We start from the raw sequence: 57,083 nt of genomic DNA, 5'->3' as shown, positions 1-57,083 counted from the left end.
CGCCGGCGTGTTCGGCACTCGTCGCGCCTTGAACGCCAGCCCCCTGACAGTCCTGCGCGAGGGTTGATCCATCAACCCTCCTCCCCTCCATGAAGATGCCGTTATCCGAGTGTTTCATCCTGTTTTCGGTATGAAATCTCATTGATCCACCACAGCACTTCCCCACTGGGGGTCTGCACAACGGCCTCGTCCCCCACCTCTTTCTTCAACAACGCACGGGCCATGGGGGAATCTATCGAGATGTAATCGTTGCGACCGTAGATCTCGTCATACCCCACGACCCTGAATTTCTTGATATCCCCGGCCTCGTTTTCGATCTCGACCCAAGCCCCGAAGAACACCTTTCCTTCCTGCTCGGGTGAATACTCGACAACCCGTACATCCTCGAGACGTTTGCGAAGGTATCGGACTCGCCGATCAATTTCCCGAAGCAGCTTTTTGTTGTACTGATAATCCGCGTTTTCACTGCGGTCGCCGAGCGATGCCGCCCAGGTGACCTTGCGCGTCGTGTCGGGGCGCTTTTCTCGCCAAAGGAAATCAAGCTCCTGCTTCAAAGCCTCATGACCTTCCTTCGTGATGATGTTGGTGCTCAAGACGGGCCTCTCACTTACGGTTATCCGGGCACGATTGTGTAGCGCCCTGTCCACAGGTTCACAGCGAAAACGCCAGCATCCCGGCGCGTTCGTATCATAACTTCAGCCAGCAGCATTCAGGTAAACCGCATCAGGGATGAACCTTAGACGCTCTTGGCTATACAGGTTGTGTGTCGCTTATACGGCCCACACCGGGAGCCAATGACACGGAGAAGAGTGACGACCATTGTCAGTCGGTTTTTTTCAGCCTATCTTATACAAAACCTATACAAGAAGCGCCGACATGTATAATAAACAGCCGTGGCCACTCACACTGTACTTTGACGGTGAATGCCCGCTCTGCGCTCGGGAAATCAGGTTCCTGAGCCGGCGCGCCATTGACGCCCGACTGCTGTTTGTTGACATCAGTGACGAAGCGTTTGACGCAAAGGCCCTGGGGTTCACTGTCGAGCAAATGCAGTCCTCCCTTCATGCCAAATTCGCCGATGGCCGCTGGATGACAGGCCTGGACGCCACCCTCTGGAGCTGGCGAGCAGCCGGCCTGGGAATTTGGGCCACGCCACTGACATGGCGCGCGATCCGCCCGTTGCTGGCCGTCGGGTATTGGCTGTTCTGCCGCTTACGCCCCCATTTGGCCTGGTTGCCTCATCCGGATGGAAGCCGTCGCTGTCGTGACAACCGCTGTGCGTTGCCGGAGCCAAAAGCAGCACCTGTCGAGGAGACGGCCTTGAACACAAAACAGACCTGGAACGCTTCACCCTGTCATTCGCCCGGCGACAAACCCGGGCCACAGGGGCTTTGACCAAACCCGCGTAAAACCTTGAGTGACCAGCACTCCCCTGTTGCCAGGGGTGTCCCTTTCCTGAAAGGCCGTATGGCTGAGAAAAATCAAAGTGAACCCATCATTAGCCGAGCACTACCGTGAAATTCTCGTCGGCGTCGGCGAGAACCCTGAGCGAGAAGGATTGCTGGACACACCCAAGCGCGCAGCCAAAGCGATGCAATACCTGTGCAACGGCTACACGACGCGCCTGGAGGACGTGATCAACGGCGCCCTGTTCGAATCACAGAACGATGAGATGGTCATTGTGCGCGACATCGAGCTGTATTCACTGTGCGAGCATCACATGCTGCCCTTTATCGGCAAGGCCCATGTGGCCTACCTCCCTACGGGGCGAGTGCTGGGCCTGTCGAAGGTGGCACGAGTGGTCGACATGTTCGCCCGCCGCCTGCAGATACAGGAAAACCTGACCCGGCAAATTGCCGACGCCATCCAGCACATCACCGATGCCGCCGGGGTGGCCGTGGTTATCGAAGCAAAGCACATGTGCATGATGATGCGGGGCGTAGAGAAGCAAAACTCGGTGATGACCTCATCGGTCATGCTCGGCGCCTTTCGCGAGTCGTCCACGACGCGCCAGGAGTTCTTGCAACTGATTGGGCGCCGCCCTTGATTCCCGGCCGGGTATCACCCCTGTCTGCGGGCGAGGCCTGGCCATGAACTGTTATCCCTGATTGACCGCTTGGCCCCTGCCGATAGCGGCAATTTCTTTGCTTGTGACGGCGAACGCCTACCCGGGTAGGCAAGGAGTGCACCTTGAATCTGCAAGCGTTGACCCAGCGGGCCTTGAAGGGTGAAGTCCGTGAACTGGAGCTGCTGTCGCTGGAGGGCGGTTTTTATCTGGCTCGCGTCAGACTGGATCACGGCCAGTTCACTCTGCTGGATGATGCAGCGAAGCCGATGCACCTGCGCTCTGTCAGTCATCTGCGTGAAATGCTGCAGCTTGTCCCGCCCTTTCCCTGCGTGCTGGTGCAGCAATGTGTCCACGATGAGATGTGCGGCGTACGTGAAGGCCCCATCGAGTCGATGCGCATTCCTTTTTCACTGGCTACGCCCTGGTGAACCTGTGACCCCGGCCCCTGCCTCATGAAAAACACTCGTCGGCTGTGCCTGGTCCTGGGCGACCAGTTATCGTTTGATCTGGCCTCATTGAAAGGGCTGGATAGCAAGCTCGATGCGGTGTTGCTGGTAGAGGTGATGGAGGAAGCCAGCCACGTCCCTCATCACCCGCAAAAAATCACACTCATTTTCAGTGCCATGCGCCATTTTGCCGAGGCGTTGCGCCAGCGTGGCATCCATGTGCAATACGTTGCCCTCGATGATCCGCACAACACCGGCTCAGTGCCCGGCGAGCTACGGCGCTGGCAGTCACTGTTGCAGCCGCACGAACTGCACCTGACAGCGTGCGGTGACTGGCGTCTGGAGCAGTCGCTCAAGGATGCCGGGTTACCGATTCAGTGGCATGCCGATACACGCTTTCTCTGTTCCCGTGACGAGTTCTCGGCGTGGGCGAACGGCAAAAAGCAGCTGCGCATGGAGTTTTTCTACCGGGAAATGCGGCGCAAGAGTGGCCTGTTGATCAATGGCGATGGTACGCCGGTGGGCGGCGCCTGGAACTTTGATGCAGAAAACCGCAAGGCCTTGCCCAAAGGCGTAAAACCGCCGTACCCGGCACGCTTTGGCGCAGACTCGATCACTCGAGACGTGATGGCACTGGTGGGCAAGCATTTCTCTCACCACTACGGTTCCCTGGATACCTTCGACTATCCCGTGACCCACGCCGAGGCACAGGTGCTGTGGGACTACTTTCTAGACTATGGCCTGGCCGCCTTCGGCGACTATCAGGATGCCATGGCCAGCGACGAACCCTTTCTGTTCCATGCCCGCATCAGCGCTGCGCTCAATATCGGCCTGCTGGACCTGCGTCAGCTGTGCAGTGATGTGGAGGCCGCCTATTGGTCAGGCAGCATTGCGCTGAATGCGGCCGAAGGATTTATCCGGCAACTGATCGGCTGGCGCGAATACGTGCGTGGCGTCTACTGGCTGAAAATGCCGGACTACGCCGACGGCAATCTATTCGGCAACAGCAGGCCGCTGCCGGCGTTCTACTGGACCGGCGACACGCAGATGAACTGCATGCGCCAGGCGATCGGCCAAAGCCTGAAACAGGCCTATGCCCATCACATCCAGAGGCTGATGGTTACCGGCAACTTTGCGCTCATCGCCGGCGTGGCCCCGAGCCAGATTTGCGACTGGTACCTGGCGATCTACATGGATGCCTTCGACTGGGTCGAACTCCCCAATACACTGGGCATGGTGATGCACGCCGATGGCGGATATCTGGGCTCGAAACCTTACTGCGCCAGCGGACAATACATAAAACGCATGTCTGACTACTGCCGTGACTGCGCGTACAAGGTGAGTGAAAGCACAAGCGAGGATGCCTGCCCCTTCAACTCGCTCTACTGGCATTTCCTGATGCGTCATCGCGACCTTTTGCGCGGCAATCAACGCATGGCCATGGTTTACAAAAACCTCGAACGCATGCCGGATGCCAAGCAGCAGGCACTCTGGCAACGCGGCCAGGCCCTGCTCGCCAGACTGGACGCAGGGGAATCGCTTTGAGTGAATCGGGATCGGACGAGCCTGTCGCATCATCCGCGATGCGATACCTCGGCGCCCGACGTTCCCGCCTCAGAACTTCAGCGACGAGTGATAAGCCCTTGGCGGGCCACACGGGTCAGTTGCCTGATCACGTCGACCGCCTCGGCGGCGCTGGGCGATTGAATCACCGCCAGATCGAAACTGTCGCTGGCAAACCGGGCCAGGGACTCTCCGTCTTCGACGAACTGGATCAGAAACGCTGCGGGTCCACCGGTACGGCGTGGCCAGCCATCGAGATAACGCAAGAGCGTCGGCTGGTGTTTACCGCCAAGCAGGATTTTTGGATTGCGCTGGGTGAGATGTGCCGTAATCGGCGCGGGGCGTACAACGGGGCTTAGTGCATTCATCGTGTCGTGTCTCTGCCTCAAAATTCTGCATGGCAGGTGAGAGGCAACACCGAACCAGCGCTTTAGCGGTATTTCGAAGCCTGTTTCAAGCTTCTGACAGCGACTCAATGAGTCACCTGGCGCCCCGCAAGTAGCTGTTTAAATCGGCGCATGGGCAACATCCTATTGAAGCTGACCGGACAGTGTCAAGAATGACGCGCAACAAAAAGGCCCGCTCGAAGCGGGCCTTATTCGTTGAGCCAGAGCGGTCAGCCGGCGATGGCGCGGTCGGCTGACAGCTTGCCGGCGCCTTCGATCATCACGGCGATGCTGCCACCCAACAACGCCAGGGCGAACTCATAACCGTTGTTAGCCATAAACAGACCGTTGTGGATATGCACCGAGAAGATGGCGACCAGCGACAGAAAGGTCAGGCCCAGTGCCGCCGGACGAACCAACAACCCGATGATCAAGGCCAGGCCGGCGAAAAACTCAGTGCCGCCCGCCAGTGTCGCCATCAGATAGCCCGGCGCCAGACCGATGCTTTCCATGTACTGTGCAGTGCCGGCCAGGCCATAACCGCCAAACGCGCCGAAGAGTTTCTGCGAGCCGTGGGCAGCGAAGATGATGCCGACAAAAATTCGCAGAACGGTCAGGCCGTAGCCAGCGCGGGTAGACAGAACCTTGTTAATCAGTGTGCTCATGCTGCGTCATCCTTAGAGAGTATGGGTGGGTTGGCCGCTATATTAATCAGTAAATTTCATGTTAAAAGCGCAAAAAATCCGCCATAACAATCAGCTTATTCGATCACTTTCGTAGGGCAACCTTCTGCCCCTGGGGCTCCAACGACTCCCGCTCCCGATCGAACGCCAAGTAATACTTGTTCACACTATTAACATAGCTGACAGGTCCCATCCCCACCTGCTCCATGGCAATGCGTTCAACCTGAAAAAACCATTGATTCGGATTCAACCCTCGACGCCGCGCCTCGGCGCGCATCCCCTGGACCCGCTCCGGACCGATGTTGTAGGCCGCCAGTACAAACGCCATGCGCTCACGTTCGTTGAGTTTCGGGCTGGAGAAGAACTTGCGGCGAATCATCGCCAGGTACTTGGCGCTGGCCTGCACGTTCGCATCCAGATCCTGAATATTGTTGACCCCTACCCGCTGAGCCGCGGACGGCGTGATCTGCATCAGGCCCGTCGGCCCGCCACCACCTCGAGACGAGGGCTGCAAGGCGGACTCCTTGAACGCCAGTGCCGCCAGGTTCAGCCAGTCGATGCCTTGGGCATCCGCGTGTTTCTGCAGCACCGGTCGAAGCTGTTCCAGGCGCTGCCGGTGAGCCTTGGCCAATGGATCGTGCACTTGATACAGGCGCCGATAGATCCGCAGGAAAGCGACATCCTGGTCCGACGGCTTCTTGTAAGTGGTCAGGAAGCGATCGATGCTGGCCCGCAACATCGACGCATCGCGGCGCACGAACCAGAACTCCTCGCCGGGATTGCGGATGTGCACCTGACGATCGAAACGCAACTTCGGCAGAATTTTGCCCCAACGTTCGGCGATCGGTTGTTCGACGATGGTCAGGTGAAAAATCCCGCCCTGAACCATTTCCAGCACATCCTCGACCGCCAGGGTCGGATCGACCCATTCGATCTTCACTGGCGGCAGTTTGTGCAAGGCGAGTTTCTGATTGATCTGGCTGACGGCGTCCCCGGCGGCGCTGCCGGTGGGCAAGGCCAGGGTTTTACCCGAGAGTTGTTCGAGACGGGTGTAGCTGCGCTCGCCTTTTCTGCCGACCAGTACCAGCGGAATACCGCTGGCAATCGGTTGACTTGTGCTGACGGCTTGGCCCGCTTGCATATCGAGTAGTTCCCCTGGAGCCACCACATCCCCTTCGCCACGCTGCAACGCGCCGAGCAATTGATCCTTGGCTTTGGGAATGATCTTCAGGGTGATTGCCTGACCGTCACGGGCATACCCATTGAGGTATTGCTCGAAGGCGCGCAAGCGATGGTACTCGACGCCGATGGCCTGGCCCTGGACTTCGCCGGAGCTGTTGCGGCTCTGGTTGACCAGCACCCGCAGGACGCGACTGCTGCGGATTTCCGTCAGGTCACGCACCTTACCCGCCGGAGCGGCTTGCAGCGGCCCGGGCAGACGCGCAACCGCCGGCATCGGCAGTAGCAGCGAACAACACAGCAGTAGCAAAACCGAGGAACGCTTCATCCACTCTCCGGAAAGAATTCGGGTTGATCCCATGAGTTTTTTCATGAAATCAAACGAAAAAAACAGAGCGCCTGAAGCGCTGGCAACGGGCGAAAGACTGGCACAGTGATAGCACACTAACCACTCCATCCTGGCTCGCGGCATCAAAAGACAGCTTTAACTCGTTGTAGTTCTTGGCTTTTCTTATAAATCGACAGCTCTGATATGCTTTCCGGCCTTTGGTCCGAGGTAGCACCATGCAACTCATCGATATCGGCGTCAACCTGACCAACCCCAGTTTCGCCGACAAACACCAGGCTGTACTCGAGCGCGCCTACGCCGCCGGCGTCTGCCAATTGGTGCTCACCGGCACCAGCGTCGAGGGCAGCGAACAGGCGCTGGAGTTGTGCCAACAACTGGATGAAAGCGCTCAACGGCTGTTCGCCACCGCCGGTATTCACCCCCATTCGGCCAGCGACTGGAATGCAGACAGCGCCCGGCGTCTGCGCAGTTTGCTCAAGGAACCGAACGTGGTTGCCGTGGGCGAATGCGGACTGGACTTCAATCGCGACTTCTCTCCGCGCCCGCAGCAGGAAAAAGTCCTCGAGGAGCATCTGGCGCTGGCAGTCGAATTGCAATTGCCCGTGTTCCTTCACGAGCGCGACGCCAGCCAGCGTTTGCTGGACATCCTGCGCGACTTCCGCGATCAACTACCCGCCGCCGTGGTGCATTGCTTCACCGGCGAACGCAAGGCGCTGTTCAGTTACCTCGACCTGGACTTGCACATCGGTATCACCGGCTGGATCTGCGACGAACGCCGAGGCACTCATTTGCATCCGCTGGTGAAAGAGATCAAGCGCGGACGCCTGATGCTGGAAAGCGATGCCCCCTATCTACTGCCACGCAGCCTGCGACCCAAGCCAAAGAACGGTCGCAATGAACCGGCCTATCTGACGGAAGTGCTGCGCGAAGTGGCGTTGCATCGCGCAGAGAGCCTGAAAGATTTGGCCGCCCACACGACCGCCTGTGCACGGGCGTTCTATGGTCTGCCTTCCATCCCGGAATAAAACACACCTCCGGTGGGAACAAGTTTGCCCACAGGGTAAAGGGGTGACCCATTGACGCATGTCAACATTCGTCAACCTGCATAGCGGCACAATACTGGCACCTTGCCAATGCTGTTTCCGCTATCAGAGAAAACCTCCATGGGTGCCTGGCTTAGCAATATTTCGCTGAAATACAAATTCTGGGCGGTCAATGCCGTCGCCTTCGTCACCACGCTGCTGCTGGTGCTGTACGCCGTGCAGCTCGAACAGCAAGCCCGGATTCAGACCGCCCAGGCATCGGCCCAGGCCCAGGCTCGATTGCTCAGCGCCTGGCCCGTGGGGCAGCCACTCCCGAAAGCGGACAATGTACTGACCTCCGATCGCGGGCATGCCCCGCAGCTCAACGGGCAGCCTGTGCTGGAACTGACCGATGCCAAGGGCTGGGTCGAGATCGACAGCATGCCGTTGTTCGGTGACAACCTGCTCATTGGCGCCGAGGTATTGACTCGAGCTGATGGTCAGCAGGTCGCGGTGATTGCCCATGGCCCGAGCCTCAGCCAGGTATTCAGCGAGCGTTTTGCCAACTACGCGGTCGCCGTGTTCATCCTGATGCTGGCGATGCTTGGCGCTTCGCAACTGCTGATCCGCTTCCTGCTCAGCCAGCTCAACACCTTGAAAGACGTGATGCTCCACGTCGAAAAAACCGGCGACCTCTCGGCCCGTGTCCCACTGGCGTGCAGCGACGAAGTCGGGCAAATGGCCAATGCCTTCAACGCCATGCAGGCCGGCTATCAACGGGTGGTCAACACCGTCGCCAATACCGCCCGGCAACTGGATGACGGCGCCGCGCGGCTGGCGTCGAGCATGAATGACGTGCGCCAGGGCATGCTCGGCCAGCAAAGCGAAACCGATCAGGCCGCCACGGCGATCAATGAAATGACCGCCACCGTCTACCATATCGCCCAGCACGCGGGCGCCACCCGTGACCTCTCGCAATCGGCCGACACCCTGGCCGGCAGCGGGCATGAAGTAGTGATGCGCGTGCAGAAGTCGATTGCCGGGTTGTCGACCGGGGTGCAGCAGACCGCCGAAATGATTCAGCGCCTGGCCGAGGACAGTCAAAAAATCAATGGTGTGGTCAATGTGATTCACAGCATTGCCGAGCAGACCAACCTGCTGGCGTTAAACGCTGCGATTGAGGCGGCCCGGGCCGGTGAAATGGGTCGTGGATTTGCCGTGGTCGCCGATGAGGTACGCAACCTGGCCAAACGCGTGCAGACCTCCACGGACGAAATCACCGTGATGGTGTCCGCGCTGCAGGCCGGGACCCGGGATGCCGTGGACTTCATGCAGGAAAGCTCGTTCAAGGCCGACGACTGCGTGCAACAGGCGCAGGAAGCCGGCGCGGCGCTGGCGGAAATCACCGGCGCGGTGGCGCAAATGCGTGAAAGCAATACGCAGATCGCGGTGGCGGCCGAGCAGCAGAGTCAGGTGGCGGAGGAGATGAACCGGGCGGTGGTGAGCATTCGCGATGTCACCGAGAACACGGTGCGGCAAACCGTCAATTCGGCAACGACCAGCAATGACCTGGCGGCGTTGGCCGGGGAGTTGAGCAGGGCCATAGGGCAACTCAAGCTCTAAGGGACTCATCGCGAGCAGGCTCGCTCCCACAGGGAATAATCAGCGGCCACAGGTTGTGGTCTGACAGAACGCCATTGTGGGAGTGAACTGGCTCGCGAAGAGGCTGGCCCGCTCAGCATCAATATTGACCATGACCTCTATCACCTCCATAGCCAACCTTGATTCGCCGCCCGCATCAGCCAGACCTATCCTTTATTCATGTGTTCAACATGGATCGAGGATAAACATCATGGGTAAACGTCACCCCAACCTTCCCGCCTGGCAATGGCGCGCCTACCCGAACAATCATCAGCATCCGACCAATCTGGTGTTACACCTGATTGCCGTGCCGCTGTTCATCCTGGGGTTCCTGTTGATTGTTACCGGGGTGTTCGGCTTGAGTTTCGTGAACATCGCCATCGGCGTGATCGGCCTGTTGGCCGCGCTGGCCTTGCAACGTCACGGTCACAGCCTGGAGGCGCAAGCGTCCGAGCCGTTCAGTGATCGCAAGGATGCCGTCTCGCGCCTGCTGGTCGAGCAGTTCCTGACATTCCCACGGTTTTTCTTCAGCGGCGGCTGGTGGCGCGCCTGGCGGGAGCGCCACCGCCGTCATTGATCAGGCGAACACCGTCACGGTCTGCCGGCTCATGGCAATCAACCGCCCCCGCGCATCCCACAGGTTCGCGGCGGCATGGCCGTAGCCGTCGGCGGCGTGTTCGGTTTCGACGAGGTATTTGCACCAGTCCAGGGTGCTCAATTCGAGCAACGGCTGCACGAACTCGATGGTCCAGGTCAGGGTGCTGCCCATCGCCGGCTTCTTCAGAAACGGCATCAGCGCCGGCGGCCAGGCGTCGACCAGTGCCAGGATGTGCGACTCCGTGACCGCCTCTTCCTTCACATCGCCACGCAAGCGCACCCAGCCGCCCATCTCACGGGATGTGTTGCCAGTGAAGGGCAGCCCGCCGACACTCCAGCGCATCGCCAGGTGCCGCATGAATTCCGGGGTCACGCCCTTGACGTAGGGCAGCTCCTGGCAGTCATCCCAGTGTTTCATTTCCGGGGCCGGTTGCGCCGTCACCGCCACTTCCGAAGGCCGCGAGGCGCCGAAACTGCCCTGGATCAAAGTCACCACCTGCCCCTTCTGCATCGCCCGGCCCAGCACCTGGCTGACGGCTTTGCCTTCACGCAACACATCGACTTCGAAACTGACCGGCACCTCCGGTTCGACCGGACCTACGAAGGTGATCGCCAGCGAACGCACCTGCCGATCCGCTGGCACCCTGGCGCGCATGGCTTCGTATTGCAAGGCAGCCACCAGACCACCGAAGCTGGCTCGCCCCTGTGCCCACTCAGCCGGAATCGACAACGCCAGGGGCTGGCGGCGGACGGCGTCAAGCAAATCGGAAAAACGCATGCAAACCTCAAGGGCAGGAAAAGGATCAGAGAATCTTAACCAGCCGGCGCGTCGGCCACAGTGATGATTACCGCCAAAGTGCACGACAGATAAGCCGTGCAGGAGGGCCGGGGAACAGTCAGGATTTGAAGCAGGCCTTGCTGAACTTGTCCAGGACACGATCAGCACGGTGCTCTGCCTTGACCATGGTGGTTTTCCAGACCGCGACACAAGGATGCAAATCCGCCTCCTGCTCGGCCCTGACCAGCCATTGCCAGCAATCGTGCCAATCGCCCAATGCCGCCTGGGCCGATCTCAGCCTGGGCAACGCCGCCTTCGGCAAACGGTCCAGCTCGGGGTAAGCTTCGATGCCATAGCGCACTCGCTTGATCAGCAGGCGCAAACGATGGCGGTCGTGGGCAGGATCGTGCAGCGCCTCGTCGAGTTTCTTCCACTGCTTGGCCAGGCGCGTGACGATACGCTTGCGCAGGCCCTTGAGCAGATCCTGACGCTGGGCGGCCCGCAGGAAGCGCGGAAAGGCATCGAGAATTATCAGCAGTTGGTTGAGCTCGGGGCTTGCGGCCACTGCGGGATAGGCTTCGTCCATCTGCGCCATGCGTCGCTGAGCCGCTTCGGGTTGATCGTGCTGGAGCAAATACGCCGCCAGCACTTCGCGATCACGCAAGGGGGTGGTCAGGTCGCCGACCGCGGACGCTGCCGCTTCCAGCTGTTCGACACCGGGCAAGCCACGCAAGGGGCGTAACAGGCTGCGCATGCGGCGCACCGTGGTACGCAGATCGTGCAGCGCTTCCGGATCGGTGCGGGCACTCAGGCGAGCCTGACAGGCCAGCAGACGAACCTCCAGCCCTAAAACCTGCGCCACCAACCGATCAATCAAGTCAGACATCGCTTGCTCCTTGAATCGAACTTCCCCAATGACCTTACATCATGCCTCAACGCCCCGCCCGTGACTCACGAATATAGAACCGGGCCTTCTCAGCCTTTTTGGTGCAACCTTCGAATCCTTCGAATTGCTGCTGGGTCTTGGCGGCGGTCAACAGCGACAAGGCCTTGGAGTAACTGACGGTCCCGGCGAAACCCTCGGCTTTGGCCAAGTCCAGTTCATGCCACGCCGCATCGAGGTTGCTGCCACAACTATCGCGGTACGCGGTTTTTCCGGCGCAACCGGCCAGTGCCAGGGCAATCAAAGGCACACAAATCCAGGCTTTCATCACTCACACCTCAACGATAGGTAAACAATTGTGCAGGTAGGACGGCCTGGGGCATGAAAAGTGCCGTCCATCGCCACAGCAAACTATAGCGTTCGAGAGAATAACCATCTGCCGCCATGGAGTATCGAAATAACGACGCGTTGACCCATCGAGCGACCTTAACGATTGAAGCACGCCCCTCGATGGGTGCATTGTTGAACCATTGAAAACGAGGGCGATTCATGAAGAAGCGTGTCGCACTGGTACTGGGCTCAGGTGGAGCCCGCGGCTATGCCCATATTGGCGTTATTGAAGAGATCGAGCGGCGTGGCTACGACATCGCCTGCGTCGCCGGTTGCTCCATGGGCGCGGTGGTGGGTGGCATTTATGCCGCTGGCAAACTCAAGGAGTATCGCGACTGGATCGAGAGCCTGGATTACCTCGACGTATTGCGTCTGGTGGACGTCAGTTTTCGCCTGGGGGCGATTCGTGGAGAAAAGGTCTTCGGACGGATCCGCAAGATTGTCGGCGAGATCAATATCGAAGAGCTGCGCATCCCCTACACGGCGGTGGCCACCGACCTGACCAACCAGCAGGAAATCTGGTTCCAGGAAGGTTGCCTGCACCAGGCCATGCGGGCTTCGGCGGCAATTCCCAGCCTGTTTACCCCGGTGATGCAAGGCAATCGCATGCTGGTGGATGGCGGCATTCTCAACCCGCTGCCGATCGTGCCAGTGGTGTCGAGCCATTGCGATTTGATCATCGCGGTTAACCTCAACTCCACCAACCAGCGCCATTACCAACTGCCGGTGATCCAGCGGCCCGCCGCGTTCAAAAGCCGCTTCGACAGCCTGATCAATTCCCTCGGTTCGAAGTTGCCGTTCCGGCGCAAGCAGGCCGAACAATTGTTGCTGCTGGAAAAAGAAGCGTTGATGGCCGAAGCGGCCGAGATCAACCCCTGGATCGAATCCGCCGAACCCGAAGCCCAGCAACCGGCTGCTGCGCCGGAACGCGACGGAGCACCGAAGTCAGCCACCGGTTCATTCATCATCGACAACGTCGGGCCGGCGTCGTTGCTGGATTTGATCAACCAGAGTTTCGAGGTGATGCAGACGTCCCTGGCGCAGTACAAGATTGCCGGGTACCCGCCGGACATCCTGATCAACGTGCCGAAGCGGGTGTGCCGGTTTTTCGAGTTTTACAAGGCGCCGGAGCTGATCGCGCTGGGACGGGAGATTGCGCGGGATACGCTGGATCGGTATGAGAGCGAGCGCGAGTCCTGAGATTTCTCGAGTCGACGCAATGGCCTCATCGCTGGCAAGCCAGCTCCCACAAGTTCAGTGGCCTTCACAAATGTTGTGTTCAGCTCAAGCCTGTGGGAGCCGGGCTTGCCCGCGATGGGGCCCGATCAGCCAGAACCTGCCTGAAGACCACCCTCACTCAACAACCGATACCCCACTCCCGCCTCAGTCACGATGAACCGCGGCTGGGTCGGATCATCCGCCAGCTTCTGCCGCAAATGCCCAACCACGATTCGCAAATAGTGGCTGTCCTCGGTGTGGGTCGGTCCCCAAATGTCCTTGAGCAATTGCTGCTGGGTGATGACCCGCCCCGGATGCCGCGCCAGTTGCGCCAGCACCGCGTACTCCTTACGGGTCAGCGCAACTTCGGCGCCCTCGAGCAATACCCGGCGATAGGCCAGGTCCACGGTGAGTGGACCGAAGGTCAGTGCCGCTTGCTGAGCTTCACCCGCCGGCGCCTGGCGTAACAACGCACGTATTCGCGCCAGAAACTCCTGAATGCCGAACGGCTTGGTCACGTAGTCGTTGGCGCCGCCATCCAGCGCTTCGACTTTCTGCCCTTCGCCGGCGCGTACCGAGAGCACCAGCACCGGCACCGTCGACCACTCGCGGAATTCGCGCAGCACTTGTTGGCCATCCATGTCCGGCAGCCCAAGGTCGAGCACCAACAGGTCCGGTTTGTTCAAGGCTGCCTGGGCCAGGCCTTCGGTGCCAGTGCCGGCCTCCAGCACTTTGTAGCCCTGGGAAGCGAGGCTGATACGCAGGAATTTGCGGATCTGCGGTTCATCGTCGATGACCAAAATGGTCGTGGTCTGGCTCATGGTTTCCGGTCGCGACATAGAGAGTTCCAAAGAGTATCAGGCTTCACTTTCAGCGCTCACTTTCAAAGGCAGGCTGTTCCTGCAACGGCAAGTGCAAGGTAATGCAGGTGCCACGCCCTTCGATGCCGTCGGCGACGCTGATACGACCGCCATGGGCGCCCACCATGCCCTGACAGATCGCCAGCCCCAGCCCCGTGCCCTGCCCGCCGCGATCACCGCGCGCGGCGGTGTAGAACATGTCGAAAATCTTCGATCGCTCAGCTTCGGGAATGCCCGGTCCTTCATCGCTTACCGAGAAAAACAGCTCTTGGTCAGCGACACCGGCGCGCAATTGCAGACGGCCATGCAACGGCGAAAACCGCGCGGCGTTTTCCAGCACGTTGATCAGTGCCTGTTCGATCAGTGCGGCGTGGACATACAGCAGCGGCAACTCGGCCGGCATCTCGACACTGACCTGCAACGGCGCCAGCACTGCACGCAGGCGATTGAGTGAACTGCCGACAATGTCGGCCGGCGACACCCAGTCCCGCGCCAGCTTCAAGGCACCGTGACCGAGGCGAGTCATGTCCAGCAGGTTTTGAATATAACGGTCCAGGCGCTCGGCTTCATCGCGGGTGCCTTCGAGCAATTCGCGGCGATCCTCCAGCGGGATCGCTTCTCCGAGGGCCAACAAGCTGTCGATGCTGCCGCGCATGGAAGTCAGGGGCGTGCGTAAATCGTGGGACACCGAGGCCAGCAAGGCGCTGCGCAGTTGTTCGGTCTCGCCGTGCAGCCGTGCGGCTTCCAGATCATCGGCCAATTGCGCGCGAGCCAGAGCCTGGGCCAACGGTTGACTCAACGCGGTCAACAAACGCCGACGCTGGCCGCTCAAGGTCTGGCCTTCCTTGGCGCACACGCCGAGCAGCGCCAGCGGTCCATCCTCCACCGACAATGGCCACCACCACCAGCGCCCAAACGGCAGCGTACCGGTGCCGGCACCCGCCGGTTGATCGTGTTGCCAGGCCCAATCGGCGGCGGCGCGTTCGGCCTCGGTAAACTCCAGCGGACCACCGGTTTCGACTTTCCAGCCGCTTTGACCGTCGCGATTGAGCAGGCACAGTTGCAGGTCACTCCAGCCGTTGAGGTGCTGGGCGGCGGCGCTGATCACGGCCTGACGGTCAGTGGCGGCGGTGAGTTTGCGTGACAGGTCGAGCAACTCGGTGGTTTCTTCCTGGGTATCGCGCAAGGCCTGCAACTGTCGGCGCTGGCGCGCCGCGAGGTTGCCCGTGAGGGCCGCCATCAGCAGGAAGAACAATAAGGTGAGCACGTCTTCTTCGCGCTGGATGCTGAAGGAAAAATTCGGCGGAATGAACAGGAAGTCATAGGTCAGAAACGACAACGCAGCACAGGCCAGCGCCGGCCCGAGACTGCTGCGCACCGCCACCAGCAACACGGCGGCGAGGAACACCAGCGAGATATTGGGCAATGGCAGGACACTCGCCACGGCCCATGCCAACGCACTGGCCAAAATCGTTGCCACGACAGCGAGCGCATAGTCGAACCAGACCAGCGCATGCGCCGGATGTTGTCGGGGCGGATTTTTTTCTTCGTCACTGTCGAGGACGTTGATTTCCAACCCTCGCGCATCGCGCAACAAGCGTGCCGCCAGACCACCACCCAACAACCGCCGACGCAGTCGCGGCCGGGACTGGCCGACCAGTACCAGGCTGGCACGGCGCTCAGCCGCATGCTGGATCAGGGTTTTCGCAACCTCGCCGGCACGCAGCAGCACCACTTCGCCGCCCAGGCGTTCGGCCAGTTGCTGGGCGCTTTGCAGGCAAAGGCGTGATTGCTCGTCACGCACGCTGCCGTTGTCCACATGCACCAGGCTCCAGGGCAGATGCCGTCGCTGGGCGACGCGGCTGGCGTGGCGCACCAGGCGCTCGGCCTGGGCATCGCCGTCAACGCCCACCAGCAGGCGCCCCCGTACGGCCGGCGCGGCTTGACCCAGTTGGCGATACCCCTGGGCCAGATCGTTATCGACCTGGGCCGCCGCGGTTTGCATCGCCAGTTCACGCAGGGCAGTGAGGTTGGTCTGGGTGAAAAATGCGTCGATGGCGGCTCGCGCCTGCTCCGGCACGTAGACCTTGCCGTCGCGCAGACGCTCGAGCAGTTCCCGTGGCGGCAGGTCGATCAACAGCAGCTCGTAGGCCTCTTGCAGCACCCAGTCCGGCAAGGTCTCGCGAACCTGCACGCCGGTAATGCCGCGCACCTGATCGTTGAGGCTTTCCAGGTGCTGGACGTTGACCGTGGTGAACACGTCGATGCCGGCAGCGAGCAATTCCTGAATGTCCTGCCAGCGTTTAGCGTGGCGACTGCCGGGGGCGTTGCTGTGGGCCAGTTCGTCGACCAGCACCAGCTTCGGTTTGGCCGCGAGCAGACCGTCGAGGTCCATCTCTTCGAGCATCACGCCCCGGTACTCCGAGCGCACCAGCGGTTGTTGCGGCAAGCCGCCGAGCAACGCTTCGGTTTCGGCGCGACCATGGGTTTCGACGACGCCGGCAATGACTTTCACGCCCTGGCGCAGTTGGGTGTGCGCTGCTTGCAACATGGCGTAGGTCTTGCCGACACCGGGTGCTGCACCGAGGAAAACCTTGAGTCGGCCACGGCCATCCCGGGGCAGGTCTGCTAACAGCGCGTCGGCGCGGCCGGAGTCGCTCATGTTTGAAGCTCTCTTTTTTCAGGTGTTGATGTGGTGATTGTTCAGCTGCCATCGCTAGCAGGCTAGCTCCCACAGGGATTGCTGACTTCCTGTGGGAGCTAGCCTGCTAGCGATTGACGCCGCCACCGATCTACAGTTTTTCCAACGCCATATTCAGCGCCAACACATTCACCACCGGCGGCCCCACCAGCGGCTGCTCGATGTGCGCATTCATCAATTGCTCAAGCGTAGACACCGGGACGTTGCGCGCTGCCGCGACACGCGCCAGTTGATAGGCAATCGCCGCCGGTGGCAAGTGTGGATCGAGACCACTGCCGGAGGTGGTAATCAGCGCCAACGGCACCGGGCCCTGACCGGGTATGAGCAGTTTATTGGCATCGTCGATCACCCGAGTGGCCAGCGCCGGGTTGCTCGGCGACAGGTTGCTGGCACTGCTCGACACGGTGGCAAATGCACCGGCCGATGGCCGTGGGTGGAACCAGGCGTCGCCGACGAAATCCTGGGCGATCAGCGCAGAGCCCCGGACCTTGCCCTGGGCATCGCGCACCAGGCTGCCATTGGCCTGATCCGGGAATGCAACCTGGGCCACGCCAGTGACCACCAAGGGGTAAGCCACGCCGGTGATCAGGGTCATCAAAACCAACAGGCTCAAGGCCGGACGTATCATTGTGGACATTTCAAAATCCTCGAATTCGCAGGAAAACCTGTAGGAGCGAGCTTGCTCGCGATGGATCTGAAGGCGCCGCGCTTTGTCAGAAAGGGCGCGTTATCGTTGACCACCATCGCGAGCGGGCTCGCTCCTACAGTAGGGGGTGCCAGATCAAACCAGATGCAACGCCGTCAACAGCATGTCGATCGCCTTGATGCCCACGAACGGCACCAGGATTCCGCCCAGCCCGTAGATCAGCAGATTGCGTCGCAACAATGCCGCGGCACTGGCCGCCTGGACTCGTACACCGCGCAACGCCAGCGGAATCAGCACCACGATGATCAAGGCGTTGAACACGATCGCCGAGAGAATCGCGCTCTGCGGGCTGCTCAGGTGCATCACGTTCAACACGCCCAGTTGCGGGTAGATCGCGGCAAACAGCGCCGGCAAAATCGCGAAGTACTTGGCCACGTCGTTGGCGATGGAGAAGGTCGTCAGCGCACCGCGGGTCACCAGCAATTCCTTACCGATCTGCACCACGTCCAGCAGCTTGGTCGGGTCGCTGTCGAGGTCGACCATGTTCGCCGCTTCACGGGCGGCTTGCGTGCCGTCGTTCATCGCCATACCGACATCCGCCTGGGCCAGGGCCGGGGCGTCGTTGGCGCCGTCGCCGCACATGGCGACCAGGCGGCCATCGTTCTGCTCGTGACGAATGCGCGCCAGTTTTTTCTCCGGCGTGGCTTCGGCCAGCACGTCATCCACGCCCGCTTCGGCGGCAATCGCCGCAGCGGTCAGCGGGTTGTCGCCGGTCACCATGACCGTGCGAATCCCCAGTTTGCGCAGCTCGGCGAAACGCTCGCGGATGCCGGGCTTGACCACGTCCTTAAGGTGGATCGCGCCGAGCAGTTTGCCGTCGGCACAGACCAGCAACGGGGTGCCGCCGCTCTGGGCGATCTTGTCGATTTCCCGCGACAGGGACGGGGCGAGCTCGGCGCGTTTCTGGCCAACGAACGCGAGCAGCGAATCCACCGCCCCCTTGCGGTACACGCGACCTTGATAGTCGACACCCGACAGGCGCGTTTCGGCGCTGAACGGCACGCCGGTGAGCAACTCAGCCCTCGGTTCGGGTTGTGGATGCAGGGCACGCAGGAATTCGACTATGGATTTGCCTTCGGCGGTGTCATCGGCCAGCGAGGCGAACAACGCACCTTCGGCCAGCTCTTTCGAGCTGACGCCCGGGGCGGCGTATACCGCCGTGCAACGACGGTTACCGAAGGTGATGGTGCCGGTCTTGTCCAGCAAAAGGACGTGCACGTCCCCCGCCGCTTCCACGGCGCGACCGGACTTGGCAATCACGTTCAGACGCACCAGGCGATCCATCCCGGCAATACCAATGGCCGACAACAGACCGCCGATGGTGGTCGGAATCAGCGTGACCAATAACGCCACCAGGAACACCAGCGGCAGGCTGCCGTTGGCGAAGTGGGCGAACGGCTGCAAGGTGACGACCACCAGCAGGAAGATCAGGGTCAGGCCGATCAGGAGAATGTCGAGGGCCACTTCGTTCGGGGTTTTCTGGCGTTTTGCGCCTTCGACCAGAGCGATCATGCGGTCCAGGGTCGATTCGCCCGGGTTGGCGGTGATCTTCACCAACAGCCAGTCAGACACCAGCCGTGTGTTGCCGGTGACGGCCGAGCGGTCGCCGCCGGACTCGCGGATCACCGGCGCGGACTCACCGGTAATCGCCGCCTCGTTGACCGCGGCGATGCCTTCGACCACCTCGCCGTCACCGGGGATCATCTCCCCCGCTTCGACGCGCACCACATCGCCCTTGCGCAGGCTGGTGGCCGGCACCACTTGAAAGGTGCCATTGCTGGTTTTACGGCGAGCGCTGAGGCCTTCACTGCCGGCCTTGAGACTGTCGGCGCGCGCCTTGCCACGACCTTCGGCCAGAGCTTCGGCAAAGTTGGCGAACAGTACGGTGAACCACAGCCACACGGCGATTTGCGCGGCGACGAAGGTCGGCACCGCCGTGTCTGGAATGAAGCACAGCACGGTGGTCAGGATCGCCGTCAGTTCGACCACCAGCATCACGGGCGCACGCTGCAACTGGCGTGGGTCGAGCTTGACGAAGGCTTGCACCAGCGCCGGGCGCCAGAGCGCCGAGATTGCGGTTTTCGGTTGCTCCGGCGCTTTCGCGGCGACGGTTTTGGTTACGGGCATATTCATCAAATAGTCCTCAGAAACCCATGCTCAAGTGTTCAGCGATTGGACCCAGCGCCAAGGTCGGCAGGAAGGTCAAACCACCTACCAGCAAAATGGTCACGGTCAGCAGGGTCACGAACAGTGGGCCGTGGGTCGGGAAGCTGTTCTGGCTGATCGGTGCGGTTTTCTTCATCGCCAGGCTGCCGGCCAGGGCCAGTACCGGGAGGATGTAGCCGAAGCGACCGATCAACATGCCCAGGCCCAGCATCAGGTTATGAAATGGCGTGTTGGCGCTAAAGCCACCGAACGCGGAACCGTTGTTGGCGCTGGCCGAGGTGTAGGCATAAAGCAACTGACTGAAACCGTGGGCACCCGGGTTGCTCACTGCTGCTACCGGGCCTGGCAGGCTGGCGGCAATCGCGCCGAGCACCAGCACGCCGATCGGCATGACCATCAAAGTCACCACCAACAGCTGCACTTCCCTGGCCTGCAGTTTCTTGCCGAGGTACTCCGGGGTGCGCCCAATCATCAGGCCCGCCAGGAATACCGCGATCAACACGTTAAGCAACATGCCGTAGAGCCCGGCGCCCACACCGCCGAAGATCACTTCGCCGACCATCATGTTGACCAGCGCGACCATGCCACTCAGCGGGTTAAGGCTGTCGTGCATGCCGTTGACCGAGCCGTTGGACGCGGCAGTGGTGGTCACCGACCACAGCACAGTGGCGGTGGTGCCGAAGCGCGCTTCCTTGCCTTCCAGCGGTGCGGTCTGCTCGACGGCGACGTTGTTCAGGGTCGGGTTCGGTTGGTATTCAGCCCACAGCGAGGTGGCGCCGCCGATCAGGAACAGCGCCAACATGCAGGCGATGATCGCGCGGCTCTGACGCAGGTCTTTCACGTAGTGGCCGAAGGTAAACACCAGCGCTACCGGGATCAGGATGATCGACGCCAGCTCGAACAGATTGCTCCACGCCGTCGGGTTCTCGAACGGATGCGCCGAGTTGACGCCGAAGAAGCCACCACCGTTGGTACCCAATTGTTTGATCGCAATCTGGCTGGCAGCAGGACCGAGCGGGATCACCTGATCGACGCCTTGCATGGTCACGGCATTCACATACTGCGCGAAGGTTTGCGGCACACCCTGCCAGACAAGGTACAGCGCCAGCAGCAAGCACATCGGCAACAAGCCGTAGAGGGTGGCGCGGGTCATGTCGACCCAGAAGTTACCGAGGCTTTTGGTCGACTTGCGGCCAATGCCACGGCACAGCGCAACCAGCACGGCCAGGCCGGTGGCGGCGCTGACGAAGTTCTGCACGGTGAGGCCGACCATCTGGCTCAGGTAGCTCAACGACGCTTCGCCGCTGTAGGACTGCCAGTTGGTGTTGGTCATGAAGCTGATGGCGGTGTTGAACGCCAACGTCCACTCCTGACCCGGCAGGTTTTGCGGGTTGAGCGGCAGATGGTCCTGGAACACCAGGATCAAGAACAGCAGCAAGAAGCCTGCGAGGTTGAAGGCGAGCAAGGCCAGTGCGTACTTCTGCCAGCTCTGTTCGGCCTGCGGATCGACCCCCGCCACCCGATAACAGCCACGCTCGACCGGGCCGAGGATCGGCGTCAACCAGGTGCGCTGACCTTCCATGACCTTGTAGTAGAAGCGTCCGAGAAACGGCGCCGGGACCAATACCAAGGCAAAAAACGCGAGGATCAGCCAATAGTCATAACTGTGCATAGCCGCTCCTAGTTCCGGTCCGCGCGCAACAGCGCAACCAACAGATAAATGAACAGCCCCACTGCCAGCAGCAGTGACACCCCGTCCAGAACGCTCATGGAAATTCTCCGTGTTACGGCGCATTGCCGCGTGTGGAGTCATTGTCGACAGGGAGGCTGTAAAGGAACGAGATCGAGGGGTGTGGCGGGGCATAAAGAAAGTGTAAAGAGTGGGTTTATGGCTTTGTTACAGCGGTGTTCTGTCGGGCCTTATCGCGAGCAAGCTTGCCCGCGATGGCGGCATGACTGACGACGACGCTCTCATCTGGAGCAAAAAATACCGGCATACAGAGCCGAACATCCCCGATACGACAGCTTTCATCGCTTTACGACGGCAAATCACGAAATGGCACGCCCACTGCACACGCCCTCCCCCCGAGCTGTCCAATCCGTTGAGGGAGCAAACGCATGAACACACAACTCAAACCCACGCTGGGCACCCTGCACTTGTGGGGCATTGCGGTCGGGCTGGTCATTTCCGGTGAATACTTCGGCTGGAGTTATGGCTGGGGCGTGGCCGGGACGTTGGGCTTTCTGGTGACCTCATTCATGGTCGCCACCATGTACACCTGCTTCATTTTCAGCTTCACCGAGTTGACCACGGCGATTCCCCATGCCGGTGGTCCGTTTGCCTACAGTCGCCGAGCCTTCGGCGAGAAAGGCGGATTGATCGCCGGGCTGGCGACGCTGATCGAGTTCGTCTTTGCCCCGCCGGCCATCGCCCTGGCCATTGGCGCCTATCTCAACGTGCAATTTCCAGCCCTCGACCCGAAACACGCCGCGGTCGGCGCGTACATCGTCTTCATGGGCCTGAACATCCTTGGAGTGAAACTCGCGGCGACCTTCGAACTGGTGGTCTGTGTGCTGGCGGTCGCGGAACTGCTGGTGTTCATGGGTGTGGTCGCGCCGGCGTTCAGCTTCAGCAACTTCGCCCTCAATGGCTGGGCCGGTTCCAATGTGTTCGGCGCACCGGCGATTGCCGGGATGTTCGCGGCGATTCCTTTCGCCATCTGGTTCTTCCTGGCCATCGAAGGCGCAGCCATGGCCGCCGAAGAGGCCAAGGACCCGAAACGCACGATTCCCAAGGCCTACATCAGCGGGATCCTGACCCTGGTGTTACTGGCGATGGGGGTGATGTTCTTCGCCGGTGGCGTCGGCGACTGGCGCACCCTGTCGAACATCAACGACCCGCTGCCACAGGCAATGAAAACCGTGGTCGGCGAAAGCTCGGGCTGGCTGCACATGCTGGTGTGGATCGGCCTGTTCGGGCTGGTGGCGAGTTTCCACGGGATTATCCTCGGCTATTCGCGGCAATTTTTTGCACTGGCCCGCGCCGGTTACCTACCCGCCTCCCTGGCCAAACTGTCGCGTTTCCAGACACCGCACCGGGCGATCATCGCCGGCGGCGTGATCGGCATTGCAGCGATCTATAGCGATGGCCTGATCAACCTTGGCGGCATGACCCTGACGGCGGCGATGATCACCATGGCCGTGTTCGGCGCCATCGTGATGTACATCATGAGCATGCTCAGCCTGTTCAAATTACGCAAAACCGAGCCGAACCTGGAGCGCACCTTCCGCGCCCCGTGCTACCCACTGGTGCCGTTCATTGCATTGGTGCTCGCTGTGGTTTGCCTGGTGGCGATGGCGTGGTTCAACATGTTGATCGGGCTGATCTTCCTCGCATTCATGGCGGTGGGGTTCGTGTACTTCATGCTCACCGGGCAGTTACGTGCCGATGCGCCGGCGGATGCGATGTTGACCGGGCGTTAAAACAATCACGGTGCAGCTGACCTATCAGGCATAGAATGGAACCACTGCGAAAGTCATTCACTCAAAGTGGTATGCACGCACGGTTGTCGAACCTCGCCAACCGGCCTGCCTTCAAGGAGAGTCCTATGCCCTGGTATGCCTGGTTGATACTGGTAATAGCCATCGGCTCCATCGTTGGCGGTTTGATGATGCTGCGTGACACCGCCAACAAGGTCGATCTGACCGAAGAGCAACGTCGACGCGTAGCCGAGCGTAATGCGGAAGCGGACGCCAAGGATGCGCAGGACCGCTGAAAAAACCTGCTGTATCCGCGGGGTTTGTTTTTCATCGGGTAGGAGCGAGCTTGCTCGCGATGGTCGTTAACGATGACGCGTGTTTGCAGGCTAAACGCGGGCGTTCTTGAGTCCATCGTCGGAACGCCGCCCGGAGCAAGCTCGCTCCTACAGGGTGCGGGGCTATTTTTCCCAATCAGCCTTGGCAATGTGCAAGCCATGCAGCCCCTTGTAGGCCGCACGCTCAGGCTGGCTCCACCCCTCCAGCAACGATTCCTCCAACCGATAAATCTCCACGCCCAACGGACGACAAACGCTGAGCGGATCCTGCGCGTCAGGCCCCCACATGGCCAACGACAAGTCTCCGCCTGGACAGGTCGACAGTGCACACAGGAGGTCGATTTCGGCGAAAAATTCCAGGTAATCGCCCTTCTTGGCCGGACACGCTTTCATGAAGTACATGTCGTCGTGGTTCAGCCCCGTGCACTGGAAAATATTCAACACATCGTGCACATCGAACTCGGTCAGGCCGTGGGGCAGCACGGCGCGGGTCAGGTTGGAGTGGCAGTGGTGGTGAAAATCCTCGCCGGTGAGCATTTTGTTCACATAGGGATCGCAGCGGGTGCCGAGCAAATCGTGCAGTCGACCGCCATGTTCATCAATCCCGTAGCCCGCCAGGCTGTCATCGGTGATAGTCACCAGCGGCCGCAGAAACGGCAGGTTCGACCAGAGCCGGTCATGGGTGCTGACGTGTGCGCCTTGTAGCTGCCGGGTGCGCGACGCCCACAAGCGCTCGCGCGGGTCGTTGGCATTCCAGACGTTGAAATCACCCACTTGCGGCCCGACCGGTGTCGTCACGCGAAACACATGGCCGGCCGGGACTTTCCAGGCGCGGCCGGTGCGAATCGGTACTTCGAAGGACTCGATCAGCGTGCGTCCCTCCTTCTTATCACGCACCCGCTCATAAAAGGCTTTATCCACCTGCAAGGCGGAGCCTTTGCTGACTTGATAGGCCGCCGGATAGTCTTTGTACATGGCACGAATCCTCGATCAGTGATGGGACGAAGGCGCAAGCATTTGCAACAGCTGGTGTTCGGAATCGTCGAGATACAGGCCCATGGCCTCCTCGGCCGCACGCTTGTTGCCTTCGACCAGAAGTTCATGGATCTGCCGGTCGCGGGCCAGCCATGGCGCCTGAAAACGCGACTCATCGGGCGCGGTGCAAAACACCAGGCGCAATTGAGCCACGACATTGGTAAAGAACTCATCGAACAGCGGGCTGCGCAGCAACCCGACAATGTGTTGATGAAATTGCAGACTGTGGGTGCCGACGGCGCGCCAGTCCTCGCGCTCCCGCGCCAACTCTGTGGCTTCCAGGGCTTGGAGCATCCGGTCGGACTGATAGTCACGCAGGGGGTGACTGGCACTGATGGCTTGCAGTTCCAGCGTGCGCCGGACCTTGAACAGGTCCCGCACATCATCACTGCCCAACTTGCGCACCATGACGCCTTTGTTGCGCACATAGCGGGTCAAGCCATCCTGACCAAGACGATGCAAGGCTTCACGGATGGTGTTACGCGAGGCGTTATAGGCAGAGACCAGGTCGTTTTCCACCAGCGCCATGCCAGGCAGCAAGCGTCCACCGATGATGTCGGCGCGCAACTCCAATGTGATGTGGTCAGCCAGTGACAGTCCGCTGTTCATACTCATTGCCTCAGGATTGTTCAACAATCGTCAGCCAACAGGTAATCACTATTCGTGCCATCAGGTGCAATGCATCACGATCGGTTAGTCGCATCTGCATGCTTTTTAGAAATAGAAGTACAGTCACCATGCAATTTTCAAGGGTTAATATGGCGCATTGATGTGGAGATATCAGATGCGTTATTCGCAGGACCATAAAGCCCAGACCCACCAACGCATCATCAAGGAAGCTTCAGCGCGCTTTCGCCGTGACGGCATCGGCGCAACCGGCCTGCAACCTCTGATGAAAGCGCTGGGCTTGACTCACGGTGGCTTCTACTCGCACTTCAAGTCCAAGGATGAATTGGTGGAAAAGGCCTTACAGGCGGCAGGGGATGAGGCTGATGTCGTTTGTGCAGAGCTGTTCGCTCAGGATCGACCGCTGGATGCCTTCATCGATGCCTACCTGTCGCAACGGCACCAGACTTGCCCAGATCAAGGCTGCCCATTGCCCACGATGTCATCGGAGCTCGGCATGCGCGGGCAGCCGAGTCCGACTTCAGATGCGGTGCTCAATGCGCGACTTCGACAAATCCAGAACACCCTTGAAGGGGACGATACGGAAAAACGCAGCATTGTCATCATGTCCACGCTGGTCGGGGCGTTGCTGCTTTCGCGCTGTGTCGAGAATCCCGAGCTGGCCCGGCAGATTCTCGACGTAACCCGCGCGTCACTTAAACAATCACAAGGCTAACCTTCCCAGCGCTTGAACAACACGCTGGCATTGACCCCACCAAACCCGAAACCGTTGGACAGCGCATATTCGATGGCCATCGGCCGAGCCTGACCATGGACGATGTCCACGCCATCGGCAGCGGGGTCAGGATTGTCGAAATTCAGAGTCGCCGGTACGATCTGATCACGGATCGCCAGCAGCGTGAAAATCGCCTCGACTCCGCCTGCTGCGCCGAGCAAATGCCCGATCGCCGACTTGGTCGATGTCACGGCAATTTTGTTATCCGTTCCAAACAATGCCTTGATCGCCGCCAATTCCCCCAAATCGCCAACCGGCGTCGAGGTCGCGTGGGCATTCAAGTGCTGGACCTGCTCTGGCGCAACACCGGCCTGCGCCAATGCCAACGACATGGCGCGGCGCGCGCCGTTGCCATCCTCAGGCCCTGCAGTCAGGTGATAGGCGTCTGCACTGGTGCCGTAACCGACCAGCTCCGCCAAGGGTTGAGCCCCCCGCGCCAAGGCGTGTTCCAGAGACTCGATCACCAGCAGGCCGGCGCCCTCGCCCATGACAAAACCATCGCGCCCACTGTCGAACGGCCGTGAGGCACGCTCCGGGGTGTCGTTGTAACCGCTGGACAAGGCCCGAGCAGCTGCAAAACCGGCGAGACTGACCCGATCGATCGCCGCCTCTGCTCCACCACACACAGCGATGTCGGCCTCACCACAACGAATCAAACGCGCCGCATCGCCGATTGCTTGAACCCCGGCAGCACAGGCTGTCACGGGCGCCCCCAACGGCCCTTTGAAACCGTGTTGAATTGATACATGTCCCGCTGCCAGATTGACCAGAAACGACGGGATAGTGAACGGTGACAAACGTCGCGGGCCACGGGTGTCAGTGGTGCGCACCGCATCGGCTATCGCACCGAAACCACCGATGCCGGAACCGATGATGGTTGCCGTGCGCTCCTGGGCAGTAGCGGTTTGCGCTTGCCAACCGGCCTGTTCAATCGCCTGCCGCGCCGCTTCCATGGCGAACAAAATGAAGCGATCCATTTTTTTCTGCTCTTTGGGCGCGGTTGCCCGATCCGGATCAAAACCGGCCTCGGCATCCTCCGCCAGCGTTGGCACCGCAGCGCCGACCTTGGCAGGCAAATCGGCAACCACCTCATCGGGCAATTTCCGCAATCCGGAGCGTCCCGCCAACAGACGCGACCAGACAGCTTCGACCCCGCTACCCAGCGGGGACACCAGGCCCATGCCCGTTACAACTACTCGACGATTACTCATTACGCAAATACCTCATGCCGATTAGTGGCGCTTCATTTATAACGCGCGGCGGCCTGGCTTCTGGACAGATTCGGCGCCATCGCATGACGCGCCGCTACATACGACTCCCACTCAGAGAGATTCGGCAAGGAAGGGATGGTGATCAACTCACCTTGATCCAGACCCGACAGCGCAGCATCGACCATCTCTCCTGCTTCCATGACCATATCAGCGGGAATTTGGGTCGCATCGATACCGGAACGCTCCCAGATCTCGGTGCGAGTGACGCCCGGCAACACAGCCTGGACCTTAACCCCGGTGCCGTCGAGTTCGGCATTCAATGACTGGGTCAGGCTCAACACATAGGCCTTGCTGGCGCTGTAGGTCGCGTTGAAACGCTCGGGAAACAAAGCCACGACCGAGGCAATATTAATGATCGTGCCCCGACCCGCCTTGGCAAAACTGGCGGCCGCTGCCGATGCCAAGCGCGTGACGGTAGTGACATTCAGCTGGATCAATCGCTCCAACTGATCGGTATCGGCATTGGCCAGCAAACCGTCCGCCGCAACACCGGCGTTATTCAGCAACAGATTGATACTCGAATCGCTGCGCAGACGCTGCTCGAGTTTCAGCACATCCTCCTTTTGCGTCAGATCTGCCTTCAACACTTCGACCTGAACCCCATGCTCGGCGCGCAACTGGCTCGCCGCTTCTTCCAGCCGCTGCAGATCACGAGCAACCAACAACAAATCAAAACCACGCGCCGCCAGACGCTGTGCGTAAACCGCCCCGATACCGGAGGAAGCGCCGGTGACGAGGGCCGTACCTTGGGATTGGGTGGAAGTCATGACTGTGCTCCTGGAAATGATTGAGAAAAGGTCAGCGCATTAACCTCAACGCGCCTCGACGGGTATTTATTATATGCATAATTTAAACGCCATATGATAGTCGTAATTTTTAGGCGGCGGACGGAAGGCGCAGCTTTGCGAACGCCAGAGCGCAAAAAGGCCGGTCAATGACCGGCCCCCTTGGCGTTGAATGTTTAGCTTAGTTCACTTCCAGCTTATCGCGATTACGATCCAGAATTGCCTTGCCGATTCCTTTCACTTCGAGCAACTCGTCCACCGAAGCAAACGGTCCATTGATATCACGATACGCAACGATCGCCTGAGCCTTCGCCTCGCCGATTCCGGAGAGTTCCTTTTGCAATGTGGAAGCATCGGCAACATTTAGATCGATTCTGCCCGATTGTGCAGTTGGAGAAACCTCCATCACCATGGGGGCATTATTGCTCTCCGGCTTCGCAGCGGGAGCCGCAGTTGCAGCGATAGAGGCAGTGGTCAGAAGGGCAAAAACCAGGGAGTTGAAGTAGCCAGTACGCATAAATGACGCTCCATGACATCAATTGAGAAAACAGCTTTCCGAAGCTGTCTCCCAAACTTAGGTGATGTCTGGAGCCTGTCAAAAATGTGTCCATTGCAGGATGTGAAACAATCAAGATTTGATCCCCATCCCATTACTACATCCCCAATCGCGGCTGCAACCAATCGAATTTACGGACCCTCAAATCAGCCTGCACAACACTAATGAAGCGCCCACTGAATTGCCTTGGAAAACGCTTCAGTCGGAATAACATAACTACGATGATAACGATGTACTGAAGCTTGGTCCGGACAAGACACCCCCCGGACAAACAAGATCTGCGCACCACCAGCCTCGATAAAACTGGCATATCCCCGAAAATTGAAATCCGGGCAATCATTTATCAGAGCAACGATGCGCGCTCCGGCGTTACAGAAAATCGCGTTTGTAAGGGCCGAGCTACAAGAACCAGCCACAATTGTGGCAGATTGAAATGCATCGACTTGTTCGGCGAAACTCATCGTTTCCGGGTAGATTGTTGTGAATCCTAAGTCGTGTAATATTTTTTCTAACTCGACTTCATTCACCAACTGTCGACTGCTGAAGCCACGCCTAGACAGAAACAAGCGTGTCGACTTTTCAGAAAATACAAAATTTTCCCTTTCCAGTCCTTCAATAATCTTTGCTTTCAATTGTGAGAAAATATCACTTGGCCAAACCGTGTCATAAGCAACTCCCTCTTCGACATCCAATGGAAAAAAAGCGGGAACCGGCGCGACAGCCAGCCTGGAAAATTCGACGATTGTATTAACTGGCAAGACAACAACAGGCCGCTTCTTTGAATTAAGCAGAGAGAGCGAATCCAGATGTGACTGGGGCATGTTCGCATCCACCACAATTGAAAAACTCTCGTCACAGAAATCACTGTCGAACGCCAGCATTCTGGGCAAATACTCAAGAAACCAATGTCCATAATTGCCGCTTTGAACACCAAACATTTTTAATCCGTTGTCAAGCACCTCGGGTTGTTTATTTGGCCACTGCACCAACGCTTCCTCCCCATTTCTGGAGAGCATAATTTTTTCTTTATCGTACATATCACCCAATCCCGAGCGGTAAAAAACGGGATGCGTAATACCATCTAAAACAACCTGTCGATTACTGACGACGACATTGCATTTAGAAATACCGACCGTCTTTTCCATGAGCGCAATGTAAAATGGTGGTGCTAACAAATCACCCTCTTCAGACGTAAGCGGCGAGCCTTCCTCAAGGAAGCTCAAGGATAGTTCCGCTATGGGGCGTGATGGAAAAATCTCGTAGTATGAATAATCGAATTCAATACAATGACTCTTGACCGAACGCATGGGCAAAATATGCGTTCCGAGCGTTGCCTTTTTGACCTTGCTTTCACCAATTAAACGTAATGCTTGAGACACCATCCCCTTATTAAAATACCGTCGAGACAGTTTTATCAAAGCATGTCCTGCCAACTCATATCCACGCTGGTTAGCCAAGGAATAGTTTCTATAAGCAAGATCGCTATCCCCTCGCCCTTCTGCAATTTCCCCTGCCTTCGTCAGAGCGTACGAATACAAATTATCCGCATCCAAAATTCCAGGACGTTGCGACAACTCCTGAAAAATACGCTGTGCACTCAAAAAACGCCCTGCCAAACAAAAACATATGCCGGCTATTTTCAAATAGAGTGGTGCGGGAATATGACTCTTGGATAGTCGAAGAAGTTTTATTGATTGTCGAAAACGCTTTAGCGACGCGCTATGTATGGCTTGATACGCCATGAAAAATTCATTTTGAACAGTACCGGACAGGTTATCGTCTAAATAGGGGCCCAACACAAGTTCAACAATCGACAGCGATTCACGACCTTCATGAATGCCAGAATGCATAAAATGTAATAAAGGATTTACACATGCCTCTTTAACATCAGGATAGGAATCATAATAGTAGTTCGTCGAAAAAAAGGGTGAGGGATCAAGGCCGGCAGCGGCACCTTCCAGAACATAATGTTCTAGAAGGGTAATATTCAACCATTGCACACCCGGCAATTGTGCCAAGTAGTACTCGCTATCGAATAATGGATGAGGGTTACTATCCTTGCTGAACCCTTTGCTAACAAAATCAACGACAGACTCACCTGAACTACCTGCATCGCCTTGATAGCAACGCGACCAGTAACCAACGTCAAAATACGGTAAGACAATCTCAAGTCGAGAATCAATATTATCAACAGCATTTCTTGTTCGAGGAACCGAAAGCTTTGCAAGCAGTCGGCGCAGGCACGATTTGCTGATAGAAAGACAGTTAGCAAACAAAGATTTCACCGTCATTCACCTCAAGAAGTAGCAGAAAGGTAATGATTGAGCAGCTCAATCCGAGGGCGCATCTGCCCCTCATAACTGAACTCCCTCAAGATGGCACGCCTACCGTTTTGCCCAAGTTCCATCAATGCCTCTCGATCGGACAGATAGCCGTTAATCAATTGACTGATTGAATCAGGATCCCTGTCAATAATCTTCATCTCATGCTCTTTAAAAATATCACTGCCATCGAGATGAAAATTCATGCCTTTAAAATCGGTCAGGAAGACAGCAACTCCTTTCAATCCGGCTTCTACTACAGCGGTTGTTGGAAAACCATCAAACGATTCCGGCTGGGAAGGATCCAACGCACTAAGATGGATATTGGGAGACAATATCAAGTCCATATTTGTGTAAAAACCATCAAAGAAATCTGCGGATTGCGTCCCATAGAACGTGACATTACGAATATCACCGAGCTCAATGGTATTTTTATCAAAGCCACCAACGACGTGAAAACGGATGTCTGGTGAATTCGCAAAATTTTTGACGATATCGACAAATACGTCATACCCCTTTTCAGCGCCGGTCGCCGAATATTTTTGAGCAACAAAACAAACATCGAGTGGCTTATCCAGGCTCTTCGCCGTCGGCACATGATCGTCCAAGGTATAAATATTTGGAATGATGCCGCCGTATATATGCTGAATGCGGTCCGGCTCACAAAAACCACCCTCGACCAGATATCGATAGGAGACGTTCTGAGTTGTAATAATTTTTGACAACTTTGGGTTATCACAAAGCCTGTGAAGTTTCTGATCCGAAACCCCGTCATTCAAATTGAACCCACCACCCGGATAAAGGGTAAACAAAAGATGCTCGGCAGATGGCAGACCTATCTGAGTATAAAAATAATCAGCCAGGTTCAAGAAGACGCAATAAGCGACTTTGGAGTCGCCAATAAAGTCAGTATCAAAATACCTGATTCGATTCGACGCCAGCCCGCTGACTTTTCTGAATTGATCTACCTGTGCATGAAACGGCAGTGGCTCCCCGTATTTTGACAAGTTATCCGGTAGCACCTGTATTGAGCACTCATCAATCTCTTCGAGATAGCTCTTGAACTCCCCATAACGAAAAGAAGAGACCTTGGACGGAAAGGACGAATCCAACAGCAGGATCTGCGACTCGCAAGGCAGATCTATATTGACTTTTTTTGCTTCGGCGATAGTCATTACTGCTTCCGAAACCAAACCTTCAAAAACTGGAGGTATCTCGGATAACTCTGAAAAGGCTTTACCCGCTTTCTCGAACCGACCAAGCCTGAATATGCAAAGAGCGAGTGCCGTTTTGATTTGATTCGATTCCGGCAAAAGCTCCAGAAACTCACCTAGAACGGAGTGCATCTCTGAAAATTTAATTGAATTCCGATATCGATTAATGAGTAACGCGACCGCTGATTCTTCAATTAATTGGCGATGCAACTCGATCAATTCAGGCGTTGCTACCCCAGCCTTATACCACGCCAGTCCACGCCTTATCGTATCCAGATCCGGCGCACTCAGAGTCAACATCAAGTTCAATTTTACAGCCATGCTGTTCAACGGATCAAACTCAAGAGCCTTTTGAATTCGAAGTCCGGCATCAGCACTGGTAATTGAAAACGGCCAACGCCCCTCTGCAAAACCATATTCGATGTAATGGGAAAGGGGATCGGCATTGGCGGCAGCAATGTCAGGATACCTTTCCAAGTAGAAATCCTTATCAAGCAATTCCTTGCATGCCAGTTTAACCGCGTCGAACTTCTGAGGTTCTTTTTTGAAAATCTTGAAAAGATAATCATGGGCAACAGACTTCAAATACTTGATCATTTTATTTACTAAATTTCGCATTCTAAAATCCCCATGAGCCGAGAAAACCTGGCCCCCCTCCCCTTTTAGCCAGTTCACTGGCATGCCTCAGCGAATCAGCACAACCCTCAAAATTTTGATCAAATAAACCAAAAGCCCACCCTGAGAAAGGGTGAGCTTTTCAACACTATAAACTCAACTGCGTAATTAAATAAAATTACATGCCAAAATAAGCGGTCGCGACAGAAGCAGGATCTCCGTCCATTTTGATTTTTCCGTGCTCCAGCCAGATAACCCTATTACAGGTGTTCAGGACGAGCTCACGTGAATGCGTCGCCACCACCAGTATCTTGGTAGAGTTGAGAATATCAGTCATCCGCGCCTCTGCTTTATGCTGGAAATTTGCATCGCCTACAGACAACCATTCATCCATCAGAAGAATCTCTGGAGAAATAATGGTAGAGACGGAAAATGCCAAGCGCAGATGCATACCTGAAGAATAAGTCCGCGTAGGCATATCGATGAAATCACCCAGTTCGGAGAACTCTACGACTTCGTCAAATCTACGTTCGATTTCAGACTTGCTGATCCCTAAGAGAGCTGCTCGATAATAGATATTTTCTCGCCCTGTCGCCTCCGGATCGATGCCAAGCGAGATATCAATTAACGAACCAATATCACCTTCGATACTGGCAACACCTGAAGTGGGCACAAAAACCCCGGACAACAGGCGTAATAAAGTGCTCTTACCCGCTCCGTTATGCCCTAGCAAGCCAACCCTATCGCCGTCCTTGAAGGAAAAATTGATATCCTCCAAAGCGCGAACGACGACGTGCCCCCGCTCATCTGCTGACAACTTTCCGCCCGTAGCGACCTGAATAAGCCGCTTTTTTAGAGAGCGTCCATTAGCATTGTAAATGGGAAATTCGGCAGTGACGTTATTAAAATCAATAGAAGCCATACAATTTTCCATCAAAGCCAGTAAGGGATACGGCGCATATACCGATTATATATAACAATTGCAACCAACCAACCGATCACTGCCATGGCGATCGAAAAGATCCAGCTCTCTGCAGCAGGCGTAGTACCCAATACCGGCCCACGAGTAATTTCCAGCAAATGATAAATCGGGTTCAAATTGAGCAAGTAGGCCGCATGCCGTGAAGGAAGCAACGACGGCGCCCACATAATGGGGGTCAGGTAAAATACGACTTGGGTAGCGTTTACAATGATCTGCGTGATGTCACGGAACCTGGTGCTTAATACCCCAAGAACCAGAGAAATCCAGAGCAGATTTATAGACAGTAGAATGATGCCCGGTACAAACAGCAGCATCGTCAGGGTCAGTGGCTTTCCAACAATCAAGAAGACAATCGGTATGATGACAATATTATGCCCCAACACAATAAAATTGCGCCAGAAACAGCGAAGCACATGAACAAAAAGAGGAATATTTAACTGCTTGATAATCGCTTCAGCAGAAGTAAATGCTACACAACCTTCAGTCACGTTGGACGAGATGAACCCCCAAAGGACGATCCCCAAAGCGAGAAATGGCAAGTATTCCTGCATCGGCGTATTAAAAATCTGGCCAAATACCAAACCAATAGAGGCAATCATTACCCCCATACTGACGGTCAGCCAAAACGCGCCTAATCGAGAACGCCTGTATCGCTGCTTAATATCCGCCCATCCCAGCATGCCGACGAGTGGATAGCGCTTTGCTGACGAAACAATGTCGGCCAGCGCGTTAAATATTGAATTACTTGTCATTAATTACGCCACACTTAGTTAAAATCAACCCTGGTCGGGTATCTCCCGGACCAGGTATCTCATCAATCGACGAATATTCAATAAACATCAAACACACGCTCTCGAACATTCAAGAATGGGAGAGTCTGGACAATACCCGCTGCCAAACCCCGAGAGCTCTTGATTTCTGTTGACTCATCACCGCAACGACTTTTGGACGAAGCACATCGATCTCCCCCAGTTCCTTCTGGAACCACCGGTCATCCATGCCATAATCCTCAACAATGACTTTTTGATGAGCTGAACTGTTAAGGAGCTTGTTCAGTTTCAACATTCCAATCAACTGATAGGGTTTCCCCAGCCACTGATTATAATTCCAGTATAAAAGCGCCTTTTCGATATCAAGATGAACATCGGAAGTGATCGCCTTGAACTTGATCAAATCAGAAAATCCATCTTCCAACTGTTTCGCAGTCACATCATCAAAAAACTCATCGGCTATCAGATAATGCTCATTCATGGTACGAATCGAATTGGAAACGGTTTGACTGCTTGCGTTCTCACCAGGCATCAATCGAAAGGTAATCAATTCCCGATCGGATATATGGATCGGATAGTGTTTGACCAAACGAATCCACATTTCCAAATCTGGTAACTGCCGCAGCCGATTACTGTACATGCCCAGATGATCGTAACAACTCTTGCGAATCAGCATTGTTGGATGGCAGATACAATTTCCCAATTCGAAGAAACGCCTCAACCAAGCACCCTGCGAACGATTTTCTTGGTCGAATACGTCCGATGCCTTACCCATGGAGTTGCCGTCTTTATCGACAAAACGCGCCCTGCCGAAACAGGCACCAACCTGAGGATTGTCTCGCAGGAACTTGACTTGATAAGCAAGTTTATCGGTATCGCACCAGTAGTCATCCGAATTGATGAGTGCGATAAATTCACCCGATGAACGCCCAATTAGCTCGTTGGTAACAACACCAGCTCCTCGGTTCACTTCATTAGGGAAAAACTTGATCCTCTCATCCTTGATTGAGGCGACCACCTCTCGGGTCGAGTCCGCAGAGCCGTCATCCGAAATCAAGAATTCGAAATCCACATCCACTTGCCCGAGCACGCTTCTGATTGCTTGTTCAACAAAACTGGCGTGATTATAAGTCGCCATGATGACGGATACTGTAGGTTTTTTCATACGGAACGACTCCGTTTAACGACCCTGGCAAGTAGATTCATGACTGCAACGGGAACAAGCAATTTGATTGCCATTATAAAAACGGGTGGCATTAAGCTCACAAGTATCGGAATTACACGAAACACTGGTTTCCCAACGGACTCGGCAACGTGCCCGAGTTGGGAGACTGTAATCACATGACGTAAATGACTGGAGAGTCGCTCGAAGTCTTCGTGAAAAACATTATCTGTCAACGCATCGTATGCGGGCAGAATGGCCAACTGCGCTTTCAACTTATCGATGTGCGGGGTTTGTGTCCAAACGCCACCACCGTGAAGACGATAGACAGACATTGGCTCTTCCAAAAATCCAATCAAGCTGGTTTTGGCCAAAACAATATTGGTGATCCAATCATATGATTTGATATCAAACAACCCTTCGGGGAGTCGACTCAAGGCACTCCGCCTGTACATACAGGTTGAAAAATTACCTACAACATTATCGGCTATCAATTCTCTGGCAGAGATAAACCGATGCACGGTGGAAGCCGGAACTCTAGGTGAAAGGTGTGCACGATCCTCTTCATAAACATAATAATTGACAGAGCATACATCTGACTCCCAATGCGCTGTCAGAAAGTCTACCTGGCGTTGCAGCTTGCAGGGACTGATCCAGTAGTCGTCCCCTTCAAGCACCGCCACAAATTCCGAAGTACAAGCTTCAAAACCGCGCTTGTAGTTTTTCGTGATACCTAAATTTTCACTATAGTCCAGGTATTTGAATGTAAAGCGTGGATCAGTGCCTTCATATTCTTGAATAATCGAAAGCGTGCTATCGGAAGATTTATCATCCGCCACGACCAATTCGATCGGCCCATCAAATACCTGCCCAAACAAGGAATTCAGCGCTTGGCGAATATGTTTTTCGTGGTTGTATGCAACCAACAGAACCGATATGCCAACCGCCTCTTTAAGCACTGGTCACCCCTTCTTCTGATTTTGGCTTTTTAGGGATAAAAATTTCCGCTTCGCCGTCAATTACCAACTGACCTTTGACAGTGCAGTAAGTTCTGAATGTCACCACTCGCTTACGGGTGCACACTGCTTTTACACAAACAGTGGCTACAACTGTGTCCTGAAGATAAACGGGTGCTTTAAAAACGAGATTCTGCGAAATATAAACACAACCCGGACCTGGCAGCCGCGTTCCAAACATTGCAGAAAAGAAACCAGCCGAAAACAGACCATGCGCAATACGCGCCTTGAATCTCGAGTTTTGTGCGTACTCGTCACTCATGTGGACGGGATTATTATCTCCCGACAATCCGGCATACGCTTTAACATCGGCGTCCGTTACTGTATGAGAATATGAAACCTGCATACCGATTTCAATTTGTTCGATCGCCAACTCAGTCGGGAATAAATGAATTGTTGTCATTTACGCATCGCCTCTCGCGTGAGAGGGCGAGCCGGATTCCCCACGACTGTAATGCCTGGAGGAACACTCTTGGTCACCACAGCGCCCATACCAACGATCGCACCACGTCCGATGGTCAACGGCCGCGAAGCCTTGCCCTGAATAATAGAAGCCCCTGTACCAATATAGGCGTGATCTTCAATAACAACATTACCATTACATTTGACACCTGGTGCAAACGTAACAAAATCACCAATTACACAATCATGGGCAACATAAGAATAGATATTCGCATGAAAGTGCTTGCCAATTTTCGCATTTGAAGTGACCGTCACAAATGGCGAAAGCACCGCGCCTTCCGCGATCTCGTTGCCATCAAGGATCACAGCATTTCCAGCGATGACCGAGAACGGTTTCGCCCCCTGACTTTCACAGACGGCAGATATACGCTCCCTCGCGTCGGATGCCCCAATTGCAATACTGAATAGTCTTTCGCCCGACAAGGATAGAAAACGATCTAGCGAAATAACGGGATAACCATTAATGGTGTCCTCTCCGATTTCGCCCTCGACAACAAAATATAGTTCCGCGCTATCGCTCGCAAGGAGGTCGTCTACCATAGCCTTGGCGAGGGGGATTACTTCACGGCCATATCCACCAGCGCCGATGATCCCAAAATATTTTTTCATACAGCCTCCTGCAAACCAATACAATTCAATATCTAATCGAGCGCTTGATAATCCGGCATACCATGTCGATTTCTTCACGCGATAGCGTATGGTAAAGCGGCAGGCACATAATACGCCGTGAAACATCTTCCGAGATTGGGGAGCGTTGCTCGTGGACGTAAGGCAATTCAGAAAGCGAAGGGTAAAAATAACGACGAGGATAAATATTGTTCAGATTCAGCTCTGCCATGACGTGCAGGAGCGTCTTTTCATCATCGAATATGACCGGAAAATAAGAATGGTTGTAATCAGTATTTTCGGCAATTTTCTGGAATCGAATAGGCAGATCCGTGAGCTCGGACTTGTAGTGCTCGCACAACTCTTTACGAACTTTAAGAATCTCTTCAACATACTTGAGATTCGTCAAGCCCATGGCAGCATGCACCTCGGAATTTTTGCCATTCACGCCTACCCCACCGAACTCTGTGAGCGACGAATGACCAAAATTTCGCATCATTGCCATCTTTTTCAGTATTTCAGGATTGGACGTGGTTACAGCGCCCCCTTCAATAGTATGAAAAAGCTTGGTGGCATGAAAACTACAGGTCGCGATATCGCCATAGGCCAATAGCGAGCGCTTCTTATATTGAGTACCGAACGCGTGAGCAGCATCATAAATAACGCGCAACTGATGTTTTTGTGCAATTTTTTCAATCGCTTCAACATCACATGGATTGCCGAATACATGGGTTGCCAAAATAGCGGAAGTGCGCGACGTAATGGCTTGCTCGATCTTTTCCGGGTCGATATTCAGAGTATCTGGGCAAATATCAACCATAACAGGTTCGCAACGCTCCCAGACGATACTGGAAGTAGTAGCAACATAACTAAACGGCGTGGTGATGATTTCACCCTGCAAATCGAGCGCTCGAATTGCAATTTGAAGCGCGATCGTACCATTACTGAGAAACAGCAGATGGTCAACGTTAAGCTTTTCCTTGAGTTTTAATTCAAGCTCGTTCACCAACGGCCCATTATTGGTAAACCATTCACGTTCCCAAACCCCTTGTAGATAAGTCTGAAACTCACCAAAGGGAGGGATAAACGGCTTCGTAACTGTAATATTCATGAACGCCCCGACAAGCAAAACGACTACTTAGTTCTGTAAAAAATGATTGTATTTCAATACTACGAAGAGCTGAATATCTCTCCAACGAACAAGCCGTGAGCCCTGACAGCTGGAAAATCGACTCCATTTCCGAGGCAAACAGGGCATCTTAAACGCCGACGAGGATGCCGTAAATACCACCGAAGCATACCGCCACCCCCATGCCTGGCACGATCGAAAGGCCTCAGGGATCAAGGCTGCGCTGCTGATAAATCCAGTCCACAATCTCTCCGTCGGGCGAGTAGCCACTCACCGTTTCCCTGAGAAGCTGGCGAACGCGCGAGTAGTCATCTTCCTCTACGGCAACCAGTAACTCACTCAGGCGTGTCTTCAGCACATCCCACGGCACGTGATCTTCATCCGCACTCATGATCATTGGGTGAGGAGTGGCGGAAACATTGTCACCTATCAGTAACTCCTCATAGAGCTTCTCACCCGGACGAAGACCGGTGAACTCGATAGCGATGTCTCCCTGAGGACTTCTATCCGATCGAACGCTCAATCCCGACAAATGGATCATTTTCTCTGCCAGTTCGACAATCCTCACCGGCTCACCCATATCGAGAACGAAAACGTCTCCCCCCTGCCCCATCGAGCCCGCCTGGATAACCAATTGGGCTGCCTCGGGAATTGTCATGAAGTATCGAGTGATCTTCGGATGAGTGACCGTCAAGGGCCCACCCGACTTGATCTGACTGTGAAACAGGGGTATCACGGAGCCTGACGAGCCGAGCACATTGCCAAAACGCACCATCGTGAAACGAGTTTTATTCACCCGCGAAATGTTGCCTTTATCGCCAAACAGCACTGGTGCGACTTCACGACTCAATGCCTGCAAAATCAGTTCCGCGAGGCGCTTTGTACTTCCCATTACATTCGTTGGGCGGACCGCCTTGTCGGTGGAAATCAAAACGAAATTCGAGACCCCCGTTTGCAGAGCCGCCTGCGCAGTATTTAAGGTTCCAATGACGTTATTAAGCACGCCCTCGGCGATGTTATGTTCCACCATCGGTACATGTTTATAAGCCGCTGCGTGATAAACCGTGTCAACTTTCCAGGTCTTCATTACATCCTGAAGTTTATGAGGATGACGGATAGAACCCAGGATCGGAAGCAAGCGAATCGAGATGGACTCACGATCTATTCGACGCTCGAGCTCAGACAGAATACTGTAGAGGTTGAATTCACCATGATCGAACAACAACAGCGCCGTGGGGCCTAATGAAAAAATCTGACGGCAAAGCTCTGAACCGATCGAACCACCGGCCCCCGTCACCATTACAACCTTGCCTTTTATACAATGGGTCAGCAAATCCGGTCGAGCCGGTACGGAATCACGCCCCAGGAGATCAGCAATATCAACCTCCTGAATATCGTCCACTTTCACTCGTCCGCTGGCCAGATCGGTGAAATTTGGAACACTCCTGATATGCAGCGGAAAGCCTTCAAGGAAGTTGAGAATTTCGCGACGACGTGCTCGCGTTGACGAAGGAAGTGCGAGAAGTATTTCCTGGGCCCCCGTCACATCAATCATTTGCTGTATATGCTTTGGCTTATAAACCTGAAGCCCGGAAATGGACCGGTCCGCAATACTGGCATCATCATCAATAAAAGCGACCGGCCGCATTACCCGCCCCATACGCAAAGCAGCGACCAGTTGATTACCAGCAACGCCCGCCCCATAAACAGCAACTTTAGTTAAACCATCATCACGATTTGTAAAGGGCACGTGTTGGGCAGCCGAGAACCAATCCCCCATGAAATACTGGCGCATGCACAGACGCAATCCGCCAATAATCACAAGACTCAACCACCAGTAATTGAAAATTATGGAACGAGGTACCACACTGGCATGATTGCTGTACCAGTAAACGACCACAGCAAGTATCAGTGACGAAAGGCTTACAGCCTTCACAATTACAATAAGGGCATCATTTCCAAAATACCGCATCACCGCGCGGTACATTCCGATCCGTATGAAAAGCGGAATGGCAACAATTGGCGCACTAACGAAAAGCCACGCATGCACCCGGATCGGGTTGTACATGTCGTCAATGCCCAACCGGACGATGAACGCTAACCAGAGTGCCAGCCAAACCAGCACAACGTCGGTACCAACCTGTAGCAGACGTTTCTGCCTGCGTGGCAACCCTAGAAGAAATGAACGTAATTTATCCATTGATTCGCTCGATCACCGCTCTGCTCCCTGAAGCTATTAACAACCTCATTGTAGCTCTTTTTTTCGGCGAAATACGACCGCTGAACGGAAGGCGGACAGGCGAAAAACGGGCAGTTGGCAGTGCCTGCCCTGCCACTCGCCACCAAGCCGCCATTGCTGTTAAACTCGTGCAAAGCCCACCCACATTAATTACTGTGACTTGCCTAAACACGTACCCCTCAGATCGTACGCACCTCTCATTTATTAGAGTAGATGCTTTACTTGACCGAGGCGCGAGAGATTTCAATCATGGTAGAACAAATGAAGGATATCTTCCGCTTGGACTCCGACCCATCGGCGATAGCTGAGCACTCGATAGAGAGCAAAAAAGTCGCAATACTTGTTTGCACTTACAATGGAGAGCGATTTCTCAGGGAACAACTGGAATCATTCATTAATCAAACTCATAAAAACTGGTCGATCCATGTCTCGGATGACGGGTCGACAGACGCGACACTGGAGATTCTTGAAGAGTACAAGAAACAACTAGGCGATGAAAAAATCGTCATATTGCAAGGCCCTCGCCAAGGCTTTGCAAAAAATTTTCTGTCATTGATTAAAAATCGAGAAATTGTCGCTGACTACTTCGCATTTAGCGATCAGGACGACATTTGGCTCGAAGACAAACTGAGTCGCAGCATCGCTCAAATACCTCAAACCCCCACCAGCAAGCCCCACCTGTACTGTTCAAGAACAAAGTTGGTCAACACTGATCTTGCGCCACTGGGATTTTCTCCATTATTCAAAAAGCGTCCCTGTTTTGAAAATTCATTGGTTCAAAGTATCGCAGGCGCCAATACAATGATGATTAATAATGCGGCTCGCGACCTAATGTGCCGTATCGCCGATGACGCCTTGGTCGTAGCACATGACTGGCTTGCGTATCTGTTGGTGACCGGGTGTGGCGGCCAAGTTGTCTTTGATCAAAACCCCACACTGCTTTATCGACAGCACGAGGGCAACCTGATTGGAGCGAATGCAACCTACAAGAATCAGGTCAATCGTATCTTGAAAATGCTAAGCGGGCGTTTCAGTGAGTGGAGCACTCAAAACCTGATAGTCCTGAACTCCATCCGAATGGAGCTCACAGAAGACAATAGACGTACCCTTGAGCGCTTCGAAGCCGCCCGCAATAGTGGGTTGCTATCAAGGCTTTATCTGATGAAGAAAAGTGGAGTTCATCGGCAAACACTCAAAGGCAACATCAGCCTGGTTGCCGCCGCGATACTCAATAAAATATAGACACATCCGTAACGCAACAAAACACCCATCAGACAACATTTTCGGAGTAGTTTTCGCGACTCTTGGTCAGCCTGCTACTCCTGCCTCAAACTTCCATGCCAGCATTGCCAGCGGAACAAACGCTATCAGACAACCCGCCCCGCCCCCAAGCCAACCTGCCCCCACCAGCAATGCAATCGGCAACAACCAAACAAGGTTTATCAATACAACAAGCGAAGTTACCACCAGATGGCTTTGGTATCGACGTGAGGCGTGCTGATAGGCGTGACTCCTATGAGCCTGATAAACCTTTTCGCCACGAAGCAGCCTCCTCATCAGAGTCCAGGTCGCATCTACGATGAAAACACCAAGAAGTATTATCCAGCACCAAAAGAGCTCAGGTCGAACCCAGGCAGACTCTAACGCTAATGCACCCAGAATGAATCCCAGGAAACCACTGCCGGCGTCCCCCATGAAGATTCGCGCTGGAGGAAAGTTCCAGCACAAGAAACCTGCAACAGCCCCGATCAGGACCAGCGGTCCCCATATCAGGCTTGTAGCATCAAACCACCAGTAAACCAGACACATCCCCAAACACGCACTGATGGCCTCCGTGCTCGCCAAACCATCGATGCCATCCATAAAGTTGTAGAGATTGAGCATCCAAACCAGATAGAACGCGGCCAGTACGCTACCTATCACCGATAGATCGACTCTTTCACCAAACAATTGGATGGGTGCAAGGCCGTTGAGCCAGTACAACGCCCAAGCTGCGGCTATGAAGTGACCGAGGAGCCGCCACTTGGCGTCGATATGCCCGTGATCGTCCGCGAAACCAATGATTGCGACAAGCAGCCCGCCACCCAGCACACCTAGTAACGACGCGCCTTCCAAGTACCCCATCCCACCCAACACAGGGAGTGCCACCGAACAGGCCGCGACAATGGCGACGCCCCCGCCCCGGGGGGTTGGCACAGAATGAGAACTCCGTTCATTCGGGATATCCATCAGGCTTTTGGCCAATGCGTAACGACGCAGTACCAGGGTCAACCCACAGGAGATCGCAAAAACCACACCCAACAACCACCAGACAATCATCTGTTTTTTAAATCCCGGTAATAATCTGCAGTTTGGCGGAGCGCCTTCTCGACAGAGACAGGCGGAACCCAGCCGAGTACATGCCTGGTTTTACTGATATCGACTTGCAACGAGGCACACAGGCGCTGGGCAACACCTTGCTTTCCAAAACATGACGCCACAGCCTTCAGCAGCCACACCGGCAACGGCAAGAGCCGTGCTTTTTTACCAAGAGCATTTGCCATGTTTTCGAGCAATTGGGTGGTGGACATATCTGCGTCATCACTGACAAGAAAGGTTTGCCCGGCCGCCGCAGGATGGTCAATGCAAGTGACCAGCAGGTCCACAAGATTACCAATTGCTACCAGACTTCGCCGATTACCAATCGCCCCGAAGGGCAGCACCACTCCCCTGTCGAGCCAGCGCATCATACTCAGGAAGTTCGCCTTGACACCTGGTCCATACACAAGCGGCGGGCGAATAATGACCACCTCCATCCCTGTCTCTCGAGCGATGTCTCTCAGCGCTATCTCCGCCTCCATCTTCGAGATTCCGTAAGGATCCATCGGCTGAGGTTTCAAATCCGCATCAAACGGTTTGCCTGGCTCTGTTGACTCACCATTGACTTTAATCGAGCTGATAAAAATGAAGCGCTTTACTCCGGCAGCCGCAGCACTTCGTGCAAGCCTGACAGTACCGTCGACATTGATACGTCGAAACTCGGCAAGGGCATCGACTGCCTTGTCATTCATTACATGAACGCGAGCTGCGGCGTGAACAACCACCTCAACACCCATCATTGAAGTGATCGTGACTGCCCCACCCAAGTCGAAGGGCACGACCTGACAAAGGCCGTCCAGTCGCGTTCTGCCACGTGAAGCGGCTACTGGAGTGTACCGGCGATCAAGAAGCAGCCTGTAAACAACAGCCTCCCCGACAAACCCACTCGCCCCCGTCACCAGTACTCGCGAGACGCTCATTTGGTTTTTCTTCCAATAACAGCGGTTGCCAAACATATAAAAAAGAAAAACATCTTGTCACGAAACCTGCGCCGACACTTACAGGCATTTAAAGACAACGCAAGTAACTCTTTTCGACCTAACTTGAACCACTGACTAACAAATAGCACCTCTGACACTCCCACAAGACTCGCTATCAACTTGACTTGGGAGAACCACCAACCATCATGAATGGTTTTATAACGAGCAATCAGCGGATTGATACCTGTATTGGCCCCAACCTGATTCCGCTCGTGCTGCCGGTACTGCATTGAGGAATAAGGATCGATTAGCCATTTATAGCCATGACTGCGCGAAAAAGCATAGCAGTACCAATCATGCAAACTGACATCCTGAACAGCCTGCCAGTTTTCAACAATTGAGGTCTTTAACACTTCAGCCAAATGATGGCTAAAGACATATGTGCAACCTGGCCCCGCCGCCTCAAACAAATAGTCCCACTCAACCTGAGCCTGAGCTTTATCAAGAAGGTGCGTTCTTCCGTTCGACCAGAATGCCGTCACATTACTGGAGTAGGCATCAACATCTTGTCCGCGTAACATTTCGGTTGCTCTCTTCAGCTTATCCGAATGCCACACGTCATCTTGGTCAGCGAACGCGATGAAGTCATAAACTTCGAAGTTTACGTCGCGCATCAAACGAAAAAAATTCCGGGAAGCACCACCAAAACGCCCCACCGCCGGCAACACGGTTACATTTGAGTGTAAGGCCGCGAAAGACTCGCACCACGCCTCAGTACCATCGTTGGAGGTATCGATGCTGATATGGATACTGACATCTACGCCAGACTGGCAGAGGATCGAAGCCAACTGCTCTTCGATCCACTGCATGCCGTTGTAGGCAGCCAGCAAAACTGCAACCTTGGGTTGTTTTAATGGCATGCCATTCCTGCTTGCAACTAATAATCACGGAAGGGAGCATTGCTCCCCGATCAACGTGAAGGTGAAACCAGCAGTTTCTGCAGGTACTGGCCGTAGCCGGTCTTTTTCAATGCGTCAGCCTGACTGGCAAGCTGCTGTGCTGTGATCCAGCCATTGTTGTACGCAATTTCTTCGAGGCAAGCGACTTTCAATCCCTGGCGCTTCTCGATGGTGTGCACGAAGTGACTGGCCTCCAGCAAAGAATCATGAGTCCCGGTGTCCAGCCACGCAAACCCGCGCCCAAGCATTTCTACATTGAGGGTTTTCTTCTCCAGGTAAGCACGATTGACATCTGTAATCTCCAGCTCACCACGCTCTGAAGGCTTGATGTTTTTGGCAATCTCGACAACATCATTGTCGTAGAAGTACAGACCGGTCACCGCATAGTTGGATTTTGGCTTCAGCGGTTTCTCTTCAATACTTAGCGCCCGACCGGTTTTGTCGAATTCAACAACACCGAAGCGCTCCGGATCGGAGACGTGGTAGCCGAATACAGTCGCGCCATGCTGTTGAGTGCTGGCTGATCGCAAATTGTCAGAAAAATGCTGACCATAGAAAATGTTGTCACCAAGGATCAAACAACAAGGATTCTTACCAATAAACTCCTCACCAATGATAAACGCCTGAGCGAGGCCGTCCGGACTGGGCTGTTCGGCATAGGTCAACTTGACCCCATACTGACTGCCATCGCCCAGCAGCTTACGGAAGCACGGCAAGTCTTCAGGAGTCGAAATGATCAGAATTTCCTGCATACCCGCCAGCATCAGCACCGACAACGGGTAGAAAATCATCGGCTTATCGTAGATCGGCAACATCTGTTTGGAGACGCCCAGAGTTAGCGGATGCAGGCGTGTACCCGAACCGCCAGCGAGGATGATGCCTTTACGATTTGTCGTGGTCATTTGTTTAGAACTTCCCTAAGCATTCGATTTACACCACTTTGCCAATCCGGCAAGTGTAAAGAAAAATTTTCGCGTAACTTCTGAGTATTTAGACGCGAGTTCAGCGGTCGTTGGGCAGGTGTCGGGTAAGCAGTCGTGTCGATTGGATTGACTGCTGTTACGGCAAGTTGCTCGCCATTGGCCTGGGCGAATGCAATCACATGGCTTGCATAGCCGTGCCAGGACACTTCACCACTGGCTGCCAGGTGATACAAACCTGAAAGTTCGGGCTGCTGCAGCGCCTGCCGAATGGCCAGAGCGGTAACATCAGCTATCAAATCAGCCCCTGTCGGGGCTCCGATCTGATCTGCAATAACATTCAGCGTATCCCTGTCTTTCGCCAGACGCAGCATCGTCTTGGCAAAGTTGTTGCCGCGCGCACCGTAGACCCAGCTCGTGCGGAGGATCAAATGCCTGCAGCCCGATGCATGGATTGCTCGCTCACCTGCCAGCTTGCTCGCACCGTACTGATTCACCGGGCCGACAGCATCCGTCTCCAGCCACGGCACAGAACCGCTACCACTGAAGACGTAGTCGGTTGAATAGTGAACCAGCCAGGCATTGAGAGTGGCTGCTTCTTCGGCCAGCATCTGGACCGCCTGGCCGTTCACAAGGAAGGCCAGCTTGGTGTCTGATTCAGCCTTGTCGACTGCGGTGTAGGCCGCTGCGTTGACGATGACATCAGGCTTGATCTGGCGGATCGTCGCGCGTAAAGCATCTAGATCGGACAAGTCGCCGCACAACCCGTCAACAGGCTGACGATCCAGTGCAATCAGCTCACCTAACGGTCCGAGGGAGCGCTGCAGCTCCCAACCTACCTGGCCATTCTTACCCAGCAGAAGGATTTTCATGCCTTGTTCGAGCGATCCGCGTAATTTTGGTCGATCCACTGCTGATAGCTGCCGCTCTTCACGTGGGCGACCCATTCAGCGTTATTGAGGTACCACTCGACGGTCTTGCGAATACCGGTTTCGAAGGTTTCTTCCGGAGCCCAGCCCAGCTCACGCTGAATTTTGCTGGCATCAATGGCGTAACGCTGGTCGTGCCCAGGTCGATCCTGAACATAAGTAATCAGACTCGCATGGGGGCGATAAGCCGAGTCAGGACACAGCTCGTCTAGCAGCGCGCAAAGGGTGTGCACTACTTCGATGTTCTGTTTCTCGTTATGGCCGCCGATATTGTAAGTCTCACCGACAACACCCTCAGTCACCACCTTGTAGAGTGCCCGGGCATGATCTTCGACGTAGAGCCAGTCGCGAACCTGATTACCCTTGCCATAAACCGGCAATGGCTTGCCTTCCAATGCGTTGAGAATGATCAGGGGTATCAATTTCTCGGGGAAGTGGCATGGCCCGTAATTGTTAGAACAGTTGGTGACCAGCGTCGGCAGGCCATAAGTGCGGGCCCAAGCGCGAACCAAATGATCTGAGCTAGCCTTGCTGGCCGAATAGGGTGAGCTTGGCTGATATGGGGTTGTTTCGGTGAAAAGGTCTTCCGGACCGTCAAGGTCTCCGTAAACCTCATCAGTCGAAATATGATGGAATCGGAAGCTGGCCTTGCGCACTTCATCCAGCGAGGCCCAGTACTGGCGCGCCGCCTCCAACAGGGTGTAGGTGCCAATGATGTTGGTCTGGATAAATTCAGACGGCCCGGATATCGACCGATCAACGTGGGATTCTGCGGCCAGGTGCATGATGGCATCCGGTTGATGTTCACGCAGCACGCGATCAATCTGATCACGGTCACAGATGTCGACACGCTCGAACACGTAACGTGAGTTCTGGCTGACTTCAGCCAAAGACTCAAGATTACCGGCATAAGTCAGCTTATCGACGTTAACGACAGAATCAGACGTGCCGCAAATGATGTGCCGAATGACTGCCGAGCCGATAAATCCGGCACCGCCGGTTACTAGAATTTTCACGCGAGACCATACCCTTGAGTTACTGACAGAGCCGCCTTCCGAACACTGTCTAATCCATGAATACAAAAGCCATAAAACTTGAGGCCTCTGTTAGCACTGTTCCGACTCGACGTTGGAAAATGCCATTATCGAACAAGGCAAGCATTTTACAGTTTAATGAACGGTTTACTAATGGATATAGACAAGCAGTGGCGCAAATTCGACAGATATCTCCTGCTCGTCGCAATCAGACAAGTCGCTTGCGCGAAGCTCTGAAAGATCGCCCCAGGAACCAGCTTAGCAGCGGCCCGACTACCATGCCGATCAATAGTGCGAGAACCATCATCAGAGAGACCGGCAACTCCGGTCCAGCCCAGCCTAGAAACAGCAGTGACACCGACTGCTGGTTTTCGAGTACGAAGGCCAGGATCGCCAGCACCAGCAACAGTATGAAGATACCAAGAAGCACTCTTTTTAAATTACGCATGAGCGACTCCTTGAGGAGCGACGACAGTCAAAGGACTTCCTCTTCATCCTCGTTTACACGATCACGCAATTCTTTTCCCGGCTTGAAATGCGGAACGAACTTGCCGTCGAGGCTGACGGACTGACCGGTTTTTGGATTGCGACCTACTCGCGGCGCGCGGTAGTGCAGGGAGAAGCTGCCAAAACCACGGATCTCGATACGATCCCCCGTGGCCAGACATTGGGACATTTGCTCAAGCATGGTCTTGATAGCCAGCTCCACATCCTTCGATGAGAGCAGCCCTTGATGGGTGACAATTCGTTCGATCAACTCCGACTTCGTCATATTTTTCCCTTCTTTTTCAAGCAGCTAGATCAGCGCTTCAAAGGTTTTAGCACGCCCGGATGATTTTGAACAGCCCGAGTTTTAACATCCCCCCACCCACTACAAATTCCCGATTTCAGGGCATTGCCACACTTACACGCCGTCGCACGCTCATCTGCAGATGACCAGCATGGTGCGAGTCAGATAACCCGCCGGATTGAAGCCAAAGGGAAACTCATCTTCTTCCTTGACATCATCGGACCTGGCCACAACCTTATAGCCTGCTGCCTTGCACTCCTTGGCCGCTCGCTTATGACACTTGTCCCACCCCGAGCCCAATCCCGAACAATCAATCTCAATACCACTGACCCCACGCACAGCGCGAGTCTTGGCGTTAGTCGTACAACCCGCCAATGTCAGAATTGCTATTGCGACAATGAGCTTGTTCATTCACTTCCTTATGCCAGGCACTCTGCCCGACTGTCGTTCGACTCAGTCTAAAGACTAGCTGCAAATAAACGATTGATCCGATTAAAGAAAGAGACAGCTGTTGGCCACATTGGTTTCCCCCCGACCCACACCGCCATCACTCCTGGTAAATTCCAGGCACAAAAAAGGGCGACCGAAGTCGCCCTTTTTTACAGAAAGTCAGAACTTAGTTCTGTTTTTCCGCCTGTGCAGCACGCAGCAGGTCACCCAGAGTGGTGGCTACTGGAGCATCCGTAGCTACTGGCTTGTCGCGCAGGCTCTGGATAGCTTCTTTCTCGTCTTCAACGTCTTTCGACTTGATCGAGAGCTGGATTACGCGGCTCTTACGATCAACGCTGATGATCTTGGCTTCTACTTCTTCGCCTTCTTTCAGAACGTTACGCGCGTCTTCAACGCGGTCACGGCTGATTTCGGAGGCTTTCAGAGTCGCTTCGATATCGTCGGCCAGAGTGATGATGGCGCCTTTGGCGTCAACTTCTTTCACGATGCCCTTAACGATTGCGCCTTTGTCGTTCTCTTGAACGTACTCGGAGAACGGATCGCTTTCCAGCTGCTTGATACCCAGGGAGATGCGCTCGCGCTCTGGGTCAACCGACAGGATAACGGTGTCCAGCTCGTCGCCTTTCTTGAAGCGGCGTACGGCTTCTTCGCCCACTTCGTTCCAGGAGATGTCGGACAGGTGAACCAGGCCGTCGATGCCGCCGTCCAGACCAATGAAGATACCGAAATCGGTGATCGACTTGATGGTGCCGGAGATTTTATCGCCCTTGTTGAACTGGCCAGAGAAATCTTCCCATGGGTTAGATTTGCACTGCTTGATGCCCAGGGAGATACGACGACGCTCTTCGTCGATGTCCAGAACCATAACTTCCACTTCGTCGCCGACTTGTACGACTTTCGAAGGGTGGATGTTCTTGTTGGTCCAGTCCATTTCGGAAACGTGTACCAGACCTTCAACGCCTTCTTCCAGCTCAGCGAAGCAGCCGTAGTCGGTCAGGTTGGTTACACGAGCGGTGACGCGAGTGCTTTCTGGGTAACGGGCTTTGATAGCAACCCATGGATCTTCGCCCAGTTGCTTGAGGCCCAGGGAAACACGATTGCGCTCGCGATCGTATTTCAGAACCTTGACATCGATCTCGTCGCCAACGTTGACGATTTCGGAAGGATGCTTGATACGCTTCCAAGCCATGTCGGTAATGTGCAGCAGGCCATCGACGCCACCCAGATCGACGAATGCGCCGTAATCGGTGAGGTTCTTGACGATACCTTTGACTTGCTGGCCTTCCTGCAGGGATTCCAGCAGAGCTTCACGCTCGGCGGAGTTCTCGGCTTCGAGGACGCTGCGACGGGAAACGACAACGTTGTTGCGCTTCTGGTCCAGCTTGATGACCTTGAATTCCAGCTCTTTGCCTTCCAGGTGCGTGGTGTCGCGCACTGGACGGACGTCAACCAGAGAACCTGGCAGGAACGCACGGATGCCGTTAACGTCGACTGTGAAGCCGCCTTTAACCTTACCGTTGATAACGCCCTTGACCACTTCTTCGGCTGCGAAGGCTGCTTCCAGAACAATCCAGCATTCAGCGCGCTTGGCTTTTTCACGGGACAGCTTGGTTTCACCAAAGCCGTCTTCAACCGAGTCCAGAGCAACGTGAACTTCGTCACCGACGTTGATGTTCAGTTCGCCAGCGTCGTTGTAGAACTGCTCAAGCGGGATGAGTGCTTCAGACTTCAGGCCAGCGTGAACGGTTACCCAGCGAGCTTGGTAATCGATATCAACGATAACACCGGTGATGATGGAGCCTGCCTGAAGGTTCAGGGTTTTTAGGCTTTCTTCAAAGAGTTCCGCAAAGCTTTCGCTCATTTTAATTCCTGTTGATGAGGGCGAAGAATACGCCCATCTCCACACCCCAGACGATGTGGGTTAGTTTCATTTAAAAGAAGCGCCGCAGGACTATGACTGGTCCCCCGCGGCCTTCTTGGTCACCCGGCGATATCGCGAATGGCGATCTCGCTCATGATGCGTTCCAGCACCTGATCGATGGACAATTCCGTGGAATCCAGCTGAATGGCGTCAGCCGCCGGCTTGAGCGGGGCTACCGCTCGCTGGGTGTCACGCTCATCGCGTGCACGTATCTCATCTAGCAGACTCGACAGACTAACACCATCGACTTTGCCCTTCAACTGCAAGTATCGACGGCGCGCACGCTCCTCGGCACTGGCGGTCAGGAAAATCTTCAGCGGTGCATCCGGAAATACCACCGTACCCATGTCTCGACCGTCGGCCACCAGACCCGGCGCTTCCAGGAATGCGCGCTGGCGCTGCAACAATGCTTCGCGAACCGCAGGCAATGCAGCCACCTGGGAGGCACCGGACCCGACACTCTCCGTACGGATCACATCGCTGACTTCGTCACCTTCCAGAATGATGCGCTGCAACTGACCGTCGGTCGCCGCAATGAATTGCACATCCAGATGAGCGGCGAGTTTTTTCAGCAATTCTTCATTGGTCAGGTCGACGCCGTGGTTATGCGCAGCGAAGGCCAGCAAACGGTACAACGCACCGGAATCCAGCAGATTCCAGCCAAGGCGTTTGGCCAGTATCCCGGCGACGGTGCCTTTTCCGGAGCCGCTAGGCCCATCAATGGTGATGACCGGTGCAATGCTGTTCACGACTGGGCCTCTTGGGCAACGCGGATGCCGACCTGTGCGCACAGCGCGAGGAAGTTGGGGAACGACGTCGCGACGTTGGCGCAATCATGGATACGGATGGGCGCACTGGCACGCAGCGAGGCAACACTGAAGGCCATGGCAATCCGGTGATCGCCGTGACCGTGCACTTCGCCGCCGCCGATCTGGCCGCCATCGATGATGATGCCGTCCGGGGTCGGTTCGCATTTGACGCCCAGCGCCAGCAAGCCATCGGCCATGACCTGAATGCGGTCCGACTCCTTCACCCGTAGCTCTTCGGCGCCGCGCAGCACGGTGCGCCCTTCAGCGCAGGCGGCCGCCACGAAGAGCACCGGAAATTCGTCGATGGCCAATGGAACCAGCGCTTCCGGTATCTCGATACCTTTGAGTTTAGCTGCACGTACGCGCAGGTCAGCTACTGGCTCGCCGCCCACTTCACGCTGGTTTTCCAGGGTGATGTCGGCGCCCATCAAACGCAGGATGTCGATCACGCCGGTACGGGTCGGATTGATGCCGACATGCTCGAGCACCAGCTCGGAACCTTCGGCGATCGAAGCCGCCACCAGGAAAAACGCCGACGACGAGATATCACCGGGTACTTCGATGTGGGTGGCGGTCAGCTTGTTGCCGGACTCCACCGATGCAGTCGCGCCATTGACGGTCACCGGATAGCCGAAACCACGCAGCATGCGCTCGGTGTGGTCACGGGTCGGAGCAGGCTCGGTAACGGTGGTCTTGCCTTCCGCGTACAGACCCGCCAGCAGCAGACAGGACTTCACCTGAGCACTGGCCATCGGCATGGTGTAAGTCAGGCCTTTAAGTTTGTGACCACCACGAATGATCATCGGTGGGCGACCTTCAGCGGCGGTCTCGATCACGGCGCCCATTTCACGCAGCGGATTGGCCACGCGATTCATCGGACGCTTGGACAGCGAGGCGTCGCCGGTCAGGGTGCTGTCGAAATCTTGCGCAGCCAGCAGGCCGGACAACAGACGCATCGAAGTACCGGAGTTACCCAGATAGATCGGACCAGGCGCCGGCTTCAGACCATGCAGGCCGACGCCGTGAATGGTCACGCGGCCGTGGTGCGGCCCCTCGATCACGACACCCATGTCGCGGAAAGCCTGAAGGGTCGCCAGGGCGTCTTCGCCCTCGAGGAAACCTTCCACTTCAGTCACGCCTTCGGCCAGGGAGCCCAGCATGATCGAACGGTGGGAAATCGATTTGTCACCTGGTACGCGAATCCGACCGGACAGGCGGCCACCAGGTTGAGCCAGGAAAATCAGATCGTTGGAATTCATAGCGTCCACATAGGCCCGACGGGCCAGGATTTTACTGAAATGCTCGCGGGCAACCCGGGCGCGAGTGAATACGCCCAACAATTGGTGCCCATCCCCTGCATCGACCGCGTCGCGCAAGGCGTCGAGGTCGCTGCGAAATGTATCGAGTGTGCGCAGAACAGCTTCCCGGTTGGCGAGGAAGATGTCGTGCCACATGACCGGGTCGCTCCCGGCGATTCTTGTGAAATCGCGGAAACCGCCCGCAGCGTAGCGGAAGATCTCAAGATTTTCATTGCGCTTGGCCAACGAGTCGACCAAACCGAATGCCAGCAAGTGCGGCAGATGACTGGTCGCCGCCAACACTTCGTCGTGGCGCTCGACCTGCATGTGCTCGACATCGGCACCCAATTCCCGCCACAAACGGTCGACCACCGCCAACGCTGCCGGATCGGTTTGATCCAGCGGCGTCAGAATCACCTTGTGGCGTCGAAACAGCTCGGCATTGGAGGCTTCCACCCCGCTCTGCTCGGAACCGGCTATCGGATGCCCCGGAACGAAACGCGGCGGCATACCGCCAAATGCTTCGGTCGCGGCTCGCACCACATTGCCCTTGGCGCTGCCGACGTCGGTCAGGATCGCCGACCCCAGCTTCATCTCAGCCAGTCGGGCGAGCAGTTTTTCCATGGCGAGGATCGGCACCGCCAACTGAATAACGTCCGCCCCTTGGCAGGCCAGTGCCAGGTCATCTTCGCAACGATCCACCACACCCAACTCAACCGCCAGCTTGCGCGATTGCGGATCGAGATCGACGCCGACTACTTCTCGGCACAGGCCGCTTTCACGCAAGCCCTTGGCAAACGAACCGCCGATCAACCCCAGGCCGACCACCACCAGGCGCCCGATCACAGGTTCAGCAGATGGCCGTGCAGTGACATCAACCACGAGCCAGAACCTTGGCCAGCGCCTCGAGGAAGCGGCTATTTTCAGCCGGCAGACCGATGGTGACGCGCAAGTGATTCGGCATGCCGTAGTTAGCCACCGGACGCACGATCACACCTTCACGCAGCAACCCCTGGAAAACCGGGGCCGCCACTCGACCGAGATCGACACAAATGAAATTGCCCTTGGAGGGAATCCAGCTCAGCCCCAGATCGCGGAAGCCCGCTTCCAGCTGCTGCATGCCAGTCTCATTGAGTCGACGACTTTCGGCCAGGTACTCGGCGTCTTGCAGGGCGGCGCAAGCAGCAGCCAGGGCCAGGCTGTTGACGTTGAACGGCTGGCGCACACGGTTCAGCACATCGGCGACCACCGCGGTGGACAAGCCATAGCCGACGCGCAGCGCCGCCAGGCCATAGGCCTTGGAGAAAGTCCGCGAAACCAGCAGGTTCGGGTAAGCCGCCAGGAAATCCAGGCCGTCCGGCAGATCGCTGCCTTCGGCGTACTCGATGTAGGCCTCGTCCAGCACGACCAGCACGTGCTCCGGCACGTCTTGCAGGAATTCGTCCAGCGCCTCGGTGTCGAACCAGGTTCCGGTCGGGTTGTTCGGGTTGGCGATGAACACCACGCGAGTGTTGGCGTCGATCGCTGCCAACATGGCCGGCAGATCATGCCCCCAGTCTTTGGCCGGAATCACTTTGGCCTGGGCGCCGACAGCCTGGGTCACGATCGGATAGACCGCAAACGCGTGCTCGCTGAACACCGCATTCAGGCCCGGCGCCAGGTAAGCGCGCGCGACCAGCTCCAGAATGTCATTGGAGCCGTTGCCCAGGGTCACTTGACTCAGCTCGACGCGGCACTGCTCGGCCAGCAGGGTCTTGAGCGCGAAACCGTTGCCATCCGGGTAGCGGGTCAGCTCCGCGAGCGCATCGCGGATGGCTGCCAGCGCCTTGGGGCTGGCGCCCAGCGGGTTTTCGTTGCTTGCCAGTTTGACGATGCTGGCCGGATCGAGGTCCAGCTCGCGCGCCAGTTCGTCCACGGGCTTGCCCGGAACGTAAGGCGAAAGTTGTTGCACGCCCGGCTGTGCCAGAGCTAGGAAATCACCACTCATTTGCTACCGCCCTTAGAGAACTGCTTTCGGGTAGGAACCCAGCACTTTGAGTGCCACTGCTTCCTGACTGATCTTTTCCAGCACACCTTTGATCAGCGGATCACGGTGGTGGCCGACGAAGTCGATGAAGAACACATAGGTCCATTTGCCACTGCGCGACGGACGGGTCTCGATTCGCGTCAGGTCGATGCCATTGTCGTGGAATGGCACCAGCAACTCGTGAAGCGCGCCAGGCTTGTTGCTCATGGAGACGATGATCGAGGTCTTGTCGTCGCCAGTCGGCGGCACTTCCTGGTTGCCGATCATGAGGAACCGCGTGGAGTTATCCGGACGGTCTTCGATTTTCTCGGCCAGTCGGGTCAACCCGTACAAGCCGGCCGCCATATCACCGGCAATCGCCGCCGAGTTCCACTCACCCTTGACCCGCTTGGCCGCCTCGGCGTTGCTGGACACCGCCACGCGTTCGACATTCGGGTAATGGGCGTCCAGCCACTTGCGGCACTGGGCCAGGGACTGAGCGTGGGAGTAGATGCGACTGATGCTGTCGGTCTTGGTGTTCTCACCGACCAACAGGTGATGGTGGATGCGCAGCTCGACTTCGCCGCAGATCACCATGTCATGTTCAAGGAAGCTGTCCAGCGTGTGGTTGACCGCGCCTTCGGTGGAGTTCTCCACCGGGACCACGCCAAAGTTCACCGCACCGGCCGCCACTTCCCGGAACACTTCATCGATCGCTGCCATCGGCTTGCTGATCACGGCATGGCCGAAGTGCTTCATGGCAGCCGCCTGGGTGAAGGTACCTTCAGGGCCGAGATAGGCCACTTTCAGCGGCTGCTCGAGGGCCAGGCACGAGGACATGATTTCGCGGAACAACCGCGCCATTTCTTCGTTACCCAGCGGCCCCTGGTTACGCTCCATGACACGCTTGAGCACCTGAGCTTCGCGCTCAGGACGATAGAACACCGGCACTTCGCCTTCGGCCAGCGAGGCCATCTTTACTCGCGCGACTTCCTGGGCGCAGCGTGCACGCTCACTGATCAACTCCAGGACCTTTTCGTCCAGGGCATCAATGCGCAGGCGCAGTGCCTTGAGTTCTTGCTCAGACATTAGCCGTGTTCCTTCTCGAACTCTGCCATGTACGAAATCAGCGCATTGATCGCGTTGATGTCGACGGCGTTATAGATGGAGGCGCGCATACCGCCCACGGAGCGGTGCCCCTTGAGGTTCAACAGACCACGCTCGTCGGCGCCGGCCAGGAACGGCTTGTCGAGACGGTCGTCCGCCAGGCGAAACGGCACGTTCATCCAGGAACGGTCCGACTTGTTGATCGGGTTGCTGTACAGGCCGCTGGCATCGATGAAGTCGTACAGCGTGCGCTGCTTCACTTCGTTGAGCTTGCCGATGGCTTCGACACCGCCCTGCTCTTTCAGCCACTCGAACACCAGGCCGGACAGGTACCAGGCCAGGGTTGGCGGGGTGTTGTACATCGAACCGTTATCAGCCGCGACCTTGTAGTCGAGCATGGTCGGGCACAGGGAACGGGCGCGACCCAGCAGGTCTTCGCGAACGATGTTCACCACGATGCCGCTCGGGCCGATGTTTTTCTGGGCACCGGCGTAGATCATGCCGAAGCGCGAGACGTCGATCGGACGGGAAAGAATGTCCGAGGACATGTCGGCCACCAGCGGAACA

The 57,083-nt window shown here is 55.9% G+C and carries 56 protein-coding genes (2 of these 56 only partly in view); 13 read left to right on the top strand and 43 right to left on the bottom strand.

Annotated features, from left to right (window positions below):
• A protein-coding gene (locus GQ39_RS02930) for an ABC transporter permease (RefSeq protein WP_047527143.1) crosses the window boundary here: on the top strand, positions 1–67 show its 3' end. It extends 2,438 nt beyond the left edge of the window; the window shows 67 of its 2,505 coding nt (coding positions 2,439–2,505); its start codon lies beyond the left edge, outside the window; its stop codon occupies positions 65–67.
• A gap of 34 nt (positions 68–101) precedes the next feature.
• Here the strand turns inward: GQ39_RS02930 and greB are convergent, their stop codons facing one another.
• Positions 102–593, bottom strand: a complete 492-nt coding sequence (gene greB, locus GQ39_RS02925; protein WP_047527141.1) for a transcription elongation factor GreB — start codon at positions 591–593, stop codon at positions 102–104.
• Between the two features lie 283 nt (positions 594–876).
• Here greB and GQ39_RS02920 point away from each other — a divergent pair, with 283 nt between their 5' ends.
• The 4 genes from GQ39_RS02920 (at position 877) to GQ39_RS02905 (ending at position 4,059) form a co-directional block, all read left to right on the top strand.
• Positions 877–1,395 (top strand): thiol-disulfide oxidoreductase DCC family protein, encoded by a 519-nt coding sequence (locus GQ39_RS02920; protein ID WP_052193468.1) that lies wholly within the window; start codon positions 877–879, stop codon positions 1,393–1,395.
• A 91-nt stretch (positions 1,396–1,486) separates the two neighbouring features.
• A complete protein-coding gene (gene folE / locus GQ39_RS02915) occupies positions 1,487–2,047 on the top strand; it encodes a GTP cyclohydrolase I FolE (RefSeq protein ID WP_047527140.1) in 561 nt (186 codons plus the stop codon).
• Between the two features lie 143 nt (positions 2,048–2,190).
• Positions 2,191–2,496 carry a DUF6482 family protein gene (locus GQ39_RS02910; protein WP_047527139.1) on the top strand — a complete coding sequence of 102 codons (306 nt, stop codon included), beginning with the start codon at positions 2,191–2,193 and terminating at the stop codon, positions 2,494–2,496.
• Between the two features lie 24 nt (positions 2,497–2,520).
• Positions 2,521–4,059 (top strand): cryptochrome/photolyase family protein, encoded by a 1,539-nt coding sequence (locus GQ39_RS02905; protein ID WP_047527137.1) that lies wholly within the window; start codon positions 2,521–2,523, stop codon positions 4,057–4,059.
• A gap of 77 nt (positions 4,060–4,136) precedes the next feature.
• On the opposite strand, the gene GQ39_RS02900 is transcribed toward GQ39_RS02905, so the two are convergent.
• The 3 genes from GQ39_RS02900 to GQ39_RS02890 all read right to left on the bottom strand — a co-directional run bounded on the left by GQ39_RS02900 (position 4,137) and on the right by GQ39_RS02890 (position 6,653).
• A complete protein-coding gene (locus GQ39_RS02900; protein WP_047527136.1) occupies positions 4,137–4,445 on the bottom strand; it encodes a hypothetical protein in 309 nt (102 codons plus the stop codon).
• Positions 4,446–4,693: 248 nt separating this feature from the next.
• Complete coding sequence (locus GQ39_RS02895) at positions 4,694–5,128, bottom strand: DoxX family protein (RefSeq protein ID WP_047527135.1); 435 nt, start codon at positions 5,126–5,128, stop codon at positions 4,694–4,696.
• 103 nt (positions 5,129–5,231) lie between these two features.
• Entirely contained in the window at positions 5,232–6,653 is a 1,422-nt protein-coding gene (locus GQ39_RS02890) for a transglycosylase SLT domain-containing protein (protein WP_047527133.1), read from the bottom strand.
• A gap of 236 nt (positions 6,654–6,889) precedes the next feature.
• On the opposite strand from GQ39_RS02890, the gene GQ39_RS02885 reads away from it, so the two are divergent.
• The 3 genes from GQ39_RS02885 (at position 6,890) to GQ39_RS02875 (ending at position 9,914) form a co-directional block, all read left to right on the top strand.
• Positions 6,890–7,699: a TatD family hydrolase gene (locus GQ39_RS02885; protein WP_047527131.1), complete on the top strand. Its 810-nt coding sequence runs from the start codon at positions 6,890–6,892 to the stop codon at positions 7,697–7,699.
• A gap of 138 nt (positions 7,700–7,837) precedes the next feature.
• The gene (locus tag GQ39_RS02880) at positions 7,838–9,319 is read left to right on the top strand and encodes a methyl-accepting chemotaxis protein (RefSeq protein ID WP_047527130.1); all 1,482 of its coding nucleotides are present in this window, start codon (positions 7,838–7,840) and stop codon (positions 9,317–9,319) included.
• A gap of 229 nt (positions 9,320–9,548) precedes the next feature.
• Positions 9,549–9,914, top strand: a complete 366-nt coding sequence (locus GQ39_RS02875; RefSeq protein ID WP_047527128.1) for a terminase — start codon at positions 9,549–9,551, stop codon at positions 9,912–9,914.
• On the opposite strand, the gene GQ39_RS02870 is transcribed toward GQ39_RS02875, so the two are convergent.
• From GQ39_RS02870 to GQ39_RS02860, 3 genes are all read right to left on the bottom strand, one after another.
• Complete coding sequence (locus GQ39_RS02870) at positions 9,915–10,712, bottom strand: acyl-CoA thioesterase (protein WP_047527127.1); 798 nt, start codon at positions 10,710–10,712, stop codon at positions 9,915–9,917. It lies immediately after the preceding gene.
• A 118-nt stretch (positions 10,713–10,830) separates the two neighbouring features.
• Positions 10,831–11,598, bottom strand: a complete 768-nt coding sequence (locus GQ39_RS02865) for a CHAD domain-containing protein (protein WP_047527126.1) — start codon at positions 11,596–11,598, stop codon at positions 10,831–10,833.
• A 46-nt stretch (positions 11,599–11,644) separates the two neighbouring features.
• On the bottom strand, positions 11,645–11,923 hold the full coding sequence (locus tag GQ39_RS02860; protein ID WP_034150181.1) for a hypothetical protein: 279 nt from the start codon (positions 11,921–11,923) through the stop codon (positions 11,645–11,647).
• A 221-nt stretch (positions 11,924–12,144) separates the two neighbouring features.
• On the opposite strand from GQ39_RS02860, the gene GQ39_RS02855 reads away from it, so the two are divergent.
• Positions 12,145–13,185: a patatin-like phospholipase family protein gene (locus GQ39_RS02855; protein ID WP_047527125.1), complete on the top strand. Its 1,041-nt coding sequence runs from the start codon at positions 12,145–12,147 to the stop codon at positions 13,183–13,185.
• A gap of 125 nt (positions 13,186–13,310) precedes the next feature.
• Here GQ39_RS02855 and GQ39_RS02850 read toward each other — a convergent pair whose 3' ends face one another.
• The 6 genes from GQ39_RS02850 to kdpF form a co-directional block, all read right to left on the bottom strand.
• Complete coding sequence (locus GQ39_RS02850; RefSeq protein ID WP_047538405.1) at positions 13,311–14,024, bottom strand: response regulator; 714 nt, start codon at positions 14,022–14,024, stop codon at positions 13,311–13,313.
• 49 nt (positions 14,025–14,073) lie between these two features.
• Positions 14,074–16,725, bottom strand: a complete 2,652-nt coding sequence (locus GQ39_RS02845; RefSeq protein ID WP_047527124.1) for a sensor histidine kinase — start codon at positions 16,723–16,725, stop codon at positions 14,074–14,076.
• Positions 16,726–16,855: 130 nt separating this feature from the next.
• Positions 16,856–17,401 carry a potassium-transporting ATPase subunit KdpC gene (gene kdpC, locus GQ39_RS02840; RefSeq protein ID WP_047527123.1) on the bottom strand — a complete coding sequence of 182 codons (546 nt, stop codon included), beginning with the start codon at positions 17,399–17,401 and terminating at the stop codon, positions 16,856–16,858.
• Between the two features lie 144 nt (positions 17,402–17,545).
• Positions 17,546–19,603, bottom strand: coding sequence for a potassium-transporting ATPase subunit KdpB (kdpB, locus tag GQ39_RS02835; RefSeq protein WP_047527122.1), 2,058 nt, complete (start codon positions 19,601–19,603; stop codon positions 17,546–17,548).
• Positions 19,604–19,613: 10 nt separating this feature from the next.
• Entirely contained in the window at positions 19,614–21,308 is a 1,695-nt protein-coding gene (gene kdpA, locus GQ39_RS02830) for a potassium-transporting ATPase subunit KdpA (RefSeq protein ID WP_047527120.1), read from the bottom strand.
• 8 nt (positions 21,309–21,316) lie between these two features.
• Complete coding sequence (kdpF, locus tag GQ39_RS31195; protein ID WP_007899818.1) at positions 21,317–21,406, bottom strand: K(+)-transporting ATPase subunit F; 90 nt, start codon at positions 21,404–21,406, stop codon at positions 21,317–21,319.
• A gap of 348 nt (positions 21,407–21,754) precedes the next feature.
• On the opposite strand from kdpF, the gene eat reads away from it, so the two are divergent.
• Together eat and GQ39_RS31190 are read left to right on the top strand one after the other, a co-directional pair.
• Positions 21,755–23,119 (top strand): ethanolamine permease, encoded by a 1,365-nt coding sequence (gene eat, locus GQ39_RS02825; protein WP_047527119.1) that lies wholly within the window; start codon positions 21,755–21,757, stop codon positions 23,117–23,119.
• 125 nt (positions 23,120–23,244) lie between these two features.
• The gene (locus GQ39_RS31190; RefSeq protein ID WP_081997838.1) at positions 23,245–23,412 is read left to right on the top strand and encodes a DUF2897 family protein; all 168 of its coding nucleotides are present in this window, start codon (positions 23,245–23,247) and stop codon (positions 23,410–23,412) included.
• Between the two features lie 162 nt (positions 23,413–23,574).
• Here the strand turns inward: GQ39_RS31190 and GQ39_RS02820 are convergent, their stop codons facing one another.
• Both GQ39_RS02820 and GQ39_RS02815 read right to left on the bottom strand, forming a co-directional pair.
• Positions 23,575–24,426: an urea carboxylase-associated family protein gene (locus GQ39_RS02820; protein ID WP_047527118.1), complete on the bottom strand. Its 852-nt coding sequence runs from the start codon at positions 24,424–24,426 to the stop codon at positions 23,575–23,577.
• 15 nt (positions 24,427–24,441) lie between these two features.
• On the bottom strand, positions 24,442–25,095 hold the full coding sequence (locus GQ39_RS02815; RefSeq protein WP_047527116.1) for a GntR family transcriptional regulator: 654 nt from the start codon (positions 25,093–25,095) through the stop codon (positions 24,442–24,444).
• A 175-nt stretch (positions 25,096–25,270) separates the two neighbouring features.
• Between GQ39_RS02815 and GQ39_RS02810 the strand changes: the two genes are divergently transcribed.
• The gene (locus GQ39_RS02810) at positions 25,271–25,828 is read left to right on the top strand and encodes a TetR/AcrR family transcriptional regulator (RefSeq protein ID WP_047527115.1); all 558 of its coding nucleotides are present in this window, start codon (positions 25,271–25,273) and stop codon (positions 25,826–25,828) included.
• Here GQ39_RS02810 and fabF read toward each other — a convergent pair.
• From fabF to GQ39_RS02750, 13 genes are all read right to left on the bottom strand, one after another.
• Positions 25,825–27,099, bottom strand: a complete 1,275-nt coding sequence (gene fabF, locus GQ39_RS02805) for a beta-ketoacyl-ACP synthase II (RefSeq protein ID WP_047527114.1) — start codon at positions 27,097–27,099, stop codon at positions 25,825–25,827. The two genes, GQ39_RS02810 and fabF, sit on opposite strands and share 4 nt — an antisense overlap.
• A 32-nt stretch (positions 27,100–27,131) precedes the next feature.
• The gene (locus GQ39_RS02800; RefSeq protein WP_047527113.1) at positions 27,132–27,926 is read right to left on the bottom strand and encodes an SDR family NAD(P)-dependent oxidoreductase; all 795 of its coding nucleotides are present in this window, start codon (positions 27,924–27,926) and stop codon (positions 27,132–27,134) included.
• A gap of 199 nt (positions 27,927–28,125) precedes the next feature.
• On the bottom strand, positions 28,126–28,461 hold the full coding sequence (locus GQ39_RS02795; protein WP_047527112.1) for a ComEA family DNA-binding protein: 336 nt from the start codon (positions 28,459–28,461) through the stop codon (positions 28,126–28,128).
• 200 nt (positions 28,462–28,661) lie between these two features.
• Positions 28,662–30,785: a glycosyltransferase family 61 protein gene (locus GQ39_RS02790; RefSeq protein WP_161793920.1), complete on the bottom strand. Its 2,124-nt coding sequence runs from the start codon at positions 30,783–30,785 to the stop codon at positions 28,662–28,664.
• Between the two features lie 11 nt (positions 30,786–30,796).
• Positions 30,797–32,710 (bottom strand): glycosyltransferase, encoded by a 1,914-nt coding sequence (locus GQ39_RS02785; protein WP_152613955.1) that lies wholly within the window; start codon positions 32,708–32,710, stop codon positions 30,797–30,799.
• A gap of 118 nt (positions 32,711–32,828) precedes the next feature.
• Positions 32,829–33,572, bottom strand: coding sequence for an ABC transporter ATP-binding protein (locus GQ39_RS02780; RefSeq protein WP_047527110.1), 744 nt, complete (start codon positions 33,570–33,572; stop codon positions 32,829–32,831).
• Positions 33,573–33,583: 11 nt separating this feature from the next.
• A complete protein-coding gene (locus tag GQ39_RS02775; protein WP_047527109.1) occupies positions 33,584–34,384 on the bottom strand; it encodes an ABC transporter permease in 801 nt (266 codons plus the stop codon).
• A 109-nt stretch (positions 34,385–34,493) separates the two neighbouring features.
• Positions 34,494–35,567, bottom strand: a complete 1,074-nt coding sequence (locus GQ39_RS02770; RefSeq protein WP_047527108.1) for a glycosyltransferase — start codon at positions 35,565–35,567, stop codon at positions 34,494–34,496.
• Positions 35,564–36,523, bottom strand: coding sequence for a glycosyltransferase family 2 protein (locus GQ39_RS02765; RefSeq protein WP_047527107.1), 960 nt, complete (start codon positions 36,521–36,523; stop codon positions 35,564–35,566). The genes GQ39_RS02770 and GQ39_RS02765 overlap by 4 nt, the downstream gene beginning before the upstream one ends.
• Entirely contained in the window at positions 36,516–36,983 is a 468-nt protein-coding gene (locus GQ39_RS31185) for a MaoC family dehydratase (protein WP_081997836.1), read from the bottom strand. Before GQ39_RS31185 ends, GQ39_RS02765 begins: the two co-directional genes overlap by 8 nt.
• Entirely contained in the window at positions 36,980–37,651 is a 672-nt protein-coding gene (locus tag GQ39_RS02760; RefSeq protein WP_047527106.1) for an acetyltransferase, read from the bottom strand. The genes GQ39_RS31185 and GQ39_RS02760 overlap by 4 nt, the downstream gene beginning before the upstream one ends.
• Positions 37,652–37,676: 25 nt before the next feature.
• On the bottom strand, positions 37,677–38,759 hold the full coding sequence (locus GQ39_RS02755; RefSeq protein WP_047538399.1) for a DegT/DnrJ/EryC1/StrS family aminotransferase: 1,083 nt from the start codon (positions 38,757–38,759) through the stop codon (positions 37,677–37,679).
• A 223-nt stretch (positions 38,760–38,982) separates the two neighbouring features.
• The gene (locus tag GQ39_RS02750; protein ID WP_047527104.1) at positions 38,983–40,977 is read right to left on the bottom strand and encodes a polysaccharide biosynthesis protein; all 1,995 of its coding nucleotides are present in this window, start codon (positions 40,975–40,977) and stop codon (positions 38,983–38,985) included.
• 300 nt (positions 40,978–41,277) lie between these two features.
• Between GQ39_RS02750 and GQ39_RS02745 the strand changes: the two genes are divergently transcribed.
• Entirely contained in the window at positions 41,278–42,258 is a 981-nt protein-coding gene (locus tag GQ39_RS02745) for a glycosyltransferase family 2 protein (RefSeq protein WP_081998001.1), read from the top strand.
• A 66-nt stretch (positions 42,259–42,324) separates the two neighbouring features.
• On the opposite strand, the gene GQ39_RS02740 is transcribed toward GQ39_RS02745, so the two are convergent.
• The 15 genes from GQ39_RS02740 to serC all read right to left on the bottom strand — a co-directional run.
• Complete coding sequence (locus tag GQ39_RS02740; RefSeq protein WP_047527103.1) at positions 42,325–43,335, bottom strand: MraY family glycosyltransferase; 1,011 nt, start codon at positions 43,333–43,335, stop codon at positions 42,325–42,327.
• Positions 43,332–44,294, bottom strand: a complete 963-nt coding sequence (locus GQ39_RS02735; RefSeq protein ID WP_047527102.1) for a UDP-glucose 4-epimerase family protein — start codon at positions 44,292–44,294, stop codon at positions 43,332–43,334. Before GQ39_RS02735 ends, GQ39_RS02740 begins: the two co-directional genes overlap by 4 nt.
• A complete protein-coding gene (locus tag GQ39_RS02730) occupies positions 44,291–45,214 on the bottom strand; it encodes a glycosyltransferase (RefSeq protein ID WP_047527101.1) in 924 nt (307 codons plus the stop codon). The genes GQ39_RS02735 and GQ39_RS02730 overlap by 4 nt, the downstream gene beginning before the upstream one ends.
• A gap of 50 nt (positions 45,215–45,264) precedes the next feature.
• On the bottom strand, positions 45,265–46,155 hold the full coding sequence (gene rfbA / locus GQ39_RS02725) for a glucose-1-phosphate thymidylyltransferase RfbA (protein WP_047527099.1): 891 nt from the start codon (positions 46,153–46,155) through the stop codon (positions 45,265–45,267).
• Positions 46,152–47,045: a dTDP-4-dehydrorhamnose reductase gene (gene rfbD, locus GQ39_RS02720; protein ID WP_047527098.1), complete on the bottom strand. Its 894-nt coding sequence runs from the start codon at positions 47,043–47,045 to the stop codon at positions 46,152–46,154. The genes rfbA and rfbD overlap by 4 nt, the downstream gene beginning before the upstream one ends.
• Positions 47,042–48,118 (bottom strand): dTDP-glucose 4,6-dehydratase, encoded by a 1,077-nt coding sequence (gene rfbB, locus GQ39_RS02715; protein WP_047527097.1) that lies wholly within the window; start codon positions 48,116–48,118, stop codon positions 47,042–47,044. The genes rfbD and rfbB overlap by 4 nt, the downstream gene beginning before the upstream one ends.
• Positions 48,119–48,344: 226 nt before the next feature.
• Positions 48,345–48,584 carry a LapA family protein gene (locus tag GQ39_RS02710; protein WP_047527096.1) on the bottom strand — a complete coding sequence of 80 codons (240 nt, stop codon included), beginning with the start codon at positions 48,582–48,584 and terminating at the stop codon, positions 48,345–48,347.
• A gap of 27 nt (positions 48,585–48,611) precedes the next feature.
• A complete protein-coding gene (ihfB, locus tag GQ39_RS02705; RefSeq protein ID WP_033055808.1) occupies positions 48,612–48,908 on the bottom strand; it encodes an integration host factor subunit beta in 297 nt (98 codons plus the stop codon).
• A 150-nt stretch (positions 48,909–49,058) separates the two neighbouring features.
• On the bottom strand, positions 49,059–49,337 hold the full coding sequence (locus GQ39_RS02700) for a hypothetical protein (RefSeq protein WP_047527095.1): 279 nt from the start codon (positions 49,335–49,337) through the stop codon (positions 49,059–49,061).
• Between the two features lie 205 nt (positions 49,338–49,542).
• A complete protein-coding gene (gene rpsA / locus GQ39_RS02695) occupies positions 49,543–51,237 on the bottom strand; it encodes a 30S ribosomal protein S1 (protein WP_047527094.1) in 1,695 nt (564 codons plus the stop codon).
• A 119-nt stretch (positions 51,238–51,356) separates the two neighbouring features.
• The gene (gene cmk, locus GQ39_RS02690; protein WP_047527093.1) at positions 51,357–52,046 is read right to left on the bottom strand and encodes a (d)CMP kinase; all 690 of its coding nucleotides are present in this window, start codon (positions 52,044–52,046) and stop codon (positions 51,357–51,359) included.
• Positions 52,043–54,250 carry a bifunctional prephenate dehydrogenase/3-phosphoshikimate 1-carboxyvinyltransferase gene (locus GQ39_RS02685; RefSeq protein ID WP_047538394.1) on the bottom strand — a complete coding sequence of 736 codons (2,208 nt, stop codon included), beginning with the start codon at positions 54,248–54,250 and terminating at the stop codon, positions 52,043–52,045. Before GQ39_RS02685 ends, cmk begins: the two co-directional genes overlap by 4 nt.
• A gap of 28 nt (positions 54,251–54,278) precedes the next feature.
• The gene (hisC, locus tag GQ39_RS02680) at positions 54,279–55,391 is read right to left on the bottom strand and encodes a histidinol-phosphate transaminase (RefSeq protein ID WP_047527092.1); all 1,113 of its coding nucleotides are present in this window, start codon (positions 55,389–55,391) and stop codon (positions 54,279–54,281) included.
• 12 nt (positions 55,392–55,403) lie between these two features.
• Positions 55,404–56,498 (bottom strand): prephenate dehydratase, encoded by a 1,095-nt coding sequence (pheA, locus tag GQ39_RS02675; protein ID WP_047527090.1) that lies wholly within the window; start codon positions 56,496–56,498, stop codon positions 55,404–55,406.
• Positions 56,498–57,083, bottom strand: partial view of a 3-phosphoserine/phosphohydroxythreonine transaminase gene (gene serC, locus GQ39_RS02670; protein ID WP_047538391.1) — the 3' portion only. Its footprint extends 500 nt past the window's final position; 586 of the gene's 1,086 nt are visible here — the last part of the coding sequence; its start codon lies off the right edge, out of view; the stop codon is at positions 56,498–56,500. The genes pheA and serC overlap by 1 nt, the downstream gene beginning before the upstream one ends.

This window comes from Pseudomonas sp. 11/12A (assembly GCF_000800055.1).
GTDB classification, from domain to species: Bacteria; Pseudomonadota; Gammaproteobacteria; order Pseudomonadales; family Pseudomonadaceae; genus Aquipseudomonas; species Aquipseudomonas mohnii.
The sequence above is the reverse complement of the archived record's forward strand: the minus strand, read 5'-3'. Positions and strand labels throughout refer to the sequence as shown.

What these genes read in the sequence shown, in the direction of transcription:
- GQ39_RS02920 (WP_052193468.1), top strand. Translation starts at nt 877, where the DNA reads ATGTATAATAAACAGCCGTGGCCACTCACACTGTACTTTGACGGTGAA.
- GQ39_RS02905 (WP_047527137.1), top strand. Translation starts at nt 2,521, where the DNA reads ATGAAAAACACTCGTCGGCTGTGCCTGGTCCTGGGCGACCAGTTATCG.
- GQ39_RS02900 (WP_047527136.1), bottom strand. Translation starts at nt 4,445, where the DNA reads ATGAATGCACTAAGCCCCGTTGTACGCCCCGCGCCGATTACGGCACAT.
- GQ39_RS02895 (WP_047527135.1), bottom strand. Translation starts at nt 5,128, where the DNA reads ATGAGCACACTGATTAACAAGGTTCTGTCTACCCGCGCTGGCTACGGC.
- GQ39_RS02890 (WP_047527133.1), bottom strand. Translation starts at nt 6,653, where the DNA reads ATGAAGCGTTCCTCGGTTTTGCTACTGCTGTGTTGTTCGCTGCTACTG.
- GQ39_RS02885 (WP_047527131.1), top strand. Translation starts at nt 6,890, where the DNA reads ATGCAACTCATCGATATCGGCGTCAACCTGACCAACCCCAGTTTCGCC.
- GQ39_RS02880 (WP_047527130.1), top strand. Translation starts at nt 7,838, where the DNA reads ATGGGTGCCTGGCTTAGCAATATTTCGCTGAAATACAAATTCTGGGCG.
- GQ39_RS02875 (WP_047527128.1), top strand. Translation starts at nt 9,549, where the DNA reads ATGGGTAAACGTCACCCCAACCTTCCCGCCTGGCAATGGCGCGCCTAC.
- GQ39_RS02870 (WP_047527127.1), bottom strand. Translation starts at nt 10,712, where the DNA reads ATGCGTTTTTCCGATTTGCTTGACGCCGTCCGCCGCCAGCCCCTGGCG.
- GQ39_RS02865 (WP_047527126.1), bottom strand. Translation starts at nt 11,598, where the DNA reads ATGTCTGACTTGATTGATCGGTTGGTGGCGCAGGTTTTAGGGCTGGAG.
- GQ39_RS02860 (WP_034150181.1), bottom strand. Translation starts at nt 11,923, where the DNA reads ATGAAAGCCTGGATTTGTGTGCCTTTGATTGCCCTGGCACTGGCCGGT.
- GQ39_RS02855 (WP_047527125.1), top strand. Translation starts at nt 12,145, where the DNA reads ATGAAGAAGCGTGTCGCACTGGTACTGGGCTCAGGTGGAGCCCGCGGC.
- GQ39_RS02850 (WP_047538405.1), bottom strand. Translation starts at nt 14,024, where the DNA reads ATGAGCCAGACCACGACCATTTTGGTCATCGACGATGAACCGCAGATC.
- GQ39_RS02845 (WP_047527124.1), bottom strand. Translation starts at nt 16,725, where the DNA reads ATGAGCGACTCCGGCCGCGCCGACGCGCTGTTAGCAGACCTGCCCCGG.
- kdpC (WP_047527123.1), bottom strand. Translation starts at nt 17,401, where the DNA reads ATGTCCACAATGATACGTCCGGCCTTGAGCCTGTTGGTTTTGATGACC.
- kdpB (WP_047527122.1), bottom strand. Translation starts at nt 19,603, where the DNA reads ATGAATATGCCCGTAACCAAAACCGTCGCCGCGAAAGCGCCGGAGCAA.
- kdpA (WP_047527120.1), bottom strand. Translation starts at nt 21,308, where the DNA reads ATGCACAGTTATGACTATTGGCTGATCCTCGCGTTTTTTGCCTTGGTA.
- kdpF (WP_007899818.1), bottom strand. Translation starts at nt 21,406, where the DNA reads ATGAGCGTTCTGGACGGGGTGTCACTGCTGCTGGCAGTGGGGCTGTTC.
- eat (WP_047527119.1), top strand. Translation starts at nt 21,755, where the DNA reads ATGAACACACAACTCAAACCCACGCTGGGCACCCTGCACTTGTGGGGC.
- GQ39_RS31190 (WP_081997838.1), top strand. Translation starts at nt 23,245, where the DNA reads ATGCCCTGGTATGCCTGGTTGATACTGGTAATAGCCATCGGCTCCATC.
- GQ39_RS02820 (WP_047527118.1), bottom strand. Translation starts at nt 24,426, where the DNA reads ATGTACAAAGACTATCCGGCGGCCTATCAAGTCAGCAAAGGCTCCGCC.
- GQ39_RS02815 (WP_047527116.1), bottom strand. Translation starts at nt 25,095, where the DNA reads ATGAACAGCGGACTGTCACTGGCTGACCACATCACATTGGAGTTGCGC.
- GQ39_RS02810 (WP_047527115.1), top strand. Translation starts at nt 25,271, where the DNA reads ATGCGTTATTCGCAGGACCATAAAGCCCAGACCCACCAACGCATCATC.
- fabF (WP_047527114.1), bottom strand. Translation starts at nt 27,099, where the DNA reads ATGAGTAATCGTCGAGTAGTTGTAACGGGCATGGGCCTGGTGTCCCCG.
- GQ39_RS02800 (WP_047527113.1), bottom strand. Translation starts at nt 27,926, where the DNA reads ATGACTTCCACCCAATCCCAAGGTACGGCCCTCGTCACCGGCGCTTCC.
- GQ39_RS02795 (WP_047527112.1), bottom strand. Translation starts at nt 28,461, where the DNA reads ATGCGTACTGGCTACTTCAACTCCCTGGTTTTTGCCCTTCTGACCACT.
- GQ39_RS02780 (WP_047527110.1), bottom strand. Translation starts at nt 33,572, where the DNA reads ATGGCTTCTATTGATTTTAATAACGTCACTGCCGAATTTCCCATTTAC.
- GQ39_RS02775 (WP_047527109.1), bottom strand. Translation starts at nt 34,384, where the DNA reads ATGACAAGTAATTCAATATTTAACGCGCTGGCCGACATTGTTTCGTCA.
- GQ39_RS02770 (WP_047527108.1), bottom strand. Translation starts at nt 35,567, where the DNA reads ATGAAAAAACCTACAGTATCCGTCATCATGGCGACTTATAATCACGCC.
- GQ39_RS31185 (WP_081997836.1), bottom strand. Translation starts at nt 36,983, where the DNA reads ATGACAACAATTCATTTATTCCCGACTGAGTTGGCGATCGAACAAATT.
- GQ39_RS02760 (WP_047527106.1), bottom strand. Translation starts at nt 37,651, where the DNA reads ATGAAAAAATATTTTGGGATCATCGGCGCTGGTGGATATGGCCGTGAA.
- GQ39_RS02755 (WP_047538399.1), bottom strand. Translation starts at nt 38,759, where the DNA reads ATGAATATTACAGTTACGAAGCCGTTTATCCCTCCCTTTGGTGAGTTT.
- GQ39_RS02750 (WP_047527104.1), bottom strand. Translation starts at nt 40,977, where the DNA reads ATGGATAAATTACGTTCATTTCTTCTAGGGTTGCCACGCAGGCAGAAA.
- GQ39_RS02745 (WP_081998001.1), top strand. Translation starts at nt 41,278, where the DNA reads ATGAAGGATATCTTCCGCTTGGACTCCGACCCATCGGCGATAGCTGAG.
- GQ39_RS02740 (WP_047527103.1), bottom strand. Translation starts at nt 43,335, where the DNA reads ATGATTGTCTGGTGGTTGTTGGGTGTGGTTTTTGCGATCTCCTGTGGG.
- GQ39_RS02735 (WP_047527102.1), bottom strand. Translation starts at nt 44,294, where the DNA reads ATGAGCGTCTCGCGAGTACTGGTGACGGGGGCGAGTGGGTTTGTCGGG.
- GQ39_RS02730 (WP_047527101.1), bottom strand. Translation starts at nt 45,214, where the DNA reads ATGCCATTAAAACAACCCAAGGTTGCAGTTTTGCTGGCTGCCTACAAC.
- rfbA (WP_047527099.1), bottom strand. Translation starts at nt 46,155, where the DNA reads ATGACCACGACAAATCGTAAAGGCATCATCCTCGCTGGCGGTTCGGGT.
- rfbD (WP_047527098.1), bottom strand. Translation starts at nt 47,045, where the DNA reads ATGAAAATCCTTCTGCTGGGTAAGAATGGCCAGGTAGGTTGGGAGCTG.
- GQ39_RS02710 (WP_047527096.1), bottom strand. Translation starts at nt 48,584, where the DNA reads ATGCGTAATTTAAAAAGAGTGCTTCTTGGTATCTTCATACTGTTGCTG.
- ihfB (WP_033055808.1), bottom strand. Translation starts at nt 48,908, where the DNA reads ATGACGAAGTCGGAGTTGATCGAACGAATTGTCACCCATCAAGGGCTG.
- GQ39_RS02700 (WP_047527095.1), bottom strand. Translation starts at nt 49,337, where the DNA reads ATGAACAAGCTCATTGTCGCAATAGCAATTCTGACATTGGCGGGTTGT.
- rpsA (WP_047527094.1), bottom strand. Translation starts at nt 51,237, where the DNA reads ATGAGCGAAAGCTTTGCGGAACTCTTTGAAGAAAGCCTAAAAACCCTG.
- hisC (WP_047527092.1), bottom strand. Translation starts at nt 55,391, where the DNA reads ATGAGTGGTGATTTCCTAGCTCTGGCACAGCCGGGCGTGCAACAACTT.
- pheA (WP_047527090.1), bottom strand. Translation starts at nt 56,498, where the DNA reads ATGTCTGAGCAAGAACTCAAGGCACTGCGCCTGCGCATTGATGCCCTG.